Here is a 46,055-nt window from a genome sequence, read left to right on the forward strand (position 1 = left end):
CGCCTCGGCTTCGGCCTGCTTGGCGTGCGACCGAACGGCGAGGTTCAGGTGCTGCTCAGCCCGACGGCATTGGCTCCGCGTCGCGATCCCCGGCGTCGCTCGAAGCTAATTGACGAACATCGGCGTCGGCAGGGCGATCCTGTCGCCGGCGGCGGCTCGCGTGCGCCGATCATGACCGCCTATCGCCAGCAGGCACTGGCATGCGCCGCAGCCCTCGCGGATGGCCCGAAACGGCCGCGTGACTTGAAGCCCAACCTGCCGAACGCGCCCAAGATCCTGCTGCACAATGTGTATCGCTGGTTCGCACGCACCGATCGCGGGATCTACGAACTGACCGCTCAGGGCCGTGAGGCGTTGCAGCGCTGGCCGCAGCCCGATCGCGGCCACACCGCTGCCTGAGACAGCCAACGCCGGATTTCGCGCCCTGCTTTCCGCGACAATCACGGCTTTCGGCCAGACGGCACTCAGTACAAGACAGCACCTCAGTCACGGAACCATATTTCGACACGATGGTTTTGTCGTCACCGAATTGATCGTCCGCTGAGCAAACGGAAGGAACGGCCATGCGCCTATCGACGACAATTGCCACACTTTCGGCACTGGCCCTTGCCTCGCCGGTCTATGCGCAATCCGTGGGACCAGAGCTTGCCCCTGTCCCGCCGACGGCGCCGCAAACCCTGCCAGAGCAAGCCACGCCCGAAGGGACCACACCCGACCAGGCTACACCTGACCAAGCCTTCTCCGCCCAGAATTTCACCGCAGTGACAATCGTGGCGATGGAGGATCTGCCTCCTGACATCAAGGCACAGGCGGAGGCCGTCGTCACCCAGACCAGCGCCGAGGATTTGCGCATCCTGCAAAGTTCGATCGACGCATCGCCGCAGGCGGCATCGGCACTGGCGGCGAACGGGCTTAATTCCACGCAGGTCGTGGCGGCCAATATCGACGGCGACGGCACGCTCACGCTGATCATCCAGACGACGACGTGAGCGGCTGAAAGCGGACAAGCCGGTTCCGGCACGGAACCGAAGTCCGCCTGATCGCGGAGGACTGTCATGGCCGAGGCTGCAGTTCGCAACTTCACCATCAATTTCGGGCCACAACATCCCTCCGCTCACGGCGTGCTGCGGCTGGTGCTCGAACTCGACGGCGAGATCGTGGAACGCGCCGATCCCCATATCGGCCTGCTGCATCGCGGCACCGAAAAGCTCATCGAGTACAAGAACTACCTGCAGGCCTTGCCCTATTTCGACCGGCTCGACTACGTCGCGCCGATGAACCAGGAGCATGCATTCTGTCTCGCTGCCGAGAAGCTCCTCGAAATATCGGTTCCGAGACGCGGGCAGCTCATCCGCGTGCTTTTCTGCGAAATCGGCCGACTCTTGTCGCACCTCCTCAACGTCACCACGCAAGCCATGGACATCGGCGCGCTGACGCCGCCGCTCTGGGGTTTCGCCGAGCGCGAGAAGCTGATGGTCTTTTATGAGCGCGCGTCCGGTGCCCGCATGCACGCGAATTATTTCAGGGTCGGCGGCGTGCATCAGGATCTGCCGCCGGAACTCCTCGACGACATCTGGAAGTTCTGCGATCCGTTCCTCAAGGTCTGCGACAATCTCGACGAACTGTTGACCGAGAACCGCATTTTCAAGCAGCGCAATGTCGATGTCGGCGTGATCGGCCTCGATGATGCCTGGGCCTGGGGCTTTTCCGGCGTGATGGTGCGCGGATCGGGCGCGTCCTGGGACCTGCGCAAGGCGCAGCCATACGAATGCTATTCGGAGATGGATTTCGATATCCCGGTCGGCAAGCATGGCGACTGCTACGACCGCTATCTCGTCCGCATGGAGGAAATGCGCCAGTCGGTCCGGATCATGCGGCAATGTCTGGAAAAGTTGCGCTCACCAGAAGGTCAGGGGCCGGTTGCGATCCCGAACCACAAGATCACGCCGCCGCCGCGCGCCACGATGAAGCGCTCGATGGAAGCGACGATCCACCACTTCAAACTTTATACCGAAGGCATTCGCGTGCCGAGCGGTGAAGTCTATGCCGCCGTCGAGGCGCCGAAGGGCGAGTTCGGCGTCTACCTCGTGTCGGACGGAGGCAATGTTCCCTACCGGTGCAAGATCCGCGCACCTTCCTTCGCCCACCTGCAAGCGATGGATTTCCTGTCCCGAGGCCATATGATCGCCGACGTTGCCGCGATCATCGGCTCGCTCGACATCGTGTTCGGAGAAATCGACCGCTAGTTTAGCCAGGTCGCAGGATCTTCCCCGATCGCAGGATCATTCGTCGTTAGTAGCCGCGCAGGCAGGCCTGGACGGCGCTCGAACGCCCGTCCGGCGATGGCCCTCAATTGCGGCAGGCCAACCCAAATTCTCGCATCAAAGACAGACGCATGGCCGCGACAAGGCGCAGCCAAGCGTCGAGGAGTTTCACAATCTGCGCGGCCTGACGGGGCACGAGCCCTTCCAAGTTCGGAAGCGCTCTCCACGGCGCGGAAAGAACGCGTGTTCCGCCGTTCCTCGTACCGCGTCAATGCACGATCAAGCCCTTCATCCAGGCAACAAATCTGTTGCCGCGAACTATCCCGCGCACCCTGGCAGCGGCCCATCTCGCTTGCATCGTAGCGCCGACATGGCAATGGCAGACGATTTGGTGCAACTGCCGGTCGCTCAGTTCGAAGAAGCGCTTTGCCTCACCATAGGTATCATCGCTGAGGCCCATGGCACGCAGAACCGGATCCTCGAAGGCGACAGTGAGCGGCGTCCCAGCGCCACGCGATCTGTCGCGCGCTTCCCTGTTCATATATTCGGTGCCTGGAAGCGCCCCAAGGCATCGCGTCGGGTTTTGTTCGAGAAGTTCCGCCCAACGTTCAATCCGCTGGGTTCGGCTCATCGCCGGATACGCCGCGAAGGACTCAACTTCCGCGACGGCCTGCAGTTGGTCGAGTGTTTGATGTTTCATGGTCGGCTCCTGTCGACAGGTGAATTCGCCCACGCCTATATGAGCAATTATCGCGCCGTCGAGCGCTGACAAGGCCGGACCGCCGCAACATGAGGCGTACGGATCACCTGCCCGGTGAAGCGGCGCTCGAATTCCAACGCGCCCCCGCCTGTGTTCGATGTCGACCCGTTAACCGAACCCGGTTCCAGACAGGAACTTTTGCGGAAGCTTGCCGTTTGGCTTTGCGTCCGCTTCGGCGGCTGCAATATCAGTCTTGAAAGCAATTCCATTGGACACGAAGCCTCAACGCGTCGAGCAAGACGTCGAGCCTGTAAATGAAACCCGGGAGCAACCGGCTCCGGTTCGAGAATCTCGTGAGCGATCGGCAGAGCCCCGGCAGGAAAAACCCGACGGGAACGCCTCGCAACGAAAGGCCGGTCTGCTCGGCTTTCCCAAGCGCCATCCCTATGCGGCTGCAGCCATCGCGCTTGCGCTGTTGCTCGTCGCGGCAGGCATCGCGATCTGGTGGCTGAACGCTCGCCAGTACGAATCGACCGACGACGCCTTCATTGACGCCCGCACGGTGACGATCGGCGCTCAAATAGCCGGCCGCATTACCGAGCTGGCGGTTACCGACAATCAGCATGTACAGGCGGGCGATGTCCTCCTGCGTATCGACGACAGCGACTATCAGGCAAACCTGAAGCAGGCCGACGCCGGCGTCGCCGCGGCCGAGGCCGAAATCGTCAATGTCACCGCCCAGATCGAGGCTCAAAACGCAAAGGTGAACGCTGCCCAGAAACAGGTTGCACAGGCCAAGGCAGCGCTTGATTTCGCCAAGGCCGAGGATCAACGCAACCGCGAACTCCTGGCCAGGGGCACGGCAACGCAGCAGCAGGCGCAGCAGGCGGCATCGACGTTGCGTCAGGACCAGGCTGCGCTGGACAGCGCCGAGGCTAACGTCACCTCGGCAAAAAGCCAGGTTTCGGTCTTGCAGGCACAGGCCAGGAGCGCCGAGGCGAAGCTCGATCAGGCCAAGGCCAGCCAGGAGCAAGCCCGCACGACGCTGTCACGCACGACCATCACAGCACCCGCAGCCGGGCGGGCAACGAGCATTTCGGCCGCGAACGGCGCCTACGCCCAACCCGGCCAGGTATTGATGATGTTCGTTCCCGACGAGGTCTGGGTGAAGGCCAATTTCAAGGAGACGCAGCTCGACCTGATGCGGCAGGGACAGCCGGTCGACATCGACATCGACGCCTACCCGGACAAGTCCTTCCATGGCCGCGTCGACAGCATCCAAGCCGGCAGCGGCACCGCCTTCAGCCTCCTGCCGGCTGAAAATGCCACCGGCAACTACGTCAAGGTGGTGCAGCGCGTGCCGGTCAAGATCGTCTTCGACAAGCCACCGGATGTGCTTCTCGGGCCAGGCCTGTCGGTGGTGCCGACGGTCAAGGTGCGATGAACGGCGAAGCCGCCAGAAATCAGGGCGAAAGCCGATCCGCCGCCGGGACACGCAATCCCTGGCTTATCGCCATCGTCGTCTCCATCGCGACTTTCATGCTGGTGCTGGACACCTCGATCGCCAATGTCGCCCTGCGCAACATCGCCGGCAGCCTGGCGGCCGGAATTGATGAAAGCACCTGGGTGATTACCACCTATCTCGTTGCCAACTCGGTGATCATCCCAGTCAGCGGCTGGCTGGCAAGCGTCATCGGCCGCAAGCGCTACTACATGCTCTGCGTGGCGACCTTCACCGTCGCGTCGCTGCTATGCGGACTGGCGCCCAACCTGGAACTGCTCATCCTGTTCAGGGTCCTTCAGGGCCTCGGCGGCGGCGGTATGGCGCCAAGCGAGCAATCGATCCTTGCCGACACCTTTCCGCCTGAAAAGCGCTCGCAAGCCTTCGCACTTTACGGCATTGCCGTCATCGTCGCACCGACGGTCGGGCCGACGATCGGCGGCTGGCTGACAGACCATTTCTCCTGGCACTGGATCTTCTTCATCAACGTGCCGTTCGGCATCCTGTCGCTGGCCCTGGTGCAATGGCTGGTGGTCGAACCGGACGTCCTCAAACGCGAACGCAAGGAACGGCTGAAAGGCGGCCTGAAGATCGACGGGGTCGGCTTCGTCCTGGTGGCGATAGCCTTGGGGTGCCTGGAGATATTTCTCGATCGGGGCCAGCGCTACGATTGGTTCGCCTCGGATTTCATCACCACTTTCGCAGTGATTTCCGCGATCGCGTTCCTGCTGCTTATCCCATGGGAACTCAGTCGCAGCGATCCGGTCGTCGACATGCGCCTATTGTTCACGCGCCAGTTCGGCACGGCCTTCCTGGTCATGATGGCGGTCGGTGCAATCCTGTTCAGCACCACCCAGATCGTGCCGCAGCTGCAGCAGACGACATTTGCCTACACCGCGACGCTCTCGGGCCTTTCGATGATGCCGGGCGGCATCGCCATGCTGATCTTGATGCCGGTGTCCGGATTTGTAGGCAGCATCGTGCAGCCTAAATACCTGATCATGATGGGCATGTCGGTGGTCGCAGTGGCCCTTTGGCATATGACCTCGCTTACCCCGGACGCCAGCTTCCGCTTCTTTGCCTTTGCCCGTGTTTTCCTGATGGTCGGACTGCCGTTCCTGTTCATTCCCATCTCGACCGCGGCCTATGTTGGCCTGCCCCCGCAGAAGACCAACCAGGCATCGGCGCTGATCAACGTTGCACGCAATATCGGCGGCAGCATCGGCGTCTCGCTGTCCAACACCGTCATTGCGCAAAGCTCCCAGATCCATCAATCGAACCTGGTCGGCCACACCGCGCAATCGTCGCCCGCCTATCAGCAGGCGCTTCGGCAGGCGACCGATCATTTCGTCGCCCAGGGTTCGCCGATGGTCGAGGCGAAGCAGCAGGCGATCGGCTGGCTTGGTCAGTTGATCGCCCGCCAGGCCACGCTGCTCGCCTATGTCGATGTCTTCCGCTACTGCGCGGTGGCAACCGCCCTGCTGGTTCCGCTGGCGCTGCTGCTGCGGTCAAGCAAGTCGCGCGGCAGCCAGCCGAATCCCGAAATGGGCTGACCGGCAAGTGCGACGTTGTGGTTCCAAGAACGAGGAAGCCGGGAACCAGCTGACCCGTTGCGTTGTTCTGCGCCAAGAGGAGATGACTACGATGGCCACTATTCCCACACCCGAGCCAACACCGACCCCGGTGCCACCGCCTCCCATCCCCGATCCCAAGCCCGTGCGTGAGCCGGACCCCGACAGGCTCCCCGACGAGGATCCCGTTCCCAACCCGGATGAAAACGACATTCCACCGAAGCGGATGGCTGTTACCCGGCAATTGCCGTGATCGTTCTGCAGTGTGCACTGACGATTGCTTGCGCCAGTGGCGCCGCCTGTCAGATTTCGAGCATGGCGTAGGGGCGGCCGGTCGGCTTGGCGACGTGCATGGCAACGTTATAGACCGGCGCTCCGCCCGGCGTGCGGCCCTCGTAGGCGCCGCGATGCGCATGACCATGCACCACCGCGCTGACCTGGAACCGGTCTATTGTCTCGGCCAGGCGGGACGAACCGAGAAACGGGAAGATCTCCAGCGGTTCGCCTTCGACCGTCTCAACGACAGGCGCGTAGTGCAGAACGACAAGCGTGCGTTTGGCGCGGACCTGCCGCATCGCGTTTTCAAGCCGCATCGCTTCGTTCACGCTTTCCGCCACCATCGACTTGATCGCCGGTTCGCCGAAGGAGCCGAGCATGCGCGATCCAAAACCGCCAACGAAGCCCTTGACCCCAACGAACCCGACCTCGTGAATCTCTGTCGCCTCACCGTCGAGCAGGTGAACGCCCGCCTGGCGTAGAATGTCGGTGACCTGGTCGACGGCGCCTGACTCATAGTCGTGGTTGCCAAGTACGGCGACGACCGGGATCGTGCAGGCACGCAGTTCCTCGGCAAGGATTTCGGCCTCCCGAGGCTTGCCGAGATTGGTAAGGTCACCCGTCAGCACGAGAACCTGGGCTTCACGCGACATCTCGCCGAAAAGATCGCGGTACGAGGCCTGGTCTTCCTTGCCGACATGCAGATCGCCAATGGCGGCGACTTTGAGTGCGCTGACGTTTTCCGCCTTTGCCGAAGCAGTTTCGAGCTCGTCAGCCATTGCTATGTTCTCCTTCACCGCCGACGTCGGCAAAGCCCCAGTCCTTGACGTCGATCTCATAGTCGGTTCGTGAAAGCATGCGCCCACGGCAGATTTTCATCCGGGAAGGTGGCAATTCGCGCTGCTTGGCCAGCCGGTCCAGCAGCTCATCGAGCAGCCAGGCGGGTACGCGGCCCCGCTCCGACGGATAGATCCATCGGAAGTTCAAGAGATGCATCAGCAGAACTTCCCAATGAACTTCCATGTAGGAAAGCAGCCTTTGCCAGTCGATCTGGTCGTGCGTCTTGAGGATGGTGTGCGAAACGTCGGCGCCATCGTGGCGGCCGCGGTCCTGGATGAAACATTTGGACCAGACAAGCTCGGTGGGACCGATGATCCGCACCTGGCTGCCCAGCAATTCGCCCTGACGGGCGTGCTCCAGCCACTGGTCGTCGACCGGCATTGTGCCGTTCATCGAGGCGAAAATGACGTCGAAAAAATGCGTCCCCCTGAACACTTTGCCAAGCCACCGGTCGTCCTCGACGACGACGGCGTAACCGATCCGCTTGAAATGGGCGAGGATGCGCGGGCAGTCGCCGGCCTTGCAGAAAATGTCGAGATCCTTGGTCTGGCGGGTGATCCCGGTATAGGCGCTTACGGCATAGGTGCCGGCGACGAGAAAGGGGATGCCGGTCGCGACCAGCTCGCGGATCGCTTCGATATAAAAGACCTCCGCTTCGGCATTGCGAAGCGTCGGGGCGGCCTTTGGATCGACCGACGGGACAGATGCCGGGATAGCGCTTTCCGGTGGGGGATTGATGATCATAAGCAAAGGCTCCTGGCCCGGCAGACCAGCAGCCGCCTGTATCTAATAGCCAAGCATGCCCGATGGTTCCGCCGTTGCGCGCCACTGCCGCTCTTGCCTTCCGCATCAGGTGGACGCGCCGCCGTGGCAGGCCTTCCAAGAGCTCATGGCCGTCGGCTGCGGCCGCAGCGCCAAAAAGACATGTGAGCGGTCATTTTTGAGGTCAAGATCGCAGCGCGGTCACCCTCAGGCGCGTCGAGGCGGAGTAGGCCCGCTATCATCCTCGGGTTCGGACAGGATTGGCTTCAACATGGTTCCCGAGCTGTCGGAGGCGCTGCGCACCCGGCGCAAAAGCCACTTGAGCGCACGCGGCCAGACCGACGCTGTTTGCCGGAAAGCTGCGGGCGGCGTGGCGAAAAGGCCATTCTCCATTTTGTAGTTCCTCACTGTCTCGGTCCAATCAGCGTTCTTCAACGAGCAAAACTGGTGTTGGTTCCGCGTCGCCGTCGGGGAACGCCGGCTGGCCAGGCGAAGCCACCATTATGGCTTCGAGCAGGCTAGTCTCGTGCGGCAAGATCAGCGCCTCGCGAGATCAGGTCCTCGGCGACCCAGTCGAGGAATTCAGCTGCCAACCGGCGGGATTCAGCTGGTATCCTGATGCGCCGGCTCTGGACACGGTCCGCGAAGGCTGAAATTGTCACCGGTATTTCCAGTTGCAAATTTGGTTGGGCTCGGCGGGGATGGCGCTGGTTTCTGAAGACATTGCCAGCCATCCGGCATTGCGTCGGCATGTCCAGGCTCAGTCGCGAACGCTGCTCCAGACCTATGAAGCGAACCCGCGGCTGGCCTCCGTATTCGCCACCCAACAACGTTGGCTGATGGCCCATATCGGCCTTGCCCTGTATTTCGATCGAGAGCCGGACGATCATCGCAAGGGACTTACGTCCGCACGGTTCATGGACGATACCTGCCGGCATTTGGTTGCCAGCCGCAACACCGCCGACGCCTTCCTGAAGGAGATGCTGCATTACGGTTTCATCCGGCTTCTGCCGATCAAATACGGGCGCATCCGTCCCTTTGAGCCGACCGCGGGCACTCTGGAGACGGTTGCCGGCTGGGTCATGGCGCATCTGAAAACGCTGGACAGCCTGGACAGTGGATCTCGACTGGCTGCATTCGTCGCACAACCGGACGTGCTCGCCAAATTGCAGCCGCTGGTGGCCGACGGCCTGCTTTCGTCGCATGCCGTGCGCGAGCCGAGACAGACTTTTTCCTTATTCACCTGGCTCGACAATGGCGGCATCGTCATGGATTGGCTGATGTCCGGCGTCGATCCCGATCATGCCGATCTGGACCGAATTCCGACCGGTGTCGTCTCAATCCGGGATTTCGCGAACTGGCTCAAGCTTTCCGGACTCACCTGTCGCGCAAATTGCGCGATGCCGAGGAACTCGGCAGCATCGGCTGGCTGGGCCAGCGCGGTCATTCGGTCATGTGGGTGTCGAGCGAGTTCTATCAGGAATACATGACCGCCCAAGCGGTCAAGCTCGCCATCATCGATGCAGCCTTCGACGATTGTGTCGTAACTTCCGAAGCCAGCTGAACAGCGAGTCGAACGTCTTCGTCGCGGTGTTGGCGCCACCGCGACGAAGGTCCGGCATTTCAATCGATGTCGAACGACACGCCCTGCGCAAGCGGCAGCGCCTTGGAGTAGTTCACCGTATTGGTGGCACGCCGCATATAAGCCTTCCAGGCATCGGAGCCGCTCTCGCGGCCGCCGCCGGTCTCCTTCTCGCCACCGAAGGCACCGCCGATCTCGGCCCCTGACGTGCCGATATTGACGTTGGCGATACCGCAGTCCGATCCTTCGACGCTAAGAAAGCGTTCGGATTCCTGCAGGTCGCGGGTAAAGATCGACGATGACAGCCCCGCTCCCACCGCATTGTGTTCTTCCAGCACGGCGTCGAAGTCGGAATATTTCATCACATAGAGGATCGGCGCGAAGGTCTCCTCCGTCACTGGCGAAACCTGCCGCGGCATTTCGACCAGCGCCGGACGCACATAGTAGGCCTCGGGATGGCCGTTCTCGACCCGCATTCCACCGGTTATCTTACCGCCATGCGAAGCCGCCTCCTCCAGCGCCTTCTGCATGTTCTCGTAGGCAGCCTTGTCGATCAGCGGGCCGACCAGAGCGCTTGTCTCTAGCGGATTGCCGACCGAGACGCTTTCATAGGCCTTCCTTAACCGCGGCAGCAAAGCATCATAGACGCTCTCATGCACGAACAGGCGCCTGAGCGTCGTGCAGCGCTGGCCGGCCGTGCCCATGGCGCCGAAGGCGATGGCGCGGAGCGCCATGTCCAGATCGGCCGTCGGGCAGACGATGCCGGCATTGTTGCCGCCGAGCTCCAGCACGGCATGGGCAAAGCGCTTCGCCAGCCGCGGTCCGACGTCCCTGCCCATGCGCGTCGAGCCGGTCGCCGAGACCAGCGGCACCTTGGGATGATCGACCAGAATCTCGCCGACGGCGCGATCGCCGATCAGAACCGGCGCCAGCCCCTTCGGCGCATCGCCGAAACGTTCTGCTGCACGCTTGAAGATCGCTTCGCAGGCGAGCGCCGTCAGCGGTGTCTTCTCGGACGGCTTCCACACCACCGCGTCGCCGCAGACCAGCGCAAGTGCCGCGTTCCACGACCACACCGCGACCGGGAAATTGAAAGCCGAGATGACGCCGACGACGCCGAGCGGATGCCAGGTTTCCATCATGCGATGACCGGGGCGCTCGGTGGCGATCGTCAAGCCGTACAACTGCCGGGAGAGGCCGACGGCGAAATCGCAGATGTCGATCATCTCCTGCACTTCGCCAAGACCCTCGGACGGGATCTTGCCGACTTCGATCGATACCAACCGGCCAAGCTCGGCCTTGTGTGTGCGCAATTCCTCGCCGAGCAACCGCACCAGCTCGCCACGCTTGGGAGCCGGTACCTGCCGCCACGCCAGGAAAGCCTTGTGGGCATTGTCGATGGTCGTCGTCGCATCGGCCGGTGAGATGGTCTTCAGCGCGGCGATCTGCTCGCCGGTCACCGGGCTGCGCACGATGAGGTCGCCGCCCGTAAGCGCGCCCTCGGCAACGCCCAGTTTCGCCAGAAGCCCGGCCGTTTCCTTCGCAATCGTCATTTCGTTTCGTCCCTTTCAGATCCCGTCGCTCATATGGCGTCGGTCCAAGCTTTTCGCCATACCGGTTCCCCGCCGGTCGGCACACCAGGCGCTGTCGTGGCGTGGCATTACGCGTTTCAGGGAGAAATCGCCACCCCGGCATGGTCCAAGCCGGCGTCCGACTGTTGAACCAGCCAGATAGGGCGAATTAGAGCAATTCCAGGAAAAGTGTGAACGGTTTTCCGTCCGGAATTGCGTCAAAACAAAGAGATAGAGCGCTTCACCGTTTCTGTGAAACGTGAAGCGCTCTAGTGTGCCGTCTGCGCGGCTCCCCGCACGGCGCTGTCTTTCATCAGCCGGTCGATATGCATGCGGATATGCGCTGCCTCGGCGGCCGTATTGGCAAGCGCGATGGCGCGGTCGAAAGCGACGCGCGCCTCCTCGCCGCGGCCAAGCTGCATCAGCAGTCCGCCCTTGAGGCCGAAGAAATGGAAATAGCCGGAAAGCCTTCCCTCCAGCGGCTCGATCATGGCGAGTGCGGCTTCCGGTCCACGCACCTTGGAGACCGCGACGGCGCGGTTGAGCGTCACCACCGGCGACGGCTGCATCTGCTCGAGCAGGCCGTATAGCAGGTCGATCTCGTTCCAGTCCGTATCCTCGGGCTTTTCCGCCCGCGCATGCAGTGCGGCGATCGCCGCTTGCACCTGGTAGGGACCGGGCTTGCGATGGCGCAACGCCTTGTCGACCAGCGCCAGGCCTTCATCGATCATCTTGCGGCTCCACAGGCTGCGGTCCTGGTCTTCGAGCAGCACGATCTCGCCGTTCTCGTCGAAGCGGGCAGGCGAGCGTGCATGCTGCAGCAGCAACAGCGCCGTCAGCCCCATGATCTCCGGCTCGGTCTGGAACAGCCTGAGCAGCAGGCGGGCCAGCCGGATCGCCTCTTCGCAAAGCGGCGCACGCGCCGCAGCCTCGCCGCTGTTGCTGGAATAACCTTCGTTGAAGATCAGGTAGACCATGGCGGCGACGGCGGCGAGCCGTTCGGAGCGCTCGACCGCTCCCGGCGTCTCGAATGGCACCCCGGCGTCGGCGATACGCGCCTTGGCGCGCGTGATACGCTGCTCCATGGCGCTTTCACCGACGAGGAAGGCGCGGGCGATCTGCTTGACCGTCAGGCCGGAGACGATGCGCAACGCCACCGCGATCTGCTGTGTGGCCGGCAGGTCGGGATGGCAGCAGATAAACAGCAGCCGCAAAATATCGTCGCGGTAATGCGCCCCGTCCAGCCGCTCGGCGACGTCGCTCTCGGCATCTTCCAGATCGGAGATCTGGTCTTCCTCCGGCAGCGGCGCCTGCTTGGCGCGCTTGCGCACCGCATCGATGCCGCTGTTGCGGCCGACGAAGATCAGCCAGGCTGCAGGATCGCGCGGCGGACCGTTTTTCGGCCAGTTGTTCAGTGCCCTCAGGCAGGCGTCCTGGAATGCTTCCTCCGCCGCGTCGAGGTCGCGGAAGTAGCGCAGCAATGCCCCCATCACCTGCGGGCGAGCGGTGCTGATTGCCGTGCTGATCCAGGCGAGTTCGGTCATGCGGAAACCTTGGCGGGATTGAAGAGCGAGACCGGCCGGATTTCATAGGAGCCGCCGCTCGGGTTGACCTCGGAAAGCTCGCGCGCAAAGTCGACGGCCTCATCGAGGTCGGCGCATTCGAGCGTGTAGAAGCCGAGGAACTGTTCCTTAGTTTCGGCAAACGGGCCGTCGATGACGATCGATTCGCCCTTGACCTTCCTCAGCGTCGTCGCCGCGGTCGTCGGCAGGAGCCGCGCCACCGGGCCAAGCCGGCCCGCCTGGGCATATTTTTCCTGCACACCGATAAGCTTTTCCATGACTGCATCGTCCTGCTCCTTGCTCCAGGAGCAGACGACGTCTTCAGAGGCATAGCAGAGGATCGCGTAGAGCATGGGTCGTCCTTTTCTTTATCAAAGGACGAAACACTAGGACCGATGCCGACATGGCGTCGACAAAAAAATACGCCTCCGGTCCGGCGTCATTCCCTCGCCTTCAGCCATCTCAAGACCAGGGCCTCCTCGTCGTCGAGCCCGGCGATCGAGCGCTGGCCTTTGTTGGCATCCGCCATTTCGTCGAGCAGCCGTCCTTCGGACCAGGCACGGAACACTTCTGGATGGATGTAGCATTGGCGACAAACCGCGCGTGTGTTGCCAAGCCGCTCGGCAACCTTGTCGATGATGCTGTTCATTGCCCTCTTTTGCTGCGCCTTGCTTTCGGGACGTTCGGTTTGGGCAAACAGCGACGCCGCATGGATGGTGCCGCCCCAGGTTCTGAAGTGCTTGGAGCTGAACTCCGCTCCGGCGTTCTCCCTGATATAGCGGTTGACGTCGTCTGAGCGCACCGGACGCCTGTTTCCATCCTCGTCGAGATACTGGAACAGTTTTTGGCCCGGCAGGTCCTGCGCTCCACGCACGACCTTGGCAATCCGGCGATCGACAAGCTTCAATCTCCATTCCTTGCCGGATTTGCCGATGAAGGCGAAGCGCAGGCTCGAGCCCTTGATATCCACATGGCGGTCGCGCAGCGTGGTCAGCCCAAAACTCTTGTTGTCGCGGGCGTAGGCGGCATTGCCGACGCGGATCATCGTGTTGTCGAGCAGCCAGACGATAGCCGCCACGACGCGTTCCAGCGGCAGTCCGTGACGGCGCAAATCGACGTCGATCTGCCGCCGCAGTTCGGGCAGGCTTTCGGCGAAGGCGATCAGGCTAGAATATTTGACGCCGTCACGCTCCTCCGCCCAGTGCTGATGATAGCGGTATTGTTTGCGCCCGCGCTGGTCCCGACCGGTCGCCTGGATGTGACCGTCGGCATCCGGCGAGATCCAGACATCCTTCCAGGCCGGTGGAATGGCAAGCGCCTTGATGCGTGCCAGCGCCTCCCCGTCGACAATCCGCCCGTCGGGTCCTTTGTACGAGAACCCCTTGCCCGAACGCAGCCGGCGAATACCGGGTTCAGTGTCGGTGACATAGTTGAGCGAGGCCCGAACGGCCGAGGCTAGCGCTCCGTTCTGCGGCACCCCGTTCTTTGGTGCAGCTTTCCTCACAGCCGATTGGCCAGACGACGACCCGGATTTGTCCAGCATGTCCTCTCCACGGGAATTTCCGTAGATAAGCCGCTTGCCGGCTGCGGGTTCCACCGCCTCTTGATCTCTTGGTTCCAGAACAGCCTATCGACGTCGCCGTGCAACGAAGAGGTGCGTCGTCACGCCTTTTCGAGCACGACCGGAATGACGTCGACCGCTTGCTCGCCGACCTGTCCACCAGTGGTTTTCAGCACGCCGACGATCGGCGCCACGTCGGAGTAGTCGCGGCCATAGCCAACCGTGATATGGTCGTTGCTTGCCCGCATGCCATTGGTTGGATCGAATTCCTGCCAGCCGGCATCGCGCCCGCACCACACCTTGACCCAGGCGTGCATGGCGTCGGCGCCTTCGAGCCGCGGCTTGCCGCGCGGCGGAATGGTGCGCAGGAATCCGCTGACATAACCGGCGGGAATGCCGAGGCCGCGCAGGCCGGCGATCATGATGTGGGAAAAATCCTGGCAGACGCCGCGCTTCAGGCCGAAGGCGTCGCTGGCCCGCGTCTGCACGGTGGTCGCCTCGCCGTCATAGGTGAAATCGCGGTGAATGCGGTTGCACAGGGCCATGGCCGTGCCGACCGTCGAACTGCCGGCACTGCCTTTCGCATAGGCGGTGATTGCCGCGTCGATGCCGGCATGATCGCTGGCGGCCAGAAAGTGATGCGGCGAAGCCGGCGCCAGCGAGTGCACTGCGCCGAGTTCTTCCCTCAGCCGGCGTATATCCGGCGATACGTCGAGCCCGGGCTCCGGCCGCGATACCGACACACGCGCGCTCATCCTGATGTCGAGCGCATCATGCGCGTCCCGAAAGGCGATCGAGGTGACACTGTTGCCGAAAAAATCGGAAAAGTCGGAACGTTCGCTGAGCGCCGGCACAAACGACAGTGAAGCGGCGATGACGCGCTGCACGCCAGGGATGGTCGGCGGCAGCACGCGCACCTGATGGCGGCCGCCGCCGGCCGCCGCATCATAGTCGTAACGCAGGTGAAGCCTGATGTCGTAGAGCATGCCGTCTCTACCCGAAATAGGCTTTGGCGAGGCTGTTGTAGAGCCCGCCGATTTCATTGGCGAGATCGCCGAGGGCCTTGGCCGTCATGTCCGAGGGCTCCTTGATGGCGATCGACGTGTTGAGCTGCAGGATTTCCTTGGCCGCCGGCGACATATGGCCTTCAGCGCCGACAGCGGGCAGCAGCGCGATTTCGGCCTTCAGCCGTTCGAGCTGGAAAAGGATCGAGCGCGGGTTGAGCGGATCGAGCGCCAGAAGGTCGACCACCGTGCGCCGTCCCGCCTGCACCGGATACTGCCGACGGTGGGTCATGACGCTGTCGCCGATCTCCAGCATCATGTCGAGCGCGCCTTCCGGTGCCTGGGCTCCGGTCAGCCGCGCGAGCGTGCGGGCGATCTGGATGCCGCGTTCGAGTCTGCGGCCGATTTCCAAGAAACGCCAGCCGGCAAAGCGGTACATGTTTTCGTGCAGCAGGCCGGAAAACCCGGCCAGCTTGCGCAGGATGACCGTCATCGCCCTTGTCGCGTCGTCGCCCGGCGCCACCGTGGCGGCAAATTGATGGATGGTCTTCGACAGATCCTTCAATGCCAGCCAGCCATCGGGCGAGAAGCGGTCGCGGATCTGCCCGGCGCTGTAAACGGCGCTGTCCAGCGTGCCGATGAGCCCCAATGGGATTGCCGTCTCGACGTCGATGCCGAACGGCGCGAGATAGTCGCTGATATCGGCGAGCAGCGGCATCTCGGGATCGGATGTCTCGGCCAGCCGCACATGGTAGGCGCGCAGGACGCGCACCGTGTCTTCCGACCGCTCGATATAGCGGCCGAGCCATGTCAGGTTCTCCGCCGCGCGGCTGGGCAGGCTGCCCGGCAAGGTGCGGGTGAAGCTGTCGTGCTCCTGCGGCAGTAGCGTCTCGCGCTCCACCGGCCTGTCGCTGACCACCCACACATCCGCCGCCTGGCCGCCGCGCTGCATGGCGATAGCCGTCGGATCCAGCGAAAAGCCGACACGGGCAAAACCGCCCGGCATCACCGTCCAGCCTTCCGGCGTCCGCGCCAGGTAGACGCGCAGGCTTGCCGGCCGCGGCTCCAGCCAGCCGCCGACATAGACAGGAGTGGTCGACAGCGTCACCGCTTCCTGGCCGACAAAGTCGCCGCCGTCTTGTTCGATCCGGGCGACGAGTTCGGCCCGTTCCTCGGCCGACAGCGCTGACCCGAGCTTGGTCGAGCCGTCGTCCTCGAAGGCAAGCCGCGTCGACAGTGCCGGGCCGATCACCATGCTGTCGATATTGGCGAGCACATGCTCGCGCTCCGCCTCCTGCCCGCACCACCATGTGGCGACGGTCGGCAGCAGCAGTTCCTCATTGCGCAGGGCGCGCGAAATCTTCGGCAGGAAGGCGAGCAGCGCGCGTGTCTCCATCAGGCCGGAACCCAGCGCGTTGACGGCCGATACAGCCCCTTGCCGAACCGCCTCGACCAGCCCCGGCGTGCCGATCTGCGAGTCCGACCGCAATTCAAGCGGATCGGCGAAGGCGGCGTCGAGCCGCCGCCACAAGACGCTCACCGGCATCAGCCCCGAAACCGTGCGCACCATCAGCCTGCCGCCCGAGACGGTCAGGTCCTCGCCCTCGAGCAGCATGATGCCGAGATAGCGGGCGATATAGGCATGTTCGTAGTAGGTTTCGTTCAGCGGTCCCGGCGTCAGGATGGCGACACGGCCGCCGGCTTGCTTGGCCATGCCGATCAGCGCATCGCGGAAGCGGCGGAAGAAGCCGGCCAGGCGATGCACATGCATTTCGCCGTAAATGTCGGACAACGCCCTTGTGGTGGCGACGCGGTTCTCCAGCGCAAAGCCGGCGCCCGACGGCGCCTGTGTGCGGTCGCCAAGCACCCACCAGCGGCCGTCCGGGCCACGACCGAGCTCGAAGGCGCAGAAATGCAGGAAATGGCCGCTGGCCGGCCTGGTGCCGACGACCGGCCGCAAATATTCGGGGCTGGCCGCGATCAATCCGGCCGGCAGAATGCCTTTCTCGACCAGCCGGTTCGGCCCGTAAATGTCGGCGATGGTCTCCTCGAACAGATCGGCGCGCTGGACCAGGCCGGCGCTGATGGCAGCCCATTCCTGCTCCTCGATCAGCAGCGGCACATGCGCCAGCGGCCATTCCCGCTCATTGGCGCCGGCCTTGTCGTAGACGCGGTAATAGACGCCGGCATCGCGCAGGTACTGGTCGGCGCGGGCAAAACGCTGGGCAAGCTTTTCCGGACCCAGGTCCTCCAGCGCCTCGATGAAGTGCCGCCAGGCCGGCCGCGGATTGCCCGACGCATCGACCATCTCGTCGACGACGCCGTCGATCGGCTGATAGTGCTCCAGCAGACTGTGGGTCTGCGGCTTGCTGCGCAGCTTTTTGTGATTCCCCTTCGCCATGGCTGATCAGAGTCTTTGCGGCCGCCGAAGGTCAAGTGTCATCGGGAAATCTTCAGAGGCTTCTTCGTTGCGCAGCACATAGCTGGACGGGGTATGGCCACGCGGCTCGAAGCGGGCGAGCCGCCGCGCCTCCGCTTCGTTGCCGTTGACCGGGAACGTGTCATAGCTGCGCCCGCCGGGATGTGCCACATGATAGACGCAGCCGCCGACCGCGCGGCCCGACCAGCGGTCATAGATGTCGAAGACCAGCGGCGTGTTAACCGGTAGCGCCGGATGCAGCCCCGACGCCGGCTGCCAGGCCTTGAAGCGTACGCCGGCCACCGCGATCTCTCTGGTGTCGGTCACCTTCATCGGCACGACGCGGCCGTTGCAGACGACGGCGTGACGCTCCGGGTTGAGCCCCTCGGTCTTCACCTGCAGCCTTTCGACGGAGGAATCGACAAAGCGCACGGTGCCGCCGATCGCGCCTTGCTCGCCCATGACATGCCACGGCTCAAGCGCCTGCCTGAGTTCCAGCTTGATGCCGGCATGCTGGACCTCGCCGCAGAACGGGAAGCGGAATTCGAGCTGGGCATCGAACCATTCCGGACGGAACGCAAAGCCGTTCAGCTTGAGGTCGTCCAGCACATCGAGAAAATCCGCCCAGACATAATGCGGCAGCATGAATCGGTCGTGCAGCGAGGTGCTCCAGCGCACGAAGCGGCCGTCGAGCGGGTTCTTCCAGGCCCGGGCGATGATGGCGCGCACCAGCAATTGCTGTGCCAGGCTCATGCGCGCGTTGGGCGGCATCTCGAAGCCGCGGAATTCGACCAGCCCGAGGCGGCCGGTCGGCCCGTCCGGCGAAAACAGCTTGTCGATGCAGATTTCCGAGCGGTGGGTATTGCCCGTCACGTCGGTCAGAAGGTTGCGGAACAGCCGGTCGACCAGCCACGGCAGAGGTGCCGCGCCCTTGTCCGGATGCGGCACCTGCGCCATCGCGTTCTCGAGTTCATAGAGCGAATCGTGGCGTGCCTCGTCGAAGCGCGGCGCTTGGCTGGTCGGGCCGATGAACAGGCCGGAGAACAGGTAGGACAGGGACGGATGCCGCTGCCATTGCAGCACCAGGCTCTTCAACAGGTCGGGGCGGCGCAGGAACGGACTGTCATTGGGCGTTGCGCCGCCGACGACGACGTGGTTGCCGCCGCCGGTGCCGGTGTGGCGGCCGTCGATCATGAACTTGTCGGCGCCAAGCCGCGTCTGCCGCGCCTCCTCGTAGATCGCCGTGGTCGTCGCCACGCAGTCCTGCCAATTCGCGGCGGGGTGGATATTGACCTCGATGACGCCGGGATCGGGTGCGACACGGATGACGTTGAGGCGCGGATCGTGCGGCGGGCCGTAGCCCTCGATGTGCACCGGCAGTCCGATCGCCTTTGCCGCGTTCTCCGCCGCCGCGACCAGTTCGAGATAGTCCTCCAGCGCCTCGACTGGCGGCATGAAGACACAAAGCCGTCCGTCGCGCGGCTCGACCGAAAGTGCGGTGCGCACGGCGCCGCCGATCTCGGTGATCTCCTGTTCGACGCGGTCTTGCTGGCCTGTAACGGCCGTGAAGGATACCGCCTGCTGGCGTCGCGCCATCTCGTCGGCGCCTTCCAGTTCGGCCGGAGCGGGCGGAGAAGCAGAACCGGGCAAGATCGCCTCATGCGCCGGCAATGGTCCGCGCGGCAGCGATGGATCGACCGGCACGATATAGGGGAACTGCGCCGGCGGCACATAAGGCAGCGTGCCGAGCGGCAGGCGGTAGCCGACCGGTGAATCTCCCGGCACCAGGAACAGCCTGCCGCGCCGCGTCTTCCACTTCTCCGAGCGCCAGCGCGGTCCGGACGCCTGGCTGTTCCAGCGCTGGACAGGCAGCACATAGCCCGACGGCTTGGTCAGCCCGCGTTCGAACACCCGCGCCATGCGGCTGCGCTCCTCCGGGTCCTCCAGCTTCGAATTGGAAGGATCGACGTTCTCCGGCAGCTTGCCTTCCTTCAGCAGCCATTCGGCCGGGTCCTCATAGGCTTCGCTGACCATCGTCTTGTCGATGCCGAGTTCGTCGGCAATCGCCGTCAGCAGGCTCTCGGCCTGCTTCGGCCCGATATCCGCCTCGCTCTTTTCATGCGCGATCAGCGACGGGTCGCTCCACACCGGCTCGCCGTCGGTGCGCCAGTAGAGCGAGAAGGTCCAGCGCGGCAGGCTTTCGCCGGGGTACCATTTGCCCTGTCCGTAATGCAGGAACCCGCCCGGCGCGAAGCGTTCGCGCAGCCGGCGGATCAGCGCATCGGCCTTTTCGCGTTTTGTTGGCCCGACGGCGGCGGTGTTCCACTCGGCCGCCTCGAAATCGTCGATCGAGACGAAGGTCGGCTCGCCGCCCATGGTCAGCCGCACGTCGCCGGCCTGGAGTGCTGCATCGACCTCGACGCCCAGCGCGTCCAGCGCCTGCCAGCTCTCGTCGGAGAACGGCTTGGTGATGCGCGGATGCTCGGCGATGCGGTCGACCCGCATGTCGAAGCCGAACTCGACATTGGCGAAGCTCGCCATGCCGGAGATCGGCGCGGCATTGCGGAAATGCGGCGTTGCCGCGAGCGGCACATGGCTTTCGCCGGTGAGCAGGCCGGAGGTCGGATCGAAGCCGATCCAGCCGGCGCCCGGCAGATACACCTCGCACCAGGCATGAAGATCGGTGAAATCGGTCGCCGTGCCAGGCGGCCCGTCAAGCGCGACGAGGTCGGGCTTGAGCTGGATCAGATAGCCGGAGACGAAGCGCGCGGCGATGCCGAGATTCCTCAGTATCTGCACCAGGAGCCAGCTCGAATCCCGGCACGACCCCTTGCCGGCCGCCAGCGTTTCCTCGGGCGAGAAGACGCCGGTTTCCATGCGCACGATATACGCGATCTCGCGCTGCAGCCGCGCATTGAGATCGACGACAAAATTGACGGTGTTGGTAGGGTGGCGGTCGAGGGTTTTCAGGAATGCCTCCAACAGCGGCCCCGCCGGTTCCGGCGTTCGGTAGATGGTCAGGTCGTCCCGGATCTCTTCGGGGTATTCGAACGGAAACGTCTCGGCCGACGGTTCGACAAAGAAATCGAACGGATTGTAGACCGTCATGTCGGCAACAAGATCGACCTCGATCTTCAGTTCCGTCACCGGTTCGGGAAAGACGAAGCGGGCCAGGAAATTGCCGTAGGGGTCCTGCTGCAGATTGACGAAGTGATTTGCCGGCCCGACCTTCAGCGAATGGCTGAGCACCTTGGTGCGGGAATGCGGCGCAGGCTGCAACCTTATGACTTGCGGGCCTAAGACGACCGGCCGGTCGTATTTGTAATGGGTCAGGTGATAGACGGCTGCCAGAATTGCCATGGTGCCCCTGAAGTCGGCGTTTCAAAAGGAGTTCGCTGAACCCTGACACGAATGCTGACCATTCTCCAAGCAGAGATGTTGCGCTGCACCTAAATTAAGCAGCCTTCATAGCTCACGAAACGGAGTGCCGACCCCGGGATTCCGCAGTGTGACGGCAAGACGTTGCAACGCTGCAGAGCCGAAGTCCGGCGGGTCAGCACCGGGCGCTTCCCGCCGATATCGATGATCGGCAGCACACGCGATGCTTGGTCGAAAAGAGCTGAAAAGAAAAACCCGCCTCGGCGGGCGGGTCGTTGGAGCCAATTAGCGCCATACCCAAATTAGTAGCATAGCTGCCGGCACAAAGCAAGAACAAAATGTGGCATGGTCGACGAAAGTTGCCGATCTCCCGCTTTGCGAGCGGAGATACCAGGCACAGGCATCCTGGAAGCGGGAGCCTGAACCCTAAAAGAACGCCTGCAACCCGGTCTGCGCCCGTCCGAGGATCAGCGCATGCACGTCATGCGTGCCCTCATAGGTGTTGACGGTTTCCAGGTTCTGGGCGTGGCGCATGACGTGATAACCGATCTGGATGCCGTTGCCGCCATGCATGTCGCGGGCCTGGCGGGCGATGTCGAGCGCCTTGCCGCAATTGTTGCGCTTGACGAGCGAGATCATCTCCGGAGCCATCTTGCCTTCATCCATCAGCCGCCCGACGCGCAGGCTGCCCTGCAGGCCGAGCGCGATCTCGGTCTGCATGTCGGCGAGCTTCTTCTGGAAAAGCTGCGTGCCGGCCAGCGGCTTGCCGAACTGCTTGCGGTCGAGGCCATACTGGCGGGCGCGGTGCCAGCAATCTTCCGCCGCGCCCATCGCGCCCCACGAAATGCCGTAGCGCGCCCGGTTGAGGCAGCCGAACGGCCCCTTCAAGCCCGACACATTGGGCAGCAGCGCGTCCTCGCCGACCTCGACACCTTCCATCACCACTTCGCCGGTGATCGAGGCGCGCAGCGACAGCTTGCCGCCGATCTTTGGTGCCGACAGCCCGTTCATGCCCTTTTCCAGGACAAAGCCGCGAATCTCGTTGTCATGCGCGGCCGATTTTGCCCAGACGACGAACACGTCGGCGATCGGCGCGTTGGAAATCCACATCTTCGAGCCGGAGATCCTGTAGCCGCTCGCGGTCTTTTCGGCCCGCGTCTTCATGCCGCCCGGGTCGGAACCGGCATCCGGTTCGGTCAGGCCGAAACAGCCGATCCATTCGCCCGACGCCAGCTTCGGCAGGTATTTTTTGCGCTGCTCTTCCGAGCCATAGGCATGGATCGGATACATCACCAGCGACGACTGCACGCTCATCATCGAGCGATAGCCCGAGTCGATCCGCTCCACTTCCCGCGCGACCAGCCCGTAGGTGACGTAGTTGGCGCCGAGCCCGCCATATTCCTCGGGGATGGTGATGCCGAGCAGACCGGCCTCGCCCATCTCGCGGAAGATGCCGGCGTCGGTCTTTTCCTCGAGATAGGCTTCCTCGATCTTCGGAGCGAGCTTGTCGGCGGCAAACGCCGCGGCGCCATCGCGCACCATGCGCTCGTCCTCCGAAAGCTGGTCCTCGATCAGGAAAGGATCATCCCAGACGAATGCGTTCTTGTCGGCGGCCATGGCTCTCGGTCTCCCAAACTCATGCATGTCGTCCAAAGCTTGCCCGCGGGCCTGACCCGAGGGTGTTCGGCAGCTTGGGGATAACGACATGCATCAAACAGAAATCTTGAAACGCGCGGCTTATCGGCTCCCGTCCTGAAAAAATCAAACGAAATAGCTTCGCCGATCCATGAGCATTGGTGATGGATCATCAATGTCGAGCGCCGCCGTCTGACCTGGCGCAGCCCGGCTCGCGAAATTACTTCCGCTTCAGCGCATCGGCCAAAGCGGCGCCGAACGCGCCCTGCTGCGCCGGCCGCTCCGGCTGGCGTTGGGGCGCCGGCGTGCGCGGCACCGGCCTGCTGCCATTGTCGCGTGGCTTCGGTGCGCCACCGTCGCCGTCCTTGCGCATCGACAGCCCGATGCGCTTGCGCCTGATATCGACGTCGACGACACGCACCTTGACCACGTCGCCGGCCTTGACCACCTCATGCGCGTCCTTGATGAACCGATCCGCCAGTTGCGAGACGTGCACCAATCCGTCCTGGTGTACGCCGATATCGACGAAGGCGCCGAAGGCCGCGACGTTGGTGACGGTGCCCTCAAGCTGCATGCCGGGCTTCAGATCCTTGATGTCGTCGATGCCGTCGGCGAAGGTCGCGGTCTTGAAGCCGGGGCGTGGATCGCGGCCGGGCTTTTCCAGCTCCGCCAGGATGTCGCGCACGGTCGGCAGGCCGAAGCGTTCATCGACGAAGACGCGCGGATCGAGCGCCTTGAGTGCGGCGCTGTCGCCCATCAGAGAGCGAACGTCGCGCCCGCAGGCCGCAACGATCTTCTTGGCCACGCCATAGGCTTCCGGATGCACCGCCGAGGCATCGAGCGGTTCGCTACCGTTTGGAATGCGCAGGAAGCCGGCGCATTGCTCGAACGCGCGGGGTCCAAGGCGGGAGACCTTCAACAGTTCGCGGCGGCTGGCGAACGGGCCGGCGGCATCGCGATGCGCAACGATCGCCTCGGCCAGCGATGCGCCGAGACCCGAAACCCGCGCCAGAAGCGGCGCCGACGCCGTGTTGAGGTCGACGCCGACGGCATTGACCGCATCCTCGACCACCGCTTCCAGCGATCGGCCGAGGCGGTACTGATCGACGTCGTGCTGATACTGGCCGACGCCTATCGACTTCGGCTCGATCTTGACCAGTTCGGCGAGCGGATCCTGCAGGCGCCGGGCGATCGACACCGCCCCGCGCAGCGACACGTCGAGGCCGGGAAATTCCGCCGCAGCCGTTGCCGAGGCGGAATAGACCGAGGCGCCGGCTTCGCTGACGATCACCTTGAGCGGCTTCGGCCCGGACCCGGCAGGCATGTCAGCCAGCATGTCGGCCACCAGCCTTTCGGTCTCGCGGCTGCCGGTGCCGTTGCCGATCGAAATCAGCTCGACCTTGTGCAGCCGAATGAGCCTGGCCAGTTCGGCCTGCGTGCCGCGGACATCGTTCTTCGGCGGGAACGGATAGACCGTCGTCGTCGCCAGAACCTTGCCGGTGCCGTCCACCACCGCCACCTTGACGCCGGTGCGAATGCCCGGATCGAGGCCCATCGTCGGCCGCGAGCCGGCAGGCGCGGCAAGCAGCAAATCTTTCAGATTGCGGGCGAACACGTGGATCGCTTCTTCCTCGGCGCGCTCGCGCAGATCGCGCATCAGATCGAGCGTCAGGTGCAGCGACAGCTTTATGCGCCAGGTCCAGCCGGCGACCTCCATCAGCCAGCGGTCTCCCGGCAACTGGCGGCCGATGGCGTAGGCATCGGCGATCATCCGCTCGACCGGTTTCACCGGTGACACATCGTCCGCATCGACCTCGATCTCGAGCGACAGCACCTCCTCGTTGCGGCCGCGCAGCATGGCCAGCGCGCGATGGCTGGGCACGTTGGCCCAGCGCTCGACATGGTCGAAATAGTCGGAGAATTTTGCGCCGGCCTCCTGCTTGCCGTCGACGATGCGCGAGCGCAGGAAGGCGCGTTCCTTCATGTAGGTCCGCAATTTGCCGACCAGGTCGGCATTCTCGGCGAACTGTTCGGACAGGATATCGCGCGCTCCCTCGAGTGCCGCCTTGGTATCGACGACGTCTTCGCTGATGTAGGCCAGCGCCAGCTCGGCGGGCATGGCCGTACGGTCGGCGAGAATAGCTTCCCCCAGCGGGCCCAGCCCACGCTCGCGCGCGATCTCGGCCTTGGTCCGGCGCTTCGGCTTGTAAGGCAGATAGATGTCTTCGAGCTCGGCCTTGGTGACGGCCGCAGCGATCTTTGCCTCGAGCTCCTCGGTCATCTTGCCCTGCTCGCGGATCGAACCAAGGATGGTGTCGCGGCGCGCGTCGAGTTCGCGCAGATAGGCGAGCCGCTCGGCAAGGTCGCGCAGCTGCGTGTCGTCGAGGCCGCCGGTGACCTCCTTGCGGTAGCGCGCCACGAACGGCACTGTCGCGCCGTCGTCCAGCAAGCCGATCGCCGCCGCAGCCTGTTCGGGCCGCGCGCCGATCTCGGCGGCTATGATGGTTGCGATGCGCTTGATGTCGGATGCCATGTCGTACCTGTCGCTGGTCGAAACGAGCAGCGACCATAGGCGCAGAGCACCGATGCGCCAACCGCGACGTTTTCAACCCGGCGAGAGGTCCACAGGAAAGGTCGGCTGTCTGGATCGGATCAGACCATCCGGCCCAGCGCCTCGAAGAAAGAAATCATATCCAGATCGAGCGGATCGTCGACCGGCAGCGGCTGCGACGACATCTTTGCGATTACCATTTCGGCCTTCGGATTGACGTAAAGCCACTGGCCGTGGATGCCGATGCCGCAGAAGGCGCCGCTTGCCGCGCTCGTCTGGTACCATTTGCTGCGGTAGCGGCCACGCGGAAACAGGAACGCCATCGTGCCGCGTTGCCAGGCCTCGGCGTCACCGCCGGTTTCGGTCGTGTCGCGCACCCAGGCTTCCGGCACGATACGGCGGCCATTGGCTACGCCGCCTTGCCGCATCATCTCGCCGACGCGCGCAAGGTCGCGCGGCGTCACCGAAATGCCGCCGGCGGTGCGCGCCGTGCCTTCCATGTCGACCGTCACCGAGGCATCGCTGACGGCGCCGAGCGGCGCCCATAATTTTTCGCGCATTAGATCGGCGAAGCGCCGGCCCGACGCGCGTTCGAGCAGGATGCCGAGCAGGTCGGAGTTGGGCGAGCGGTAGCGGAACGTCCGGCCATGCGGCTCGGCCAGGCCCTGCAGCGTCATGAGGAAAGTGGCCAGGCTCTCGGTGCCCCCGCCTGGATTCCACAGCATGGCCCGGCGATAGCGGGCGAATGCGCTTTCCGGATCGAGATAGGCCTCTTCGAAATCGAGGCTGACACTCATGTCGAGCACATGGCGGACGCTCGCATTGCCATAGGCCGAGCCGGCGGCTTCGGGCAGATAGCGGCTTACCGGAGCCTGCGGATCGAAAATCCCCTCGCCTTCCAATATGCCGGCAACAATGGCGGTCAGCGACTTGCTGATCGAAAAGACGATGTGGCGCGAACCGAACTCCATATGCGGCGCGAACCAGTCGCCGACGAATTTGCCACCCTTCATGATCGTCAGCGTGTCGGTGTCGGAGCGCCTGAGAAAAGCCGCGACCGTCTCCGCGCCGCCTGCAAGAGCGACCTTTTCACCAAGTAGCCCGCCGAAATCCTGCGCCGGCGCCTCGCTGCTGCCCGGCTTTGACGCCACGGCAGCGCTCGGCACCAGTTCGCCGGCATTCTGGAACGACCACCGGCTGAACGGGCTTTCCCGCCAATTGCCGAGCAGCACCTGGTTTCGGGCAAAGCCATACCTGGTTTCGAACGCGGTCTTGCCGGCCATAGGCGCTTCCTTCGGTCTTTGGGTTCTGGGCGAGCGCCGCGGCGATGGCTTGCATGGCCGATCGCCGGAAAAACCCGGCGGCAATGCCGCCGGGTTGGGCCGGGTTACTTCTGCAGTTCGGTCCAGATCTTGCTGTAGATGTCCTGCACCTCCGGGGAACACAGTGTCTGCAACTCGCCGCGCGCCTTGACGGCTTCCGGGATAATCACCTCCGGCGCGTCCTTCATGTCGGCGGGCATGTACTTGTCCGAACCGGCAATGCCGTTGGCATAGCGGTGGAAAGCCGACAGGCCGGCGGCGTTCTCCGGATCCATGATGAAGTTCTGGAACAGCTTGGCGTTCTCGACGTTCTTGGCTTCCTTCAGGACCATGACATTGTCGCTCCAGAGACCAAAACCTTCCTTGGGATAGAAATAGTGGATCTTGGGGTTCGCCAGCCGCTGACGCAGGGCCGATCCGTTCCAGTCGCTCGTCGCCTTGAAATCGCCGGCGCCCATTTTCTCGATGGTGTTGTATTCCATCGCGATCCAGTTTGGCTTCGCGGCAACCAGCGTGTCACGCACCTTCTTCAGCGTTTCCTTGTCGCTGGCGCATTGCGCGCCGCCGACATATTTGGTCGCAGCGAACATGACGTCGTTCATTTCCGGCACGACGTTGACCTTGCCCTTCAGTTCATCGGGCGTGTTGAAGATGATGCCCCAACTGTCCGACGGCCCATTGTAGACATCGGTATTCACCACGATGCCTACAGTGCCCCAGGCCCATGGCACCGAATATTTGCGGCCGGGATCGAAATCGGGATTGGCCCATTCCGGCGCCACGTTCTTGAAGTTCTCCATCTTGCCCGGATCGGTTTCCTGGACGAGGCCTTCCTTGATCCAGATCGGCACGAAGGTCTGTGAGGGCACCGCGATGTCGAAGCCGGTGCCGCCCTGGCGGACCTTGGCCAGTGCCGTGTCATTGGAATCGTAATCGGTGATGGTCACCTTGATGTTGTATTTTTGCTCGAACTTCTTGATCACGTCGGGGCTGGTGTAGTTGCCCCAATTGTAGATGTTCAGTTCGCCGTCGGCGCGAGCCAGGCTCGTAGAGGCGAGTAGCGCCAACCCGATCGCAGCCGCTGTTGTCTTCCAGTTCATGTTCTAACTCCCATTTTCATGCTCAGTCCCGTTTCCTGCTGATGAAGAAAAACAACGTCACGATGGCGACCGACAAGAGCAGGAACACGGTCGAAATCGCGTTGATTTCAGGCGTTATGCCTCGGCGTATCTGGCCGAGCATGTAGGTTGGCAACGTGTCCTGGCCGCCGGATTTCACGAACTCGGTGATGACAACATCGTCGAGCGAGATGACGAAGGCCAGCATCAGTCCGGCCAGGATGCCGGGCCACAGCAGCGGCAACGTGATGCGCCTGAACGTCCGCCATGGCGTCGCGTAGAGGTCGGCAGCAGCGCGCTCCAGCGTAAGATCCATGTTCTCCAGCCGCGCCCGGATCGGCAGATAGGCAAAGGGAATGCAGAACGCCGTATGCGCGGCGATCAGATAGCCAAGACCCGAATAGCCGGTGAATATCTTTATGCGCGAAAAGAAGATCAGCAGCGCCACGCCGGTGACGATCTCGGGCACCATCAGCGGCTGGTTGATCGCAGCATATTTGAAAGTCAGGCCCGGATAGGCTGCCGTGCGAGTTGTCGCGAGTGCCGCCATGGTCGCGGCGATGGTCGCAAGGGTTGCCGCGATGGCGCCGATCTGGAACGAACGCAGCGTGGCGTCGATCACCTGCGTATTCTGCCAGGCCGACTGGAACCATTTGAGCGAGAAACCGCCCCATTCGGAGGTCGAAGTCGCGGCATTGAAGGCATAGACCACGAGTATGACGATGGGCAGGTAGAGCACGACGAAACAGGTCGCGGCGATCGCTGTGAATCCTGGCTGATGCTTAATTTCGAAGCTTCTAGCCATGGCGCATCTCCGACCGACCGGCATTGCGCACATAGGCAAGCAGCGCCACCATGACTATGATCATGACGGCGATCGACAGCGCCGAGCCAAGCGGCCAGTTGCGGCCTTGCCCGAACTGCATCTCGATCAGGTTTGAAAGCATCATGGTCTTGCCGCCGCCGAGCAAGATGGGCGTCACATAGGCGCCGAGCGCCGGGATGAAGACGAGGATCGAGCCAGCGATCACGCCGGGCTTGACCAGCGGGAAAATGATGCGCCGGAGCACCTGAAAGCGTGTCGCATAAAGATCGTAGCCGGCTTCGACCAGCCGGAAATCGAGCTTCTCCATGCTGGCATAGATCGGCAGCACCATTAGCGGCAGATAGACATAGGCCATGCCGATAAGGATCGCCGTGTCGGTGAAGAGTATCTGGATCGGCGCGGAGATGATGCCGAGCTTGAGCAGGACCGTGTTGATCAGACCCTCGTTGCGGATGATCTGCAGCACGGCAAAGGTGCGGATCAGCAGGTTGGTCCAGAACGGTATGGTGATCAGGAACAGCCAGAGGTCGCGCGTCTTCTCGCTGCGCGTTGCCATGAAATAGGCGGTCGGAAAACCAAGCGCCAGGGTGGCGAGCGTGGTCACGATGGCCAGCTTGATCGAGCGCCAGAAAATGGTGACATGGGCCGCGGCGAGCGAAAGCGTGTCGTCGAAGATGTCGCGTTCCATGAACACCGAAATCCACGCCTCCGGCGAGAATTGCCACTTCACGTCGCCGTAAGCGCCGGGCGCCAAGAACGAATAGACCAGCACGATCAGCAAGGGACCGGTCGCTGCCACGAAGATGATCAGCAGGGCCGGCGCCGACAGCAGCCAGCGGTCGCGGATGTCGCGCCGTTCGGCCGCCTTGGCGACTTCTTCCGCGCTCGCCATCAATCCCTCAGCACTTGCGCGGCGTCGTTGCCGATCGATACGCCGACCTTGTCGCCGCGCTCGAAACCGCAGCCTGCGCTGCGCGTGTTCTGCTGGCGCACGGTGAAGGCTTCGCCGCTGTCCAGTTGGACATGAATATGCGTGTCGGTGCCGAAATAGACGATGTTTTCGACGGTTCCGGAAAGATCGCCCTTGCCGCCGGTCAGCTTTGCGTGTTCCGGCCTGACCACCAGGGTGGCATTCGCCTTCGGCTGGAAGCCCTCAGCCACCGTCGCGTCGATCGTCGCGCCGGATTTGAGTGTCGCGCGCGCCTTGCCATTGCCGATGCCGGTGATGGCCGCGGTCAGGAAATTGGTTTCGCCGATGAAGTCGGCGACGAAGCGCTCGGCCGGCTTGTCATAGATGTCCCAGGGCGTGCCGACCTGCAGGATCTTGCCGGCCGACATCACGGCGATGCGGTCGGACATGGTCAGCGCCTCTTCCTGGTCATGGGTGACGAAGATGAAGGTGATGCCGGTCTGGTGCTGCAGCCGTTTCAGTTCGATCTGCATTTCCTTGCGCAGCTTGTAGTCGAGCGCCGACAGCGGCTCGTCGAGCAACAGCACTTTCGGCTGCGGCGCCAGCGCGCGCGCCAGTGCCACGCGCTGCTGCTGGCCGCCGGAGATCTGGCTGGTGCGGCGGGCGCTCAGCGCCTCCATCTTGACCAGCTTCAGCATCTCGGCGACGCGCGCCTTGATTTCGCTCTTCGGCTTGCCCAGCATCTCCAGGCCGAAGCCGATATTCTCGGCCACCGTCATGTGCGGGAACAGCGCATAGGACTGGAAGACGGTGTTGACCGGCCGCTTGAACGGCGGCAGCGTCGCGATGTCCTGGCCGTGCAGCAGGATTTCGCCTTCGCTGGGGAAATCGAAACCGGCGATCAGCCGCAGCAGCGTCGTTTTTCCGCAACCCGACGGCCCCAGCAGCGTGAAGAACTCATTCTCGCGGATCGACACCGAAACCGTGTCGAGAGCGGCGACTTGTGCGTCCCCGGTACCGAACACCTTGCGGACGCCGCGGACCTCGATTGCACTCTTACCCGGTTGATCCGGCACGCATTACCCCATTGTCATGTCCGCTCTTGATGGCGGATCCAGTTCCCATTTCGATTGTCAGCATATGCCGGTCGGCTTGGCAACCGTGCATCTGAATCTCGGTTCAGGACGCAAGCTCCGTGCCATCGTCAGTGTCATCATCAAACCTGATAAGTGATCTTGCCGCCGCAGATGGTGCTGACCGGATGCACCTTGTGCAGCAAACCCGGTTCAGTTGCTTCGATATCGGCCGACAGCACCACCAGATCGGCCAGATAGCCTGGTTTCAGCCGGCCCTTACGGTGCTCCATGAATTCGGCATAGGCACCTTCGACCGTATAGCCGGCAAGTGCTTCCAGCAGCGAGAAGCTCTGGTCGGGGTCGCCCGCTGCCCAAGGCTTGCGCAGCACCGCCGCCTGAACGCCCAGGATCGGGTCGACCCGCGACACCGGCCAGTCGGAAGCGAAGACGACATGCGCACCCGCCTGCTTCAGCGTCCGCCAGGCATAGCTCAGCGGCCATCTTTTGCGACCGATGCGCGAAAGCGTCGGCTCCAGCGGGAAGTCCATGGCGCCGGGCGGGTGCGGCGGCTGCATCGAAGCGATGACGCCGAGTTCGGCGAAGCGTGGCACGTCGGCGGCAGTGGTCACCTCGATGTGCTCGACCCGGTGCCGGCTGTCGCGCCTGCCGTTCTTCCGCTGCGCCGCCTCGTAACCGTCGAGAACCGCGCGCACCGCGCCGTCGCCGATCGAATGCACGGCGATCTGCAGGCCGCGCCGATCGGCCTCCACCGCCACCTCGGCGAAATGCTCGGGCGTAAACAGCGGCTCACCGCGCCAGCCCGGCCGGTCGGCATAGTCGTCGACCATGACCGCGGTCCAGCCTTCGAGCACGCCGTCATAAAACATCTTGACCATGCCGGACGACAGCCATTCCGACCGGTAGGCGGAAGCCATCCTCGACGCTTTTTCCAGCATGTCCAGCGGCATGAAATTCTTGAAATGAAAAGGTATCTTGGTGCGGCAGAGCAGCCGCCCTTCCTGCTCCAGCCCGGCAAGCAGCTCGAGCTGGTAGAGATTGCCGTCCATGTTCTGGATCGAGGTGATGCCGTGGCGGGCGCACCATTCCAGCCCGCGATGCAACAGGTCGCGATCGGCCGCGACTTCGGCGGCGGAAGGATACGGGTCGGGCTCTCCGCCTGTCGCAAGGCCGAGCCGAACGCGGTTCTGCCCGGAAAGCTCGAGGATCGGCCCGAACGCCTCGCCCTCGCGCAATTCGCCGGCCGCGAGGCCGTCGGTGCCCATGACGATCTCGTTGCCGGGACCGAGTTGCTTGCCGTGCAGGATGCCAGCCAGCTCCAGCGCCTTGGTGTTGGCCCACATCGTGTGGTGATCGGAAGCCGACATCGCGAACGGCCGGTCGGCGATAATGCGGTCGAGATGATGGCGGGTGACCGGCTCTTCCTTCGAAAGGATAGTGTAGTCGACGCCTGCCCCAAGCAGCAATTTGGCGTTCGGCCGTGCGTCCGCATAGGCGCGGATCGCGTCGCTCATCGCATCGAAGCCATGCACGCCCTGAAGGTGAAGATTATCCAGTTCGGCCGCGCCGCCGAAAAGATGCATATGCGCTTCGATGAAGCCCGGCACCACCGACCTGCCTTGCGCATCGATGACCTTCGTGGCCGGCCCTTTCAGCGCCTCGATGGTACGGCGATCACCAACCGCCAGGATGTTGCCGTCCTTTATCGCCACCGCCTCGGCCGTCGGATTGCCTTCGTCCATGGTCAGCACACGGGCATTGGTGACGATCAGGTCGGCATTTGAACTCATGATTACCCGCGGTTCGGTTGCGCTGCCGGCAGGCTAGACGACCGGCTGCCGGGCCAGCAAGCCATGGCTGGTTGGCCCAGCGCCTTGTGAAAGGCAGTGCAGGACGGTTAGGGTCGCTGCGTATCACCACGGAATAATTTCATGAAGACTGTTTTTTCGCCTCTCCATGCCGGCCATTCCGGCAATGTCGAATTGATCGCCGGCGCCATCGTGCCGGCTTTTGAAAAGCCTTCGCGCGCCGAGTTCATCAGGGCGCGGGTGGAGAGCGAGAAGCTCGGTCCGATCCTGCCGCCGGAAATCCACGACCTCGCCGCCGCCAGGAAGGTGCATGCCGGCGACTACGTCGATTTCCTGCCGACCGTGTGGCCGCTCTGGGAAGCGTCGGGCCGGACCGGTTCGGCCATTCCGTTCACCTGGCCGACGCGCGGCCTGCGCGGCGACGTGCGCCCGAAAGGCATCGACGCGCTGCTCGGCTTCTACTCCTTCGATGGCGGCGCCACGTTCGTCAAAGGCACATGGGATGCGATCAAGTCGTCCTATGACGTCGCGCTGACCGCCGCCGCGCTGGTCAAGGCCGGTGAGCCTTCCGCCTTCGCGCTCTGCCGCCCGCCGGGGCACCACGCCGGCGCAGCCTTCATGGGCGGCTATTGCTTCATCAACAACGCCGCCGTCGCCGCGCAGTGGTTTCGCGACCATGGCGCCGCGCGCGTTTCGATCCTCGACGTCGATTATCACCACGGCAACGGCACCCAGGAGATCTTCTACCGCCGCGGCGACGTTCAGGTGCTGAACCTGCATGGCGATCCGATGACCGAATATCCGTTCTTCCTCGGCCATGCCGACGAACGCGGCGAGGGCGACGGCGAAGGCTTCAACGACAATTATCCGATGCCCTTCGGCACCGGCTGGGAGGTGTGGAATGCCTCGCTCGAGGACGCTTGCACGAGGCTTTTGGCTTATGCTCCCGACGTCGTCGTCGTTTCACTCGGCGTCGACACGTTCGAGAAGGACCCGATCAGCCAGTTCAAGCTGAAAACGGGCGACTACCCCAGGATCGGCCGCCGCATCGCCAGGCTCGGCCTGCCGACGCTGTTCGTCATGGAAGGCGGCTACGCCGTCGAGGAGATCGGCATCAACGCCGTCGGCGTGCTGACTGGCTTCGAGGACCGCTAGAACCGCCGGTGCCTGCAATCACATGGCAGCGCGTGGCAAGCGGTGCCGCCGGCCTGACCGACCGCTTCGCCTGCAACGGCACGCGCTGGCCGGGTCCGCTATCTTGTTGTTGGACCATGATGTTTTTCCAGAATGCGTTCGCCCTTTGCGAAATGATGATCTATTTTTTGAATCCTTGGCTTGAGGGGCCGATTCATCGGAAGAACAAACGCATTTGAGCCTGGGAAAGCATTTATGAACGACGACACACCGGAAAGCGAAAGCGCCTCGGCGCTGGCGCCGTTCCGGCACGGCATCTTCCGGGCGGTGTGGTCCGCCAGCCTCGTCTCCAATTTCGGCGGCCTCATCCAGGGCGTCGGCGCCGCCTGGATGATGACCACGATCGCCACCTCGTCCTACCAGGTGGCATTGGTCCAGGCCTCGACCACCTTGCCGATCATGCTCTTCGCGCTGCTGGCCGGCGCCATCGCCGACAGCTTCAACCGGCGCAAAATCATGCTGATCGCCCAGATCTTCATGCTCGTCGTCTCGGCTCTTCTGACCGTCTTCACCTATCTCGACCTGATGACGCCGTGGACGCTGCTCGCCTTCACCTTCCTGATCGACAGCGGCACCGCGCTCAACAGCCCGTCCTGGCAGGCTTCGGTCGGCGACATGGTGCCTCGCACCAAGGTGCCGGCGGCGATCGCGCTCAACTCGATGGGCTTCAACCTGACGCGCAGCGTTGGCCCGGCGATCGGTGGCATCATCGTTGCCGCCGCAGGCGCCGCCGCGGCCTTTGCCGTCAACACACTGAGCTATGTCGGCCTCATCGTCGTGCTGGCCCGCTGGAAGCCGGAACTGCCGGCATCGACCTTGCCGCGCGAGACGCTGGGCGCCGCAATGGGCGCCGGCCTGCGCTACGTCGCCATGTCGCCCAATATCGGCAAGGTGCTGGTCAGGAGCTCGGCTTTCGGCTTCAGCGCCGGCGCGGTCCTGGCGCTGCTGCCGCTGGTCGCACGCGACGTCGTCAAGGGCGATGCCTTGAGCTACGGCATCATGCTCGGCGCTTTCGGCATCGGCGCCGTCGGCGGCGCGCTGACCAGCGTCAGGCTGCGGCAGCTGCTGTCCAGCGAAACCATGGTGCGCATGGCATTTGCCGGTTTCGCCGTCTGCGCCTTTAACGCCGCCGTTAGCAATCATGCCTGGCAGACGTCGCTCGGCCTGCTGGTCGGCGGCGCCTGCTGGGTGATGGCGCTGTCGCATTTCAACGTCACCGTGCAGATGTCGACGCCGCGCTGGGTGGTCGGCCGCGTGCTTTCGGTCTACCAGACCGCGACCTTCGGCGGCATCGCGCTCGGCAGCTGGGTCTGGGGCGTCGTTGCCGACGCGCATGGCGCCGAAGTCGCCCTGATGGCGGCCAGCGTCGCCATGCTGGCGGGAGGCGCCATCGGCCTGCTGCTGCCGCTGCCGCAGCAGGCGGTGCTCAACCTCGACCCGCTCAACCGTTTTCAGGAGCCGCATCTGGCGCTTGATCTCAAGCCGCGCAGCGGCCCCATCGCCATCATGATCGAATATGTCATCCGTAACGAGGACGTACCGGAATTCCTCGCCACCATGGCCGAGCGCGGCCGCGTCCGCCGCCGTGACGGCGCCCGCAACTGGACGCTGGCGCGCGACCTCGAAAATCCCTCGATATGGATCGAGCACTACCACACGCCGACCTGGGTCGAATATATTCGCCACAATCGGCGCGCCACCTACGCCGACGCGGTCATCGGCGAGCGTATAAGGGCCCTGCACAGCGGCAACGAGCCACCGCGCGTCCGCCGCATGATCGAGCGCCCGACAACGGCCGGCACGGCGCTGGTGATGCCGAAAGGACCGATCGAGCATTAATGGCTGGCGGTGCGTCCAGTTGAACGAGCAAATGAAATTGCGGCGCCTGGCCCAATCCGCGAATGCACGAACAGGATGGCCATTGTGGAGAGACGGTTATATCAGTTGATGTGACTATGACCACTAAGGGGAGACGATGCGTTACATACGTCCGCTTTCAATTGAAGACGCCGCCGGCCTGTTGGCCGGTTCAGCCGGCACGGCCGCCATTCTCGCCGGAGGCAGCGACCTCTTGGTGAGGATGAAAGGCGGCTTCATCGAACCCGACCTGATCGTCGACATCAAGGCGATCGAGGGCTTGAGTGAAATCAGGGAAACGCCGGAGGGCTTCAGCATTGGTGCCGCGGTCCCCTGCGCCGTGTTGGGAGAGAACGCGGCCCTGAACAAGGCATGGCCCGGCGTCGTCGAAGCGGCAAAGCTGATCGGCTCCAAGCAGGTTCAGGGACGCTGCACCATCGTCGGCAATCTGTGCAACGCCTCGCCGGCCGCCGACAGCGTGCCGGCGCTGGTGGCCGCTGGCGCCAAGGCGGTGGTCGTCGGCCCGGGAACCAGGCGCACGATTGCCGTGGAAGCGGTGCCGACTGGGCCGGGCAAGACCTCGCTGGCCAAGGGCGAGATCATCGAGGCAATCCTGCTCGACAAACGTTTGCCGCGTTCGGGCGATGCCTATCTGCGTTTCATTCCGCGCACGGAGATGGACATCGCGGTGGTAAGCGCCGGCGTGAACCTGACGCTCGACGAGCAAGGTCGCGTCAAATCCGCCCGCCTGGCGCTGGGCGCCGTGGCGCCGACGGTGGTTCTGGTCGAGGAGGCCGCCGAGGTTCTCATCGGCTCCAAGCTGGACGAAGCCACGCTGGAGAGGCTCGCCAAGGTCTGCTCGGGCGCCTGCCGCCCGATTGACGACAAGCGCGGCACTATCGAATTCAGACGGAAAGTCGCGGGTGTGCTGGCCAAGCGGGCCGCCATGACCGCCTATGCACGCGCAGGAGGCAAATGATGGCTGGTGTGGCAGTATCAACGACAATCAACGGCGACAATGTCGAGTTCCTTTGCCAGCCGGACGAGACGCTGCTTGACGTCCTGCGCGATCGCCTGGGGCTGACGGGCGCCAAGGAAGGCTGCGGCACCGGGGACTGCGGCGCCTGCAGCATCATCCTCGACGATCGGCTGGTGTGCTCGTGCCTGGTGCTCGGCGCGGAGGCCGAGGGCCGGCACGTCGAGACCATCGAGGGCATGGCGCATGGCGACACGCTGCATCCGCTGCAGCAGAAATTCCTCGAGCACGCCGCACTTCAATGCGGCATCTGCACGCCGGGCTTCCTGATCGCGGCGAAGGACCTTTTGGCCAAGAACCCCGACCCGACCGAGGAGGAAATCCGCTTTGGCCTCGCCGGCAACCTCTGCCGCTGCACCGGCTATGACAAGATCGTGCGCGCCGTCCAGGACGCCGCCATCGTAATGAAACAAGCGTGATGAAGGGAGCCTGACGATGAATTTCGATCCGCGTTATTCGGGACGCAGTTTCACATCTGTCGGCACGCGCCCCATCCGTCCCGACGGCGTCGACAAGGTGACGGGCCGCGCGCGCTACGGCGCCGACTTCAACGTGGCCGGGCAACTGGTCGGGCGCATCCTGCGCAGCCCGCATGCCCACGCCGTGATCCGCAAGATCGACATCTCGAAGGCGCAGAAGCTTCCGGGCGTCAAGGCGGTGATAACGGCCGCCGACCTGCCGGACCTCACCGACGGCGATGCCGCCATGTACGACATCCTCGACAACTGCATGGCGCGCAAGAAAGCGCTCTATGACGGCCACGCCGTGGCCGCGGTCGCGGCGGTCGATGCCCGCACGGCAAGGCAGGCGCTGAAGCTGATCGAGGTCGACTACGAGGTGCTGCCGCATGTCACCGATGTCGACGAGGCGATGAAGCACTCCGCACCCCTGGTCAACGACGCCATCTTCACCGAGGGCCTCGAGCAAAAGCCCGTCAAGCCTTCCAATGTCACCAAGCGCAGCCAGTTCGGCCATGGCGACATCCACCAGGGTTTCGGCCAGGCCGATTTCGTCGTCGAACGCTCCTTCAAGACCGAGCAGACGCACCAGGGTTATATCGAGCCGCATGCCTGCGTGGCCAATGTCAGTTCCGACGGCACCGCCGACCTCTGGGTCTGTACGCAAGGCCATTTTGTCTATCGCCAGCACTGCGCCCAGCTGCTTGGCATGGAGGCCTCTAAGCTGCGCGTCACCTCCTCGGAGATCGGCGGCGGTTTCGGCGGCAAGACCCATGTCTGGGCCGAGCCGGTGGCGCTGGCGCTGTCGCGCAAGGCCGGCCGGCCGGTCAAGCTGGTGATGACGCGCGACGAGGTGTTCCGCGCCTCCGGCCCGACCAGCGCCACCTCGATCGATGTTCGGATCGGCGCCCGCAAGGACGGCACGATCACGGCGGCAGAGGCGACGCTGCGCTATAGCTGCGGCCCCTATGCCGGCACGTGGGCCGAGATAGGCGCCATGACCGCCTTTGCCTGCTACAAGCTCGAGAACGTCAAGACGGTCGGCTACGAAGTGCTCGTCAACCGGCCCAAGACCGCGGCCTATCGCGCGCCGTCGGCGCCGATGGCGGCGTTTGCGGTGGAAAGCGCGGTCGACGAGCTGGCCAAGGAGATCGGCATGGATCCCGTCGAGTTCCGGATCAGGAACGCGGCGCAGGAAGGAACCAGATCATCTTACGGCCCGGTATACGGCCCGATCGGCATCGGGCCGACGCTGGAGGCGGTGAAGAACCATCCGCACATGAAGGCGCCGCTCGGCAAGAACCAGGGCCGCGGCATGGCCTGCGGCTTCTGGTTCAATTTCGGTGGCCAGACCTGCACGGACCTCAATATCGGCATGGACGGTTCGGTCTCGCTTGCCGTCGGAACCGTTGACGTGGGCGGTTCACGCGCCTCGCTGTCGCTGGTCGCGGCGGAGGAGCTCGGTATCCCCTATGAGCAGGTCAAGGCGGTGGTCGCCGATACGTCCAGCCTCGGCTACAACGACATGACGGACGGCAGCCGCGGCACCTTCTCGTCTTCGATGGCGACGATCTCCGCCGCCCGCAACGCCATCAAGGTGTTGCGGGAACGCGCCGCGCAGATGTGGGACATTCCCGTCGACGACGTGGTGTGGGAAGAGGGCCGCGCCATTGCCAAAGGCGCGACGCACGGCAACCTTTCGCCGCTGTCGCTGAAGGAGATCGCGGCCGCGTCAGGAAAGACGGGTGGACCGATTGCCGGCCATAGCGAGCTCGTCGCCGACGGCGCCGGCGTCTCCTTCGCCACCCATATCTGCGATATCGAGGTGGATCCCGAGACCGGCTCCACCAGGGTGCTGCGCTACACCGTCGTCCAGGACGCCGGCAAGGCGGTGCATCCGACCTACGTCGAGGGGCAGTACCAGGGGGGTGCCGCCCAAGGCATCGGCTGGGCGCTCAACGAGGAGTATATCTACGGCAAGGACGGGCGGCTGCAGAACCCTGGCTTCCTCGACTACCGTATCCCGGTCTGCTCGGACCTGCCGATGATCGACACGCAGATCCTCGAGATCCCCAACCCCAACCATCCCTACGGGGTGCGCGGCGTCGGCGAGACCTCGATCGTGCCGCCGCTGGCGGCGATCGCCAATGCGGTGTCGAACGCGGTCGGGGTGCGCATGACGCACATCCCGATGTCGCCGCCGCGGATTCTGGCGGCGATCGAGGCTGAACGGGAAGGCTGATGGTCGAGGTGACGCTCTGGGGATCGCTTGGCGCGCTCGCCGGAGGCAAGAGCAAGGTCGAGATCGAGGCGAAGGATATTCGGGAGCTGTTCAGGAAACTGGCTGAACAATATCCCGGCCTCGAGCCCTACATCGATCGCGGTATCGCCGTCGCCATCGACGGGACGATCTATCGCGACACCTGGTCGAAGGAACTGCCGGAAGGCGCGGAGATTTTCCTGCTGCCGAGACTGGCCGGGGGATAAGTGGACAACCGCGTCCCTAGCATCGACGACCAAGACTTGGCCTAGGCTCGAGGAAGATCTCGGCTATCCACGAGAATTCTTGGCCGGTTCCGCCGGCGAGTTTGGTTCGTTTTCGATGACTGCTTCTGTGTCGATGACAGACATAGAAGCGAGCGAGCTACACGTCAGGTTTGGGCGGGATGCTGATCTGACCCAAAGCCGCTTCTCGCAAGATTGCCGTCGGCAATCGGTGGCGAGAAGCGGTCATTCACTAATGACCTGTTTGCGGCCAAGAGCGGATATTTTTGCATGAACAGCTAGTGTCATGATGCCGGGTTCGCCAGCCCTTCCATCAGCGTGCTTAAAGCCGCATCCAAGGGGGCCGATCCGACTTTCTCTGACACCAGGAGCCCATCGATCGCAAGCATGGTCATACCATGGATGAGCCCCCACCAGGCTGCCGCCTGACCTTCTATCGGCCGCTTGCGAATGCTCCCCGCGGCCTGGCCGCGCCGGAGGATTTCGAGCGCTACATCGAAGACCGCGAGCGCCCGGTCATTGAGATGCATCCCTGCGGCTTTCTCCTCCCCCGCGCTGAACATCAGGCGGTAGAGAGCCGGGTTGTCCGTTCCGAACGCGACGTAGGCATGAGATACCGGAGTGATTTCGTCGCGCAGAGATTTGGGCGTCTTGGGCTTGGCCGCCGATAGACACTCCCGCAGTCGGTCGAAGCCAATCATGGCGAGCTCCGCAAGCAGCGCGGCTTTGTCCGGAAAGTGCTTGTAGGGTGCCGCGTGGCTTACGCCCGCGCGGCGGGCGACTTCGCGCAACGTGAACTGCCAGCCCTTCTCCTCCCGAAGCATATCCAACGCCGTTTCGATAACCGCACGACGGAGGTCACCGTGGTGATAGGGGCGATCGGGTGCGTCCCGCATGATACCTCAAAGTTTCTTGTGGTTACATTGTTGACAGTGACTACTTAAGCGCCTATGTAAGGGCATAAGTTTCTCTTGTCTACATTGGAGTGGACCATGAACGCAACCGCAAATACCACCGACGCTAATCGGCTGTGCAGTCTCCTCGCGGCCCAGCGTGCTGCTTTCCTGCGTGACGGAGCGCCTTCGCTGGCGCAGCGACGCTCTGATCTGGCTAGGTTCAGGGCCACGTTAATCGGGCACCGCAAAGCGATCGAAGATGCCATCAATGCCGATTTCGGGCATCGCTCGAGGTATGAGACGGCGATCATGGAGGTTGGAGGGGTCGCCGAGGGAACGAAGTATTTGATCCGCAACCTTCGCAGCTTCATGGCGCCTTCCCGCCGCCACGTTGCTCTGCACATGCGAATGGGCAACGCCCGCATTGAATACCAGCCGCTTGGCGTTGTCGGCGTCATGTCGCCCTGGAATTACCCGGTAAACCTGTCGCTGATGCCGGTTGTCACGGCCATCGCTGCCGGAAACCGGGTGATGCTGAAGCCCTCAGAGTTCACGCCCGTAACAAATGCGCTGCTCGCAAAAATGTTCGGCGAGATATTCTCCGAGGACCAGTTCGCGATCGTGACCGGTGATGCGGCGGTAGGGGCGGATTTCACTGCCCTGCCGTTCGATCACTTGGTCTTCACGGGGAGCACCGCAGTAGGGCGATCGGTGATGAAGGCCGCAAGCGACAACCTCGTTCCGGTTACCCTCGAACTCGGAGGCAAGTCGCCTAGCATCGTTGCCAAGGGCCACGACCTCGACCAAGCGGCGACTTCAATTGTCTACGGAAAGCTGCTCAGCGCCGGACAAACCTGCATCGCTCCGGACTACGCACTCATCCACGAAAGCGAAGTTGACGCGTTCGTCAAGGCATATGACCGGAAGGTGATGTCCTTCTATGCTGACGGTCCGACGAGTGAACACTACACCTCAATCATCAACGCGCGGCACTATGCCCGGCTACAGGGCCTCACCGACGATGCCCGCTCCAAAGGAGCGCAGATCATAGAGGTTGGCAATCGGCCCGGTGAGGCGTCTCTGCGCCCCAACACGCTGGCGCCAACTGTCGTGCTCGGAGTCACAGACGACATGCGCATCGCTCATGAGGAAATCTTCGGCCCGGTCCTGCCGATTTTTCCCTACCGCGACGTTGAAGAAGCGATTGCCTATGTGAACGCCCGGCCTCGGCCGCTCGCGCTCTACTACTTCGGTGCCGATGACGAACACCGGCGCAAAGTGCTGAGCCGAACAACCTCAGGCAACGTCACTATCAACGGGACGATCATGCACATCGCCCAGGATGACTTGCCCTTCGGCGGCGTCGGGGCCAGCGGCATGGGCGCATACCATGGCATCGAAGGCTTCCATAACCTCAGCCACGCCAAGGGGATCTATGAGCAGGGCCGTTGGAACCTCTCCAACCTTCTGCGCGCGCCCTTCAGACAGCCGATCGATACCATCCTCAACGTGATGCTCCGGTGACCAGCATGCCATCATTAAGTCAAGCTCGGGAGCATCCGAACATGACCAATGACACGTCGTTGCCGCTACGCGGCTCATGCGAATGCGGCGCCTGCTCGTTCGAGGTGCATACCTCGCCGAAAGCCAGGTTCCGGTGCCACTGCCTGATCTGCCAGGCGTTCAACGGCAAACCGTTTGCGGATGTGGTCGCCGTTCGCGGCACGGATGTCGTGCTGAAAAACGCCGGCAATATTTCGTTCAAGAAATACCGCCCGCCTCCGAACTTCAATCGCGGGGTCTGCCGGACTTGCGGCAAGCCCGTTGTGGAGGTTGCGGGCGTCGGGCCGTTCAAGGTGATGTTCATCCCCGCCAGCAATTTCGAGCCCGAGGCCCGGCTGCCGCCGGTTCGGTTCGACATGTTCTATCACCGTCGAGTGCTGGATATGCCCGATAGCGTGCCCAAATACAGCGGCTATTTTGCGAGCGAGTGGGCGGTCGGGAAACTTATCATAAGTGGCTTGTGAAATGGAAAGTCGATCTGTTTGGCGAGGCGTTACCCGATTGCTCCCCTACGCCAGCAGCGAGGCCACGCCGGCGGCAGCTTAGGGTCCCGGACGACAGTACGTTTGAACGCCTTGATCCTGCTAGTTGAGAAAACCCTCGGCTATCCACGAGAATTCTTGGCCAGTTCAGCCGGCGAATTCGGCTCCTTTTCGATGACTGCTTCCGTGTCAATGACAGTCATGGAAGCGAGCGAGCTTTGTGGCCATAAGCGGACTGGCAGCTTCTGGCTGCGCATCTTCAAGGGTGGACATTCAAATCGGCGCAGGCGTCTTCGCGACCTGATACAGGAGCCCTGCCGACATCCTTAGGAGGAAGCTCGGACTGAATCTCACCAGCGAGACGGGCAAGGGTGCTGTGTGCGCCGGTTCTCCAGCCGGGCTCGCAAACGAAACTACTTCATTGGCATTCCCGCGGCCACCAGATCGGCCACCTGTCGATCAATCACTGCAGGATTGGTATGGAAAGTCATATCGCGCCACCGCGCGGCCTTAAGCCACGGCTGCATGGCAAGCGCCTTGAGGGCTTCACTGCGTGCATCGTCAGTTTTTCCAAGATGGACATCGTTGATGGCACGTAGCAGCGGAACAGTGATCATGAAGTCTGAAGCCTTCGTGATCAGTGCAGCAGATTCGGCGTACTTTTCGATATCCGTCAGGGCATTCGCCTTCATCACGAGATAATAATCGGCGAAGTTTGGATCGTTCCTGAGCCCGTATTCTGCTCGCTCAATGGCCTTGTCTGTCAGGCCGCTGAAGCGGGCTGCTGATGAAAGGTCGCCGATGAGAAACGCGTCTCCGGGCGAAAGCGCAATCACCTCATCAGCCCTACGCAGAGACAGATCGAAGTTGCCCTCATGAGCGCTGACGTAGACGGATGACCACAAGCAGCTTTTTCTTGCGTCGGGTCCGAGGTTTGCCCGCGGAAGAACCTTTGCTTCCAGTTCGGACGCCATGCGCCAATGTTCGTCAGGCTTTTCGTCAAAGCCGAGGCCGGCCGCCAAGACGTGATCCCAAGCCAGTCCGCACGATAGCAGCGAGGAGTCGGGAAATTTGGCCAGGCCCTCAAGAATTATGTCCGTCGCCTTCACCAGGCTCTCGGGCGTGAACTGCCCAAAAAAGAAATTGGAGCGAAGGAAGAAGTCGTACTCTTCAAGATCCGGTGTGTCCTTTTCCCAGACCTTCTTGTATTCGCTGTCGTACATTTTTCCGCGCTGGCCACCAAGCGTCCCAATGATGCGTTCGATCGCCTCGTCCTGAATCACAAGGGGATTGCTTCCAGAGCGATCGAACTTTTCCGCCCAGAGATTTTCGCCTGTGCGCGCGTTGATCAGCTGCGCGGTGATGCGCACCCGGTCCGTCTCCTTCCAGATGCTGCCCTCGATCACGTAGGCCGCGTTCAACTCTTGGCCGATCTGGCGGACATCGGTTGGCTTGTCCTTGTAGACAAAGGTAGAGCTACGCGAGAGCACCTTAAGTTCGGTGACGCCTGCCAGCATCGAGATCAAATTGTCTGTCATGCCGTCGCTGAAATACTCCAGCTTCGGGTCGCCGCTCATGTTCTTGAACGGCAGAACCGCGACGGTCGGGATACCACCCTGGCCCATATCGCGCTTTGTTCCATAGAACTGCCACCACGCCAGGACCGCCGTGACTGCTAAGACCAGCACCAGGAAGCTCGCCACGACTGGCAGCCGCGACCGGCTGCGGCGCGCGCGCCTGGGGCTGGCCTTGCCGCCGATCGTGACACGGTATGCCTCCACCGGCTCCGCGATGTTCTTGACCTTCAGCAGGCCCATCGACTGAAAGCCGAAAGCCAGCTTCTTCTCAACCTCGCGCGCGACCTTTGCAGACACCCAGATGCCGCCAGGCTCGGCAAGTTGTTCCAGCCGCGCCGCGATATTTACGCCCTCGCCAAACCGATCGTCACCCTCGATAATCACCTCGCCAAGATTGACGCCGATGCGCACTTCCACGCGCTGGTCTTTCGGCAACGAGGCGTTTCGCTCGGCCAGCCCACGTTGCAGCGAAACCGCGCACTCCATCGCCTCGACGACAGAAGAAAACTCCGCCAGCAGGCCGTCGCCCATCAGCTTGAAGATAGTGCCATGATGACGCGCCACTGTCGGTTCGAAAAGTTCCTTATGACCGGCGCGCACCCGTTCATGCGTACCCGCCTCGTCGCGCTCCATCATGGCAGAATATCCGACAACGTCAGCAGCAAGGATGGCGGCGAGCTTGCGGTCCATTTCGGAGCACTCTGTCGGCGGCCAACCTCGGAGACGAGGTGGCAAACCCTCCCGGTTCCAATCAGTTTCGCCTATCAGGACCTTACCCGCAAGCGGCTGCTGGTTGCGAAACGACTTGATTTGGGCCGGAAGCGTCCGCTTTTAGGGCGCTGCACTGTTCACCTCAATCACAGCTCTCCATAGCCTTCAGCGCTTCGGCGCGGGACGGTTTGTCCGCGATGCGTCGAACAGACGCGTAGAACCTTGGATAGTCGCCGGAACACAGGTCGAACAGGTGAAGAAATGCCGGAACCTGTTCACCGTAGACTGAGGTCGCAGCAAGCTTTGCGTTGTTGATCGGCTGTTCGAACCAGGCGTCGTAGCCCCGGTATCCGGCCCAGCGCCTGTCGCGCATGTGCCGGTAGCGCATCCGTAGCCTGTCGATCGTGGCCGCCTTGGCGGCTGCCATCTGCCGCGGAGTACGGGGACTTCCATAGACCTGGCCCAACTCGTCGCGCGTTTTCGCCACCAGCCCGAGAAAATCGGCGCTGCGCTTGCGATTGGCTTCGTAGCGGCGCAATCCGGCCCGATCGCCGGCGGCGCGGAGCCATTTTCTTGTGCCGGTGGTTTCGACGGCAACCGCGAAAGCCTCATTGAATGCGGAATCGCCATCCACATAGATGCGCTGGTGCGCCAGTTCATGGAAGACAAGGCTTGCGAGGTAGGTGTCGTCCTGACGGAGCATGGTGCTGAGCAGCGGGTCGCTGGACCAGCCCAGTGTGGAATAGGCGGTGATGCCGGTGACATAGACGTCCAGCCCCTGTCTCTGAAGCTCGATAGCGCTTTCCGTCGCGGATTTCCGGGAGAAGTAACCCCGGTAGGGAACGCAGCCGAAAACCGGAAAGCACCATGTTTTTGGCGCGAGCGAGAACTGCGGCGCGGCAAAAACGGCCCAGGTCACCGCATCCCGGTGGATGTCGACATAGCTGCGGTAGCTGCTGTTGTCGGGCAGTGACAGTTCATCCGTCGCAAACCGTCTTATGGCGCTCGCCGACGTCAGCTTGCTGCGCAATGCCTCAGGTGTCGAAGGATCGCGGATCAGTTTTCCAACATTTTTGCGCGCCGCCATGATCTCCACATGGCCCTCCAGCGACTGCGCATAGTAGGAAATGCTTGTGCAGCCGCTCACCCCGAACGCCATGGTCAGCGCGGCCAGTATTCGAAGAACGCGCCTCACCGTTTGCCCACCGCCTGCTTATCTCCCCAAAGGAGCTCTTGCTCTCACAGGCGCACCGATTTTCGTCAAGAAGACACCGGCCCAAGTTACCGCGCTCAGTCGCCCGCCCAGACAATCGCACATGGCGCTCCCCCACTCCGTCTCGGCTTCGCCGAGCCACCTCTCCCCCACATTCGTGGGGGATGAGGAAACCTGGGCTTTCCGAGGTTGCGACCTTGACGATTATCGATTCCTCTCCCTCATGAAATGCTATCGGATTCACACATTTTGCAGATTGAGTTTGGTTCCGTACTTGATGGCGTGGAATTCGGCGAGGCCGATGCGCA

36 protein-coding genes and 1 pseudogene (1 of these 37 running past the window's edge) are annotated in these 46,055 nt (G+C 63.1%); 15 read left to right on the forward strand and 22 right to left on the reverse strand.

Annotation, left to right across the window (positions count from 1 at the left end; translation table 11 throughout):
- The 3 genes from AC0L2Y_RS19945 to AC0L2Y_RS19955 all read left to right on the forward strand — a co-directional run.
- Positions 1-399, forward strand: the 3' portion of a protein-coding gene (locus AC0L2Y_RS19945) for a DUF2161 domain-containing phosphodiesterase (protein WP_352565162.1). The gene continues 276 nt to the left of window position 1, outside the view; only the last 399 of its 675 coding nucleotides appear in the window; the start codon falls outside the window, past its left edge; the stop codon is at positions 397-399.
- 164 nt (positions 400-563) lie between these two features.
- Positions 564-989 carry a hypothetical protein gene (locus AC0L2Y_RS19950; RefSeq protein WP_352448156.1) on the forward strand — a complete coding sequence of 142 codons (426 nt, stop codon included), beginning with the start codon at positions 564-566 and terminating at the stop codon, positions 987-989.
- 66 nt (positions 990-1,055) lie between these two features.
- The gene (locus tag AC0L2Y_RS19955; RefSeq protein ID WP_352564946.1) at positions 1,056-2,246 is read left to right on the forward strand and encodes an NADH-quinone oxidoreductase subunit D; all 1,191 of its coding nucleotides are present in this window, start codon (positions 1,056-1,058) and stop codon (positions 2,244-2,246) included.
- 286 nt (positions 2,247-2,532) lie between these two features.
- Here AC0L2Y_RS19955 and AC0L2Y_RS19960 read toward each other — a convergent pair whose 3' ends face one another.
- A complete protein-coding gene (locus tag AC0L2Y_RS19960) occupies positions 2,533-2,964 on the reverse strand; it encodes a hypothetical protein (RefSeq protein ID WP_352565160.1) in 432 nt (143 codons plus the stop codon).
- 268 nt (positions 2,965-3,232) lie between these two features.
- On the opposite strand from AC0L2Y_RS19960, the gene AC0L2Y_RS19965 reads away from it, so the two are divergent.
- Both AC0L2Y_RS19965 and AC0L2Y_RS19970 read left to right on the forward strand, forming a co-directional pair.
- Positions 3,233-4,408, forward strand: coding sequence for an HlyD family secretion protein (locus AC0L2Y_RS19965; RefSeq protein ID WP_473558885.1), 1,176 nt, complete (start codon positions 3,233-3,235; stop codon positions 4,406-4,408).
- Positions 4,405-6,018, forward strand: coding sequence for a DHA2 family efflux MFS transporter permease subunit (locus AC0L2Y_RS19970; protein WP_473558887.1), 1,614 nt, complete (start codon positions 4,405-4,407; stop codon positions 6,016-6,018). The genes AC0L2Y_RS19965 and AC0L2Y_RS19970 overlap by 4 nt, the downstream gene beginning before the upstream one ends.
- A gap of 320 nt (positions 6,019-6,338) precedes the next feature.
- Here the strand turns inward: AC0L2Y_RS19970 and AC0L2Y_RS19975 are convergent, their stop codons facing one another.
- The 3 genes from AC0L2Y_RS19975 to AC0L2Y_RS19985 form a co-directional block, all read right to left on the reverse strand.
- Positions 6,339-7,091, reverse strand: coding sequence for a metallophosphoesterase family protein (locus tag AC0L2Y_RS19975; protein WP_473558889.1), 753 nt, complete (start codon positions 7,089-7,091; stop codon positions 6,339-6,341).
- Positions 7,084-7,896, reverse strand: a complete 813-nt coding sequence (locus AC0L2Y_RS19980) for a nucleotidyltransferase family protein (protein ID WP_473558891.1) — start codon at positions 7,894-7,896, stop codon at positions 7,084-7,086. The genes AC0L2Y_RS19975 and AC0L2Y_RS19980 overlap by 8 nt, the downstream gene beginning before the upstream one ends.
- A gap of 536 nt (positions 7,897-8,432) precedes the next feature.
- The gene (locus AC0L2Y_RS19985) at positions 8,433-8,576 is read right to left on the reverse strand and encodes a hypothetical protein (protein WP_473558893.1); all 144 of its coding nucleotides are present in this window, start codon (positions 8,574-8,576) and stop codon (positions 8,433-8,435) included.
- Positions 8,577-8,615: 39 nt separating this feature from the next.
- On the opposite strand from AC0L2Y_RS19985, the pseudogene AC0L2Y_RS19990 reads away from it, so the two are divergent.
- A pseudogene (locus AC0L2Y_RS19990) lies at positions 8,616-9,478 on the forward strand (hypothetical protein).
- A 59-nt stretch (positions 9,479-9,537) separates the two neighbouring features.
- Here the strand turns inward: AC0L2Y_RS19990 and amaB are convergent.
- The 15 genes from amaB to AC0L2Y_RS20065 form a co-directional block, all read right to left on the reverse strand.
- Positions 9,538-11,049 (reverse strand): L-piperidine-6-carboxylate dehydrogenase, encoded by a 1,512-nt coding sequence (gene amaB / locus AC0L2Y_RS19995; protein WP_473558895.1) that lies wholly within the window; start codon positions 11,047-11,049, stop codon positions 9,538-9,540.
- Positions 11,050-11,336: 287 nt separating this feature from the next.
- Positions 11,337-12,611, reverse strand: a complete 1,275-nt coding sequence (locus tag AC0L2Y_RS20000; protein ID WP_473558898.1) for an RNA polymerase sigma factor — start codon at positions 12,609-12,611, stop codon at positions 11,337-11,339.
- Complete coding sequence (locus tag AC0L2Y_RS20005) at positions 12,608-12,982, reverse strand: YciI family protein (protein ID WP_292663532.1); 375 nt, start codon at positions 12,980-12,982, stop codon at positions 12,608-12,610. The genes AC0L2Y_RS20000 and AC0L2Y_RS20005 overlap by 4 nt, the downstream gene beginning before the upstream one ends.
- 86 nt (positions 12,983-13,068) lie before the next feature.
- Entirely contained in the window at positions 13,069-14,172 is a 1,104-nt protein-coding gene (locus AC0L2Y_RS20010; RefSeq protein WP_352488805.1) for a DNA topoisomerase IB, read from the reverse strand.
- A gap of 119 nt (positions 14,173-14,291) precedes the next feature.
- The gene (locus AC0L2Y_RS20015) at positions 14,292-15,176 is read right to left on the reverse strand and encodes a transglutaminase family protein (protein WP_473558900.1); all 885 of its coding nucleotides are present in this window, start codon (positions 15,174-15,176) and stop codon (positions 14,292-14,294) included.
- 7 nt (positions 15,177-15,183) lie between these two features.
- On the reverse strand, positions 15,184-17,595 hold the full coding sequence (locus AC0L2Y_RS20020) for a circularly permuted type 2 ATP-grasp protein (RefSeq protein WP_473558902.1): 2,412 nt from the start codon (positions 17,593-17,595) through the stop codon (positions 15,184-15,186).
- 6 nt (positions 17,596-17,601) lie between these two features.
- The gene (locus tag AC0L2Y_RS20025; RefSeq protein WP_473558904.1) at positions 17,602-20,973 is read right to left on the reverse strand and encodes a transglutaminase family protein; all 3,372 of its coding nucleotides are present in this window, start codon (positions 20,971-20,973) and stop codon (positions 17,602-17,604) included.
- Positions 20,974-21,417: 444 nt separating this feature from the next.
- Positions 21,418-22,608, reverse strand: coding sequence for an acyl-CoA dehydrogenase (locus AC0L2Y_RS20030; RefSeq protein WP_352454106.1), 1,191 nt, complete (start codon positions 22,606-22,608; stop codon positions 21,418-21,420).
- Between the two features lie 238 nt (positions 22,609-22,846).
- Positions 22,847-25,159: a Tex family protein gene (locus tag AC0L2Y_RS20035; protein WP_473558906.1), complete on the reverse strand. Its 2,313-nt coding sequence runs from the start codon at positions 25,157-25,159 to the stop codon at positions 22,847-22,849.
- A gap of 119 nt (positions 25,160-25,278) precedes the next feature.
- Positions 25,279-26,460 (reverse strand): serine hydrolase domain-containing protein, encoded by a 1,182-nt coding sequence (locus tag AC0L2Y_RS20040; RefSeq protein WP_473558908.1) that lies wholly within the window; start codon positions 26,458-26,460, stop codon positions 25,279-25,281.
- A gap of 104 nt (positions 26,461-26,564) precedes the next feature.
- The gene (locus tag AC0L2Y_RS20045) at positions 26,565-27,599 is read right to left on the reverse strand and encodes an ABC transporter substrate-binding protein (protein WP_473558910.1); all 1,035 of its coding nucleotides are present in this window, start codon (positions 27,597-27,599) and stop codon (positions 26,565-26,567) included.
- 22 nt (positions 27,600-27,621) lie between these two features.
- On the reverse strand, positions 27,622-28,422 hold the full coding sequence (locus tag AC0L2Y_RS20050) for an ABC transporter permease (protein WP_473558911.1): 801 nt from the start codon (positions 28,420-28,422) through the stop codon (positions 27,622-27,624).
- Complete coding sequence (locus AC0L2Y_RS20055) at positions 28,415-29,335, reverse strand: ABC transporter permease (RefSeq protein ID WP_473558913.1); 921 nt, start codon at positions 29,333-29,335, stop codon at positions 28,415-28,417. Before AC0L2Y_RS20055 ends, AC0L2Y_RS20050 begins: the two co-directional genes overlap by 8 nt.
- Positions 29,335-30,429 carry an ABC transporter ATP-binding protein gene (locus AC0L2Y_RS20060; protein ID WP_473558915.1) on the reverse strand — a complete coding sequence of 365 codons (1,095 nt, stop codon included), beginning with the start codon at positions 30,427-30,429 and terminating at the stop codon, positions 29,335-29,337. The genes AC0L2Y_RS20055 and AC0L2Y_RS20060 overlap by 1 nt, the downstream gene beginning before the upstream one ends.
- Before the next feature lie 140 nt (positions 30,430-30,569).
- On the reverse strand, positions 30,570-32,237 hold the full coding sequence (locus AC0L2Y_RS20065; protein WP_473558917.1) for an amidohydrolase: 1,668 nt from the start codon (positions 32,235-32,237) through the stop codon (positions 30,570-30,572).
- 141 nt (positions 32,238-32,378) lie between these two features.
- Here AC0L2Y_RS20065 and AC0L2Y_RS20070 point away from each other — a divergent pair, with 141 nt between their 5' ends.
- The 7 genes from AC0L2Y_RS20070 (at position 32,379) to AC0L2Y_RS20100 (ending at position 39,287) form a co-directional block, all read left to right on the forward strand.
- Positions 32,379-33,410 (forward strand): histone deacetylase family protein, encoded by a 1,032-nt coding sequence (locus AC0L2Y_RS20070; RefSeq protein ID WP_473558919.1) that lies wholly within the window; start codon positions 32,379-32,381, stop codon positions 33,408-33,410.
- An 8-nt stretch (positions 33,411-33,418) separates the two neighbouring features.
- On the forward strand, positions 33,419-33,628 hold the full coding sequence (locus AC0L2Y_RS20075) for a hypothetical protein (protein ID WP_473558921.1): 210 nt from the start codon (positions 33,419-33,421) through the stop codon (positions 33,626-33,628).
- A gap of 16 nt (positions 33,629-33,644) precedes the next feature.
- Positions 33,645-35,288: an MFS transporter gene (locus AC0L2Y_RS20080; protein ID WP_473558923.1), complete on the forward strand. Its 1,644-nt coding sequence runs from the start codon at positions 33,645-33,647 to the stop codon at positions 35,286-35,288.
- 136 nt (positions 35,289-35,424) lie between these two features.
- Positions 35,425-36,285, forward strand: coding sequence for an FAD binding domain-containing protein (locus tag AC0L2Y_RS20085; protein WP_473558925.1), 861 nt, complete (start codon positions 35,425-35,427; stop codon positions 36,283-36,285).
- Positions 36,285-36,761, forward strand: coding sequence for a (2Fe-2S)-binding protein (locus tag AC0L2Y_RS20090; RefSeq protein WP_352488787.1), 477 nt, complete (start codon positions 36,285-36,287; stop codon positions 36,759-36,761). The genes AC0L2Y_RS20085 and AC0L2Y_RS20090 overlap by 1 nt, the downstream gene beginning before the upstream one ends.
- A gap of 16 nt (positions 36,762-36,777) precedes the next feature.
- Positions 36,778-39,042: a xanthine dehydrogenase family protein molybdopterin-binding subunit gene (locus AC0L2Y_RS20095; RefSeq protein ID WP_473558927.1), complete on the forward strand. Its 2,265-nt coding sequence runs from the start codon at positions 36,778-36,780 to the stop codon at positions 39,040-39,042.
- Complete coding sequence (locus AC0L2Y_RS20100) at positions 39,042-39,287, forward strand: MoaD/ThiS family protein (RefSeq protein ID WP_473558928.1); 246 nt, start codon at positions 39,042-39,044, stop codon at positions 39,285-39,287. The genes AC0L2Y_RS20095 and AC0L2Y_RS20100 overlap by 1 nt, the downstream gene beginning before the upstream one ends.
- A 302-nt stretch (positions 39,288-39,589) precedes the next feature.
- On the opposite strand, the gene AC0L2Y_RS20105 is transcribed toward AC0L2Y_RS20100, so the two are convergent.
- Positions 39,590-40,201, reverse strand: coding sequence for a TetR/AcrR family transcriptional regulator (locus AC0L2Y_RS20105; RefSeq protein ID WP_473558930.1), 612 nt, complete (start codon positions 40,199-40,201; stop codon positions 39,590-39,592).
- Between the two features lie 96 nt (positions 40,202-40,297).
- Here AC0L2Y_RS20105 and AC0L2Y_RS20110 point away from each other — a divergent pair, with 96 nt between their 5' ends.
- Complete coding sequence (locus AC0L2Y_RS20110) at positions 40,298-41,725, forward strand: coniferyl aldehyde dehydrogenase (RefSeq protein ID WP_473558931.1); 1,428 nt, start codon at positions 40,298-40,300, stop codon at positions 41,723-41,725.
- Positions 41,726-41,730: 5 nt separating this feature from the next.
- Positions 41,731-42,228 (forward strand): GFA family protein, encoded by a 498-nt coding sequence (locus AC0L2Y_RS20115; protein ID WP_473558944.1) that lies wholly within the window; start codon positions 41,731-41,733, stop codon positions 42,226-42,228.
- 431 nt (positions 42,229-42,659) lie between these two features.
- Here AC0L2Y_RS20115 and AC0L2Y_RS20120 read toward each other — a convergent pair whose 3' ends face one another.
- Positions 42,660-44,513, reverse strand: coding sequence for an adenylate/guanylate cyclase domain-containing protein (locus tag AC0L2Y_RS20120; protein ID WP_473558933.1), 1,854 nt, complete (start codon positions 44,511-44,513; stop codon positions 42,660-42,662).
- A 163-nt stretch (positions 44,514-44,676) separates the two neighbouring features.
- Positions 44,677-45,693 (reverse strand): aminopeptidase, encoded by a 1,017-nt coding sequence (locus tag AC0L2Y_RS20125; RefSeq protein WP_473558946.1) that lies wholly within the window; start codon positions 45,691-45,693, stop codon positions 44,677-44,679.
- Positions 45,694-46,055 lie beyond the last annotated feature (362 nt).

This window comes from Mesorhizobium sp. WSM4830, assembly GCF_055811495.1.

Bases quoted from the DNA above. Each gene is read 5' to 3' on its own strand.
- AC0L2Y_RS19960 (WP_352565160.1), bottom strand. From the start codon at position 2,964: ATGAAACATCAAACACTCGACCAACTGCAGGCCGTCGCGGAAGTTGAG.
- AC0L2Y_RS19970 (WP_473558887.1), top strand. From the start codon at position 4,405: ATGAACGGCGAAGCCGCCAGAAATCAGGGCGAAAGCCGATCCGCCGCC.
- AC0L2Y_RS20110 (WP_473558931.1), top strand. From the start codon at position 40,298: ATGAACGCAACCGCAAATACCACCGACGCTAATCGGCTGTGCAGTCTC.
- AC0L2Y_RS20040 (WP_473558908.1), bottom strand. From the start codon at position 26,460: ATGGCCGGCAAGACCGCGTTCGAAACCAGGTATGGCTTTGCCCGAAAC.
- amaB (WP_473558895.1), bottom strand. From the start codon at position 11,049: ATGACGATTGCGAAGGAAACGGCCGGGCTTCTGGCGAAACTGGGCGTT.
- AC0L2Y_RS19955 (WP_352564946.1), top strand. From the start codon at position 1,056: ATGGCCGAGGCTGCAGTTCGCAACTTCACCATCAATTTCGGGCCACAA.
- AC0L2Y_RS20005 (WP_292663532.1), bottom strand. From the start codon at position 12,982: ATGCTCTACGCGATCCTCTGCTATGCCTCTGAAGACGTCGTCTGCTCC.
- AC0L2Y_RS20125 (WP_473558946.1), bottom strand. From the start codon at position 45,693: ATGGCGTTCGGGGTGAGCGGCTGCACAAGCATTTCCTACTATGCGCAG.
- AC0L2Y_RS19950 (WP_352448156.1), top strand. From the start codon at position 564: ATGCGCCTATCGACGACAATTGCCACACTTTCGGCACTGGCCCTTGCC.
- AC0L2Y_RS20055 (WP_473558913.1), bottom strand. From the start codon at position 29,335: ATGGCGAGCGCGGAAGAAGTCGCCAAGGCGGCCGAACGGCGCGACATC.
- AC0L2Y_RS19975 (WP_473558889.1), bottom strand. From the start codon at position 7,091: ATGGCTGACGAGCTCGAAACTGCTTCGGCAAAGGCGGAAAACGTCAGC.
- AC0L2Y_RS20120 (WP_473558933.1), bottom strand. From the start codon at position 44,513: ATGGACCGCAAGCTCGCCGCCATCCTTGCTGCTGACGTTGTCGGATAT.
- AC0L2Y_RS20025 (WP_473558904.1), bottom strand. From the start codon at position 20,973: ATGGCAATTCTGGCAGCCGTCTATCACCTGACCCATTACAAATACGAC.
- AC0L2Y_RS20020 (WP_473558902.1), bottom strand. From the start codon at position 17,595: ATGGCGAAGGGGAATCACAAAAAGCTGCGCAGCAAGCCGCAGACCCAC.
- AC0L2Y_RS20080 (WP_473558923.1), top strand. From the start codon at position 33,645: ATGAACGACGACACACCGGAAAGCGAAAGCGCCTCGGCGCTGGCGCCG.
- AC0L2Y_RS20070 (WP_473558919.1), top strand. From the start codon at position 32,379: ATGAAGACTGTTTTTTCGCCTCTCCATGCCGGCCATTCCGGCAATGTC.
- AC0L2Y_RS20000 (WP_473558898.1), bottom strand. From the start codon at position 12,611: ATGACCGAACTCGCCTGGATCAGCACGGCAATCAGCACCGCTCGCCCG.
- AC0L2Y_RS20065 (WP_473558917.1), bottom strand. From the start codon at position 32,237: ATGAGTTCAAATGCCGACCTGATCGTCACCAATGCCCGTGTGCTGACC.
- AC0L2Y_RS20035 (WP_473558906.1), bottom strand. From the start codon at position 25,159: ATGGCATCCGACATCAAGCGCATCGCAACCATCATAGCCGCCGAGATC.
- AC0L2Y_RS20010 (WP_352488805.1), bottom strand. From the start codon at position 14,172: ATGCTGGACAAATCCGGGTCGTCGTCTGGCCAATCGGCTGTGAGGAAA.
- AC0L2Y_RS20100 (WP_473558928.1), top strand. From the start codon at position 39,042: ATGGTCGAGGTGACGCTCTGGGGATCGCTTGGCGCGCTCGCCGGAGGC.
- AC0L2Y_RS20090 (WP_352488787.1), top strand. From the start codon at position 36,285: ATGGCTGGTGTGGCAGTATCAACGACAATCAACGGCGACAATGTCGAG.
- AC0L2Y_RS20045 (WP_473558910.1), bottom strand. From the start codon at position 27,599: ATGAACTGGAAGACAACAGCGGCTGCGATCGGGTTGGCGCTACTCGCC.
- AC0L2Y_RS20095 (WP_473558927.1), top strand. From the start codon at position 36,778: ATGAATTTCGATCCGCGTTATTCGGGACGCAGTTTCACATCTGTCGGC.
- AC0L2Y_RS20050 (WP_473558911.1), bottom strand. From the start codon at position 28,422: ATGGCTAGAAGCTTCGAAATTAAGCATCAGCCAGGATTCACAGCGATC.
- AC0L2Y_RS20085 (WP_473558925.1), top strand. From the start codon at position 35,425: ATGCGTTACATACGTCCGCTTTCAATTGAAGACGCCGCCGGCCTGTTG.
- AC0L2Y_RS20015 (WP_473558900.1), bottom strand. From the start codon at position 15,176: ATGCTCTACGACATCAGGCTTCACCTGCGTTACGACTATGATGCGGCG.
- AC0L2Y_RS19980 (WP_473558891.1), bottom strand. From the start codon at position 7,896: ATGATCATCAATCCCCCACCGGAAAGCGCTATCCCGGCATCTGTCCCG.
- AC0L2Y_RS20115 (WP_473558944.1), top strand. From the start codon at position 41,731: ATGCCATCATTAAGTCAAGCTCGGGAGCATCCGAACATGACCAATGAC.
- AC0L2Y_RS20030 (WP_352454106.1), bottom strand. From the start codon at position 22,608: ATGGCCGCCGACAAGAACGCATTCGTCTGGGATGATCCTTTCCTGATC.
- AC0L2Y_RS20105 (WP_473558930.1), bottom strand. From the start codon at position 40,201: ATGCGGGACGCACCCGATCGCCCCTATCACCACGGTGACCTCCGTCGT.